Source organism: Streptococcus sp. 544 (genome assembly GCF_013277385.1).
Classification (GTDB): domain Bacteria; phylum Bacillota; class Bacilli; order Lactobacillales; family Streptococcaceae; genus Streptococcus; species Streptococcus mitis_BA.
Genome location: NZ_VMMU01000001.1, coordinates 1 through 57,671 on the forward strand (window position 1 = coordinate 1; position 57,671 = coordinate 57,671).

Below are 57,671 nucleotides of genomic sequence, written 5' to 3' on the forward strand. Positions count from 1 at the left end.
TTCAAACTGCGTCAACGTCGCCTTGCCGTACTCAAGTACAGCCTGCGGCTAGTTTCCTAGTTTGCTCTTTGATTTTCATTGAGTATTAGTTTTTCTAAAATAATTCTAATCTATTATTCTAGCACTAGTAGACTCTTTGGCTAAATCTCCTTTCTACATCTCGTTTCACCAAGAACTTTTTAAGAGAGAAATACTCTAAATTAGTTTTGTTACCGTTTTCAATTAGAGTATACTTTTTTTTTTTAGTATTTCAAGTCTTTTTCTAATTTGGAATTTAGTTTCAAATCTTTTTAAGTATATAAACTACATTAAAAGTACTTTCAAAAATAATCAAATTCTTACAACACTTGTTTCGAGTGGACAAGATAAAAAACAAGAAAGTCAATTTTAGGAGAAAACAAGGTTAATAGTCACATGATATAATGCAATGATGTAAAAATCGAATAAATTGATTGGAAAATTCAAACTAATTTCTAACAATGATTTAAGAATTGTAGTGTCCTAATATAGATTCACTGCACTATAAAACGCATAGTATCAAGGTTTCTTAATCCCCTGATACTATGCGTGTTTGTAATTTTAAGATTTTGTGCTTAGAGTTTTTTAATTCCAAGAATGCCATCTTAACCAGATGGTTTTCTTGTCTATTATTGCTGATCTTACAACAACGCCTCAAACTCAGATACTGACATACCCAACTGCTGACTGGCAACCTCGGAAGTCAGAAGTCCTTGGCGAACCATATCCAGAAATGCAAAAAGTTTTCCACGTTCAAGTCCTTCTGCCCGACCTCTCTCCAACCCTTTTTCTTCAGCTTGTTCCAAGGCATAGTCCTGTGCTAACAAGGCTTGTTCTTCTCGCATACGTAGTTGACTAAACATTTCCCTATCCTCCTCGGACCAGCTCTTGTAGTCCAGCAGTTGATCTGCTTGGCTGATGGCTCGCTCGGGGCGCTGGGTAAAGGGTTTGTTCCCAAAAAACTCCAACCACGGTTTGCGAATGCTATCTTTGCTGGTTTCTCTGTATTTTCTTAATTCCAAGAACGCCATCTTGACTAGATGGTTTGCTTGACCGTTATTTGTGATGGTTAAGACCTCACCTGTCGTATCCTCGCGCATGCTAAAGCTATGAAAAGCTAAGTCATCTTGAAAATAATTACTGTCCACGATAGCGATAGCGTATACTGGTGCGATATGCTTATAACTCTGGTGGGTATCACCTTCTCGTTGACGAATTTTTTCGAGATTTTGATTGACCTGACTACACAAGTAAGCCCACAGGCGATTGATGAAAAAATTCTGATGATGTACCTGAATCTCAATAATAACTTGTGTCCCATTGTCTAACTCTGCCAAGACGTCTATACTGGTATAGAAATCCTGTGCCGAGTAGGGTAGGGAAGGCAAAACGTGAATATTGCTTCCCTCTAAAATGGTTACATTTTTGGCTGGCAAGTCCAGCATATCGCGAATAAATTGACAAGTGATTTCTGGGTTGCTGAAAATTTTCTTAGCAACCAAGTCATTGGTCGGGCTAATGCCCGGATGTCTTAGAATCATCCTTTTCCTCCTTCTATTATACCATAGTTTTAAATCTAATTTTGCTAGATTCTATGGTTCTATCTATTTATTCGGAAAAGAAGTGAGAAAGTTAAAAACTATTGACCCTAATCACTTGCAAAGAGATATATCTTGCTCATATTATTTATTAAAGACTCTATTTTACAAAAAAGATTACAAAATCAACCGTTTTAGAGAACTCTTACCACTTCCTAGACTATGAATTCTAGTGTTTTTATACTCCTAGCTTTCTCGTCAATATGCCATAAAGCAAGTTCAGTTGATCCATTCCCCGTACTCGTTCACTCTATAGCCGTCTGGTGTTAGCGATACGAAATTTTCCTAAACCTTTTAAATATAAAAACATCTTTTTCCTCACTTTAGTTTCTAATACTTATTTATCCAGATATAATAGCTTACAATCTTTTAAAATCTTCAAATAAGTTATGATTGATCCATACTCTTCAAACTAGGTCAGCCTTGCCGTGTATATGTTACTGACTTCGTCAGTTTCATCTACAACCTCAAAACAGTGTCTTGAGCTGACTTCGTCAGTTTCATCTACAACCTCAAAACAGTGTCTTGAGCTGACTTCGTCAGTTATATCTGCAACCTCAAAACGGTGTTTTGAGCAGGCTACGGCTAACTTCCTAATTTGCTCTTTGATTTTTTGAGTATAAGGACATATTGGATTCTATGTGCTGTATTGTCAACAATACACTCTTCTTGTATATCTACCAATATGATTTACAGAATTTTATTTTACTATAACTTTACCTATATTCCAAGACAAGAAATAAAATAATTAAAAACAAAAACGCATATAACCAATAGCTAGCTATATGCATTTTAACACTTAAAGTGAACTGTTAAGTTGCGACTATTAGTATCCAGTCAGAAATATACAGTTTATTTACGACTAGCAAGTCATTTACCCGGCAATAGGAGCTCATCTAAATTGATTTTTTCTTAGAGTAGAAATTTCTACTAAAACTATCTAAATAAACTTTTAATCTCTATGACGGACAAAACGTGTCTCAGTTATTCATCAACATCCAAGGTTCTAGTAGTTGACCCACTCCCCATTGGAGTTAACTTGATAACCATCTACTATAGTATTAACCGCTAATCTTCCGCTTTCATTAACATAGTACCATTTGTCTCCAACTTGGAACCATTGATTTACCTTCATTGCACCAGATGATTCCTGATAGTACCAATGGTCTCCATCTTTTATCCAACCAGTTGCCATTGAACCATTAGCATTGAGATAGTACCACACACCACTGGATTCAACCCAGCCAGTAGACATTGCTCCACTCTCACTCAAATAATACCATTGGTTACCATCTTTCACCCAACCAGTTGCCATCGCACCAGTAGAACTCAAGTAGTACCATTTACCCGCTTCCTGATGCCAGCCTTTCACCACTTCACCAGCAGATGTATAAAAATACCACGCACCATTTTCTTGCTTCCAACCAGTCGTTATTGGAACTTTAGTCTCAGTTTTAATAACATCTCCTACATAAGATTGGAGGTAACGAGGAGCAAAAGAAGTAAGATGAGAGTTTGCTACCATTCTATCTGAAGACTCCAAAGATAATTTATCCTTCTCTGACTTCCTTTCTGTCATCTCCTCAGATACATTTTCTCTTACTGTATTCATGGTCTCGACAGGATTTTCTTTCGCATCTTCAGGAATTCTACTACCAGCTAGTGTAACTGGTAAATCATGCATACTGTCAATTCTACCGGCCATTAGACCTGTAATTTCTTGACCTGCATCTTCTTTATTAAAGGTGAAAAGTAGAGTTTTTTGATCTGCTTGGGTCAAGAAGGTAGCTTTGTGTCCATTCGCTAAAGTCAAAGTCGGAATAGCATTCACTAGTACCTCAGAATCAAATTGCATAGCTAAGATGCCTTGTTCTGCATCCTCTTCTTCTGTTTCCAATTTACGAACTTCCCTGATAGTTACACTTGTTGGATATACCGGATCTTTTGTTAAAAATTCCCAGTTAAATTTTCTAAATGATAGGGTATAGGCATTTTGTCCTTTTTCAGTATGTTCATACAAGATACCATACTCACCGTTTCCTAATTCTTGAAGCGAATTATAGGCAAACTCTCCTTTTTGAATTGGTCTATGATGTAACCAAGTCAAGTCTCCGTTGTCCTCTACACGAGCCAAATGAGCCATTCCATTCGTCCGTTTAGGTCCTCCTGAATTGGTTAAAATGATGTATTCTTTTCCTTCGTGCATGGTGTGAATAGCAGCCATTTGGACATAAACATCTTTAACCTGATTGTATCTCTTGATTTCCTTGTCCCAAGTTTGCCCACCATCTTTACTTGTGGAAACCTGTAAATCACCCGTTAATCCTCTCATAAAGAGTTTCACATCACCATTATTTAACTGTACAGCAACTGACTCTGTATTTTGGGCAGGACTATTATTCATAGTTGAGGAATGAATTTTCCTTCTGCCTACTGTCCTATCATCATTAACAGCAGCTCCAGCCTGCCATGTTTCTCCATGGTCATCTGAATAAATCAAACGAGAAGACTGAGATCCGCTTAGATGGGAGATAGCGTTGGTGGTATAAGTAGGAACTAGGATACGACCCTTGTGCTCTCCTGTTCTAAGCACAATTCCTGTACCTGGACCTGTTCCTAAAAATTTCATCCAATCTTGGCGAATTGATGGTGTAATATCTCTTGGTTTCGACCAAGTTTTCCCATCATCATCACTATAGGAAAGCCACAAATAGCTCGTATAGGCTACACGAAATGGATTTTTAGCAGATGGAGCAAAGTAGATATTCCCAAGAAGCTCTTCTCCTTTATAGAGGTCACCCTTATCTCTGTAGGCTTCTTCTTTTGGATCCACTACAACGCGATAATCTGTTTTTTGATTATTTGCATCATATACTTCTCCGTTTTCTCGAACAGTATATGCTTGATTTTCCCCTTGTTTATATAGTAATTGATAGTGCTTGTCTCCAACTTGTTGATAAGCTTTTTGAGGTTTGTTTGGCATTCCAAAGACAGCTCGACCCTCTGGAAACATATCGTAGATTGAAAAAATTCTCTTTGTGGTATGATCTTGAACCAAGACCATATCGATATTAAGTGGAGATGGTGCCTGCGGATCTTTTGCTTCTGGATTGTCTCGCAGGTTGGTCAAGGTTAAGGTTGGCTGCCAAGTAGTTCCCCCATCCTCACTTCTCCTAACGACCATAGCAATATCTCCCCAATCAGAATGGTGGAGACGACGCTGATCTGCTCCTGCTAGTAATGTTCCTTTATCCGTACGTAGCAAAGCTGGAATCCGATAACTCTTAATTCCTTCACTATTTGGCTTATCATTGACACCACTCATAAACAACTCTTGCTTTTCTGTCAAGACAGCTCCTTCAGGAAGTGATGGTTCAATATCTGTTACATCAAATAACTGGCTACGTTTTTTGACTTCCTCTGGAGTTAGAGCACGATTGTATACAGTCAGATTACGAATAGAAAGATCTGAGCCCCACTTCAGTTCTCCTGCTCTATTAGTTGCACCTAACTGGAGTTTATCCACATCTGGCATGTCTGCCAGGAATTTTCCTGACTTTTTATTCGTACGAGATAATACACCATTCACATAAAGACGAACCTGACCATTTGGACTATCCTTTCTTGGTCTTTCAACAGTAAAAGTAACCGAATTATACTTGCCTGGTCTAATCTTCAAAGGCGCATCTGTATAACTTCCATAAAATTGACTACCATCAGCTCCACGTCCCTCTATCAAAGCTGTCCCATTATTGATTGCCATTGTAAAGTACTCATTTACTTTAGTTGTACTAGAAGCAGAAAAGAGATTGTAAAAACTAGGACCATCAGCAGCCGGTTTGAACTCCACATGAACAGTTGCATTTTGGAGTCCCTTTACTTTCTCCAACTCATCAGACAAGTCTACTCTTTTTTCGTTTGAATCATTCGTCTCTAAGTCATCTTTTTCTATCACTGTTTCGACATTTTCTAAATCTCGTGCATAGTAATCTCTTGGAATTTTTTCTTCTTGCTTGTCTTCATGTTCTTGCTCATTGCCAGAAAGTTCAGTCTCTGAAACAGACTCTACATGCTCTGCAGGAAGAGTTATATTTTCTCCTTCCTCAGAAGGCTGGCTCTTTTCTGTATCAGTTAGGGTTGAGCTCCCCCCCCCCCCCCGAAAGTTGAGTTTCATTTGCCAGAGGTTGCTCACTTGCCCCTTCTTGAGCTAAAACAGGAGACGTTCCAAATACCACTGCTCCTACAATCATAGAAACCGCTCCTACCGATAGTTTCCTAATGCTATAACGACACTTACGTTCTTGAACACTCCGATTCATACTGATCCTCTCTATATCTATATCCCGATTTCTGAAATAAGACATTTACTCCAGAAAATACACTTAGTTTGTCTTTTCTTAACTTTCTTTTACTACAGTTCATTTAAATGACAAAAATGAACTAAACAAACTATCTCAAATCGGTGTCAATTTTCCCCTCTCCTTTCTCCAATCAGACTCCTGCCAATCTAGTTTATCTACCAGGACACCGCTGCAATTAAACTAAAATATCTCTTTATAAGCAAATTATTGGACATCAGCTTATGCTATTTACACCATACTTCCTGCTCAATCCTTATCGAACACTTTTTCAAATAGCTTTTCGTAGGCATAAATACTTATAGAAATAATGGGAAATATAATCAAGCTTACAATCAGAATCTTATCCAACTTAAAGGGGACAATCCCAAATAAGTGAAGAAATAAATCAATCAGAAAACTGTCGAAAAAAACTGTCAAAAGTAGTTCAACTTGTCTTTTTCTCTGCTTTTTTGTCTTGAATGCCTTAAATATCATATTATTCCCCTTTTCTAAGCTTCAATCCCTTCTCTCTATCTGTCATTTCGCATAGCTACTACTATTTTTACAGCAATCTATCTTTAAATATACATAAAGATAAGATTCTATCACTTTTTATAAGTGTTAGCAAATTTATTATACCTCATTTTTAAAACGCTTTCAATGCAGTGTGGTATAATAGATTTTAGTTTCAAGAAACTCTTTTATATAATAATCTCCTTGAAAGTAGTTTCAGCTGAACATTTATAGTTCATAAAAAGAAAACAGAGACTCATCTGTTTTTTATACTCAATGAAGATCAAAGACCAAGCTAGCCGCAGGCCGCTCAAAACACTGTTTTGAGGTTGTAGATAAGACTGACAAAGTCAGCCCAAAACACCGTTTTGAGGTGGCAGATAGAACTGACGAAGTCAGTAACATATATATACGACAAGGCGAAGCTGACGTGGTTTGAAGAGATTTTCTAAGAGTATGAATTTCAAAGTATATATGAACTAGAATATTTGCTGACTAGACTCTATACAAAAAGAGAGCTACTAGGCTCTCTCATTCATCACTTCACATACTTAAAAGGAATTTCACTACCACAAAGCCAGTTGTAGACTTGGTCATTGACAAATACATTCATGGCTTCGTGGGCATACTCAGGCATGATGCGATAGGCTTTATCGCAGGTCAGACGGTTGTAAATCGCAAACTGGGTAATAGGATAGCAAACATCATCGTCCAAGCCCGTAATCATCTTAACCTCACCCTTGATACGATGGGCAAGATTTTTCACATCGATATAGGCCAGGGTCGCCATGATTTCCTCCTCTGTTTCATGGAAGGGGTCGTGAAACTTGAAATAACGGAAAAGTTCGTCGTAAGCTTCGCTAGTATTACCAATCTCAAGCACTCGTCTGAAGTCTGACAAGAAGGGATAGATGGCAACTGTTTTCTGAATTCGAGGATTGAGCGCTGCTGCAACCAAGGCCAAAGCCCCTCCTTGCGAGGCACCATAGCTGGAAAGTCGCTTCTCATCTACCTGAGGCAGACTAGCAATAATTTCAACCAACTGGTAAATATCCAGATAAACATCCTTATAAAAGAGGTGATCCCGACTCTCCACAGCACCACGGATGATATGCCCCTTAACCGTATTTCCTAGAGGAGAACACAAGCCGTCTTGCGAGTAACCTGACTGGCCCCGCACATCCATGGAGACAACACCGTAACCAGCCACGGTGAAGGCTAGCATGTCGGCCCAGTCCCAGCCACGTCCCATATAACCATGGAAATGGAAGATTAGCGGAACCTTCTCCTCACTCTTTGGAAGAACGACGCGTGCATAGACCTTGCCTCCATTGGTTCCTTCAAAGGTTAATTCATAGCACTTGACTTGAGGAATGTGGAAATCTCTTTCCTCCAACTGATAGGTTGGAAGCGTGGAAACTTTTTTCACTTCCTCATCCCAGAAAGCATCAAAGTCTTCTGGAACCTCGTCCCTTCCTAAATAGGTCTTGATTTCTTCTAATAAAGCTGGATTTTTCATAGCATACTCCTTTTGTTTTGTAATCGTTACCACAACTGTAGCATATCTAGGGAAGCAATGCAAGAAAGAAGGGTAAATAGAAAGTGAATTTAGCTTCTTTACTTTTAGGATGATGGGTTGAAAGTAGTTTTAGAAACGAAAAAAGAGCATTTCCGCCCTTTTTCTCCTGTTCAATCTTATTTTGTTGCTTCTTTCTTTTGGAAAGTGGTTTGGTAATTTACTTTAATCGTTACTGTCATATGAGAGTCCTCGTTTCTTTTTGATGACTCTAGTATAAGGGCCAAACCTGAAAGCTAGCTTAAGTTTTCCTTAGAGAAAGCTTAATCCAGATGTTCTTTCTTTTCCAGATGAAGGGCAATCATGCGCCACTCTGGATCTTCTTTCCAAGCTTCTGTGTAGCGAAAAAAGAGCATTTCGCTCTTTCTTCCTTCTATTTATATTAGTTTTTTGCTTCTTTCTTTTGGAAAGTGGTTTGGTAATTTACTTTAATAGTTACTGTCATGTGAGAGTCCTCGTTTCTTTTTGATGACTCTAGTATAAGGGTCAAACCTGAAAGCTAGCTTAAGTTTTCCTTAGAGAAAGCTTAATCCAGATGTTCTTTCTTCTCCAGATGAAGGGCAATCATGCGCCACTCTGGATCCTCTTGCCAGTCTTCAATAGAACTAATGTAGCTAGCAACCTTTCTGGCTTCTTCTAAAATCGGAAAATCTTCGATAATATCAGCCACTTGAAATTCTGGGAGACCTGATTGTCTGGTTCCAAAAATCTCACCTGAACCACGCATTTTCAAATCTTCCTCCGCAAGAACAAAACCATTGGTAGTTTCTGTCATGATGCGCATGCGGTCTTTCCCAGAATCCGTCTTAGGATTGGCAACGAGAACAGCGTAGGACTGCTTGTCTCCCCGACCGACACGACCTCTAAGCTGGTGAAGCTGGCTGAGCCCGAACCGATCGGCATCCATGATAATCATAACGGTCGCATTGGGAACATTAACCCCAACCTCGATAACCGTTGTCGAAACTAGAATATCCGTTTTTCGCTCTTTGAACTCCTGCATAATCTGGTCTTTTTCATCACTCTTCATCTTACCATGTAGAAGAGCCACCTCTGCCTTGCCTGCAAAATGAGCTGTCAACTCCTCTGATAAGGCAATGGCATTTTTCAAATCCAGAGCTTCTGATTCTTCAATCAAGGGAGAGATGACATAGGCTTGTGAACCTTTTTGGATTTCTCCCTCTAACCAAGTCAAGACCTGAGGTAGTTGCTCATGCTTAATCCAGCGAGTCACAATAGGCTTCCGTCCTGCTGGCATCTTGTCGATAATGGAAACATCCATATCTCCAAAGGCTGTGATAGCCAAGGTCCGTGGAATCGGAGTCGCCGTCATCATGAGAACATCTGGATTGTCGCCTTTTTCCCGTAAAATCCGCCTTTGCCCCACACCAAAACGGTGCTGCTCATCGATGATAATCAAGCCAAGGCGAGCATAATCCACCCCATCCTGAATCAGAGCGTGAGTTCCGATAATCAAATCAGCCTCACCCTTGGCAATAGTCTCCAAGACTTCTCTCTTTTCTGCAGCTTTCAAGGAACCTGTCAAGAGAGCCAGTTTCAAGTCAGGAAAAAGCCCCTTCAAACTCTCAAAGTGTTGCTCTGCAAGGATTTCTGTTGGTACCATGAGGGCAGCCTGATAACCAGCTGTCACTGCTGCAAACATAGCCAAGCCAGCAACTACTGTTTTCCCGCTCCCCACATCCCCTTGCAGGAGACGATTCATGTGATGGTCGGACTTCATGTCAGCCAAAATTTCCAGCAAACTTTTTTCTTGAGCTTGAGTCAAGGCAAAAGGCAAGCTTTCTTTGACTGCTGTCACTTTTTTCTGAGACCAATTCAAAACCAGACCACTTCCCTGAACTCTATTTTCAGACTTGAGCGTCTGCAATTGCATTTGGAAATAAAAGAGTTCCTCAAATTTGATACGGCGAAGAGCCTGCTTGTATTCTGCCAAATCCTTGGGGAAATGCATGGCACGAACAGCCTGACAACGGGACATGAGTTTGTATTTGTCCAGCAAAGACTGGGGAAGATTTTCCTCAATCAAGAGGTCCAGTCCCTGATCAAAGGCTGTCTTGATGACCTTGACCAAACTGGCCTGACTGATTCCCTGAGCCAAGCGATAGACAGGTTGGAGGTCATCTTCCACCTGAGCCAGGACCTTCATCCCAGTCAAACTAGCCTTGGCACGGTCCCATTTTCCAAAGACAGCAAGAGTTGCTCCCAACTCTATCTTATCTGCTAGATAGGGCTGGTTAAAGAAATTCACCGCAAAAACAACTTCTCCCTGCTTGAGACTAAAGCGTAGACGATTGCGTTTGAAACCATAATACTGGACACTGGCAGGAGTCACGACTTGACCAGACAGAACTGCCTTTTCCCCGTCTTCCAGTTCCAGCACCTGCTTGGTCTTAAAATCTTCGTAACGGAAAGGAAAGTAGAGCAAGAGATCTTGCAAATTTTCAATTCCTAGTTTGGCGTATTTTTCTGCTGACTTTGGTCCCACACCAGGTAAGACATGCAAGGGTTGATGTAGATTCATGCTCCACTCCTTTCTTTTCTAATAATATTCTCTCGGAATGCGGTCGCTGAGGAGACAAACCACCTCATAGTTAATAGTCCCACGGTAGGCAGCTACCTGAGTTGCAGTGATTTCCTTGTCACCGTTGGAGCCAATCAAGGTTACCTTGGTTCCTAGCGGATAAAGCTTAGGCAGACGAATGGTAATCTGGTCCATCGAAACCCGACCGACGATTGGGCAAGCTTGGCCATCTACCAAGACAGAGAAATTCTGCATGTCTCGTGTCCATCCATCCGCATAGCCGATTGGCACGGTCGCGATAACCTGCTCGCTATCCGCCTGATAGGTAGCTCCGTAGCCCATACAAGCTCCAGCTGGAACTGTCTTGACATGAACCAGAGCAGATTCCAAGATCAAGGCTGGTTTCAAGTCATAAGGCAAGTCCAAAACCTCTCCACTTGGATTGAGACCATACATAGCATCTCCCATACGGACCGCATTGAAAATAGTCTCTGCATGCCAAAGAGTCGTTGCTGAGTTGCTAGCATGAACTAAGTCTGGAAGACCTTTCATACTAGCTAAAATAGTTTTAAACCGTTCTAACTGGACATTAAAGTAGTCATCTGATTCCTCGTCTGCAGTAGCAAAGTGGGTAAAAATCCCTTCAACACGAGCACCATGTTGTCTGAGCAAGTCTTGAGCCTGATTAGTTTCACTGGCCTCTCTAAAACCAATCCGTCCCATGCCTGAGTCAATCTTGAGGTGGACTGTCAATCCAGCTAGGTCTTCTTCTCTAGTTAAGAGCGCTTGAAGCCACTCCAGTCCAGCAACCGTCAAGGTGATGTCGTATTCTTTAGCTAGAGCAACAGCTTCGATGTCAGAAACTCCTAAAATAAGGATTTTCTTGCTAAGCCCAGCCTGTCTGAGTTCAATGGCTTCATCGATATTCGAAACGCAAAAACCATCAACATCATCTTGAATCGCCTTGGCAACGGCAACAGCTCCATGACCATAGGCATTGGCCTTGACCACAGCCCACTTAAGCGTTCCTTGAGGGATATGAGCTCCCATTTGCTGAATATTTTGTCGAATAGCTCCCAGATGAATCAGAGCCTTGGTTGGTCTATGCGGACTAGCTTTCATGATTTTCCTCCAAAATGACACTGGCTGTCACAAACTGATCGGTGTGGCTGATAGACAGCCAAATCTTTCCTAAAAATGGTGACTGACTAAAATAAGGCGCCCCGCGTTCATTATTCAAGACTTCCAAATCCTGAAAACTGAGTTTTCCAATACCCGTTCCCATGGCCTTGGAAAAGGCCTCCTTAGCCGACCAGCGACCAGCTAAATATTCGATTTGCCTGCGCCCTTTGAGACTGGTGAAGCGCTCCATTTCCTTAGCGGTCAGCACGCGCTTAGCAAAACCTTCATGTCGTGTAACTGCGCTTTCTATCGAAGCTAATTCTTCGATGTCAATTCCGTGTCCAACTATCATTCTCATCAAAAGGAGTTGAGATTCCCCAACTCCATCCTTTTCACTTATTTTGTTAAGGTAGCATAAATCTCTTCTACCAAGGCCTCTGTATTTTCCCAACCTAGGCAAGGGTCGGTAATAGAGCAACCAAAGACCTCTGGTTGGTTTTGACGACCATCTGCTAGGTAAGATTCAATCATAAATCCTCGAACTGTCTTTTTGATTTTCTCATTCCAATCACGATTTTGCAAGGTCTGGCGAACAATTCGAATCTGCTCCATATACTGCTTGCCTGAGTTATCATGGTTGGTATCAATGAGGATAAAGGGATTTTCAAGTCCCATTGTTTCATAGCGTTCAATGGCTTGGAGTAGGTTTTCATAGTAGTAATTCGGCATATAATTGCCATACTCGTTAACTGCTCCACGGAGGATGACATGGGACAAAGGATTACCTGAAGTCTCAACTTCCTGCCCATGATAAAGGAAGGTTTGCTTGTTTTGAGCAGCATAGATGGCGTTAAACATAACACCCAAATTTCCTGAGGTTGGATTTTTCATCCCTACTGGTGCATCAATCCCTGAGGCCACAAAGCGGTGCTCTTGGTCTTCCACAGAACGAGCGCCAACGGCATGGTAGCTGACCAAGTCATCCACCAAGATTAGATTTGACGGATAAAGCATCTCATCTGCCGTCGTCAAACCAGTCTCTGTAATCACGCGGTAGTGCAATTGACGCACAGCCTGCAAACCGTTAATCAGGCTTGGAGCCTTAGAAGTATCTGGCTGGTGAACCAAACCTTTATAGCCGTCTCCGTTAGTACGAGGCTTAGCAGTATACACGCGCATGACCATGAAAATCTTGTCCGCTACCCTCTTTTGCAAGGCGGATAAACGGCGAGCATATTCCAAGACAGCCTCTTCATTATCAGAAGAGCAAGGACCAATCACCAAGAGGATACGGTCATCTTCCCCTGAAATAATGTCTGCCAATTCCCTGTCACGGTTTTCCTTGAGTCTCAAGGCTTCCGCAGACAATTGGGTTTCAGCCTTGATGACTTCCATATCGATTTCTTGACCTTTTTCAATAAATGCCATCTTATTCTCCTAACGTTTTGTAAATTTCTCTGACAAGGGCTTCCGTATTTTCCCAACCCAGGCAAGGGTCTGTGATAGACTTGCCAAATACTTCTGGCTCATTTTGTCGACCATCTTCCAGATAAGACTCAATCATAAAACCACGAACGAACTGCTTGATTTTTTCATTCCAAGCACGGTTAATCAAGGTCTGGCGGACAATTCGGATCTGTTCCATATACTGCTTACCAGAATTGTCATGATTGGTATCAATGATGATAAAAGGATTTTCCAAGCCCATTTTCTCATACTGGGCAATGGTGTCAATTAAATTGTCATAATAGTAGTTGGGAATATTTTTTCCATACTCATTAAGAGCACCACGAAGAATGGCGTGCGAAAGCGGGTTCCCAGTTGTTTCCACTTCTTTTCCTAGGAAAAGGAAACTTTGTTTGTTTTGAGCAGCATAAATCCCATTAAACATAACATTGAGATTTCCAGAGGTTGGATTTTTAAACCCAGTCGAAAATCCTGCCCCACTTGCTACAAAGCGGTGTTGCTGGTCTTCAACTGAACGGGCACCAACCGCCATGTAAGAAATCAAATCATCTACAAGCGGAAGGTTTTCAGGATAAAGCATTTCATCAGCAGTTGTCATCCCTGTTTCCGTGATGACACGATAGTGAAGATGGCGAACGGCTTTGATTCCGTTGATGAGGCTTGGCGCTTCTGTCGCGTTAGGCTGGTGAATCAAACCCTTATAGCCATCTCCGTTGGTACGAGGTTTGGCAGTGTAAACACGCATAACCATAAAGATACGGTCTGCCACTTCTTCTTGTAAGACTGCCAAACGCTTAGCGTACTCAAGAACAGCTTCTTCATTGTCAGATGAGCATGGCCCGATTACCAAGAGAATTCGCTGGTCTTCTCCACGTATAATGGCTTCTAGCTCTTGATCACGCTGAGATTTTCTCCCCAAAGCTTGGCCTTCTAATTTTGATAAGGCACGAACTTCTTCAATATTGATTTTAGGACTTTTTGCTGTAAATACCATAACTCATCTCCTTATAAAGCAAACGGATACCAAGTAAAAATTTACTTTTCACAAGGTATCCGCCTCTAAACTATCTCATTTTATTGTCTTTTACCGTGACAGTTTTTAAACTTCTTACCAGAACCACATGGGCAAAGTTCATTGCGTCCAATCTGGCTCAAATCCAAATCTTCTGGCATACTTGCTTGGTGGGCAGCGATATTGCGAGTCGCTGTTGTACTGATATGGCGTTCTGCCTGTGGTCTTTCTTGCTCATGAATTTGTGCTTTCATCATCAAGCGTGTCACATCAAACTCAATCGAACCAATCATGTCATTAAACATACGGAAACCTTCTGCCTGATACTCAACAACAGGGTTGTTCTGAGCATAGCCACGAAGTCCAACCGCATTACGCAATTGATCAAGGGCATCGATATGATCTGTCCACTTGTTATCTACCACTCGTAGAATCAAGACTTTTTGGAATTCTTTAACTGCTTCTTCATCACGTAGTTTTGAAACCTGACTATCGTAAACTTGCAAGGCACGTTGGAAGAGTTCTTCCTTAATCGCCTTATCAGACAAGCCTGACAAGTCTTCTATCGTAATAGAATCTTCAGGAAGCAAGTTGTACTTAGCAAAGTTCAAAATCGCTTCTAGTTTTTCATCTTGTTTGGCACGCGCATGACCATCAACGACACGTTCAATCGTGCGTTTGATCATAGCCTGAATTTCAGGTGCCAAGTCACGGTCTGCAGTGATGACATCGTAACGTTGAGCATAGATAATCTCACGTTGTTCACGCATGACATCATCGTATTGAAGGACTTGTTTACGGGTATCGTAGTTATTTCCTTCGACACGTTTCTGAGCCGCTTCAACCTGACGCGTCAACATACGAGACTCAATGGCCTCTTCAGACATGTTGAGACGTTCAAAGATTCCTTTCAAGCGTTCAGAACCAAAACGTTTCATCAAGTCATCTTCAAGGGATAGATAAAATTGTGACTCACCTGGGTCTCCTTGACGACCTGAACGTCCACGAAGCTGGTTATCGATACGACGGCTTTCATGGCGTTCTGTACCAATCACACAAAGTCCACCCAATTCACGAACCCCTTCACCAAGCTTGATGTCGGTACCACGACCGGCCATGTTGGTTGCGATGGTAACGGCACCACGTTGGCCAGCATTCATGATGATTTGGGCTTCTCTATAGTGGTTTTTGGCATTCAAAACTTCGTGAGGAACGCCAGCTGCAACCAATTTCTTAGAAATATAGTCACTGGTTTCAACTGCTACTGTACCAACCAAGACAGGCTGACCTTTTTGGTAACGAGCCTTAACGTCTTCGACAACCGCTTTAAACTTAGCTTCGATACTTGAATAAAGAAGGTCTGAGTGGTCAATCCGTTGAACAGGACGGTTTGTTGGGATTGGAATCACACGAATGTTGTAGATTTCACGGAATTCTTCTTCCTCGGTCTTACCTGTACCTGTCATACCAGACAATTTCTTGTACATACGGAAAAGGTTTTGGTAAGTGATTGAGGCAGATGTCTTGGTTTCATCCTGAATTGGCACACCTTCTTTGGCTTCAATGGCTTGGTGCAATCCATCAGAATAACGACGACCTTCCATGGTACGACCTGTAAATTGGTCGACAATCAAGATTTCTTGCTCTTCGCTGACCACATAGTCAATATCGAGAAGCATGATGTAGTTGGCACGAAGGGCATTATCGATAAAGTGAGTCAGAGCTACGTTTTCGATGTCATAGAGATTTTCAAGTTTGAAGTAGCTTTCCGCCTTGTCAATCCCTGAATCAGACAAACCAATAGTCTTAGACTGCACATCGATGATGTAGTCGTCTTTGTCCAAAGATTTTACATAGTGGTCTGCCATGTGATAGAGTTGACTGGTTTCAACTGCGTTAGCACCTGATACGATCAAAGGTGTACGCGCCTCATCAATCAAGATTGAGTCAACCTCATCGACCAAGGCATAGTTAAGCGGACGTTGTACCATGTTTTCAGCGCGAACGACCATGTTATCACGAAGGTAGTCAAATCCGATTTCTGAGTTGGTTGAGTAGGTAATATCACACTCATAGGCTTCTTTTTTCTCCATTGGAGATTTGGCAGCCAAGTTAATCCCTACTGACAAGCCAAGCCATGAGTACAATTCACCCATTTCAGTCGCGTCACGTTCTGACAGGTATTCATTGACCGTAACTACGTGAACCCCTTTACCTGAAAGGGCATTGAGGTATACCGGCATAGTCGCAGTCAAGGTTTTCCCTTCCCCTGTACGCATTTCTGGCACGTCACCATGGTGAAGAACGATTCCCCCCATGACCTGAACCTTATATGGGAAGAGGCCTAGGACACGTTTGGCACCCTCACGGACAACCGCAAATGCTTCATAAAGCAATGAATCCAGTGATTCTCCATTTTGATAACGTTCTTTAAATTCAACTGTTTTTGCTTTTAGTTGGTCATCAGTCAAAGCAGCCATTTGGTCTTCGTATTTGAAAACCTTGTCAGCCATCTTTTCCAGACGACGGATTTCTCCTTTATCATTTTCGATAATTGTTTTTAAAATATTAGCCATGTTTTTCCTTACTTTAAATTCCGAATATTTTAGAATGTTCTTTTAATTTTAGCACAATTACTGATTATTTTCAAGGAAGAATCCCCATTTTGAAAAGGAAAAAGAGGCTAGTTTCCAAGCTAACCTCTCTGACTTTTATGATGCTTTAATTGCCAACAAAAATCGGCAAAATCGCAAATAGGATAAATAGATTTATCCAAAGAGAAAAACAGCAGATCAATCCAAAAACAAAGAGACCGACTTTCTTGGACAGCAAGGCCATCAAAATAGACAGAATACCAAAAACTAGCAAGACTTTCTGTATGCTGAAGAGGTCAATCTTCCCCCCCAGAATCGGACTGCCCCAAGGAAGAAAGAAGAAAGCCAGCCAGATCAACAGAACTAAACCAATATAGACCTTAGAATAGCGTGTAATAAATGATTTTAGATGTTCCATAAGCCACCTCCTAGGATTGTATATCCTTTAAATATTGTATATGTCCATTTTCGACAACTAATACATCTGTGCAAAGGTCTGAAATATCTTCCGATATGTGTGATGTCAGGATAACCAGACCATTTTCTTTTTTCAGGTAAGATAAAATGACCTGTTTGGTTAACCTCACACTCTTCTCATCCAAAGCATTCATGGGTTCATCGAGAAAGAGTATAGATGGTTCGGCAATAAAGGCTTGAATCAAAGCTATTTTTTGCTTTGTTCCTAAGGATAAATGACGGTATTCAACATCTTCAAATTCCTTTAAATCATAATATTGGATCCAATCGGCAATTCTTTTTTCCGTAACTTTAGATGAAAAATACCTTAACAGTTCCAAATTTTCTCTAAGGGATAAATGAGATAGAAACTCTACCTTTTCAATTAAAATCCCTGCATCCTGAATATAATGATTTTTTACCCCGTAAACTTTCCCATCTTGAAGAACTTTTCCTTTGTCAAGCTTAATATAACCAGCAAGTACCTTTAAAAGAACCGTTTTGCCAGATCCATTATCACCTTTAAGTCCATAAATTTTTCCTGATTGAAAGACCAGATTTAACTCATTTAAAATAGGTCTTTTCCCATAAATTTTCTGTCCATTTATAATTTCAAGTCTCATCGTTTATCCTTTCTTAAATTTCTCTTCCAAGCGACTAACAATCAACATAACTAATAAACTTAAGAGTACTAAATACACTGTTACAATATGATCCATCATCCATTCTTGTCCCACAAATGCTAAAAAATAGAGAAAAAAGGAAAAACCAGCGCCCGCACTAATCAGTGCTATCAGATAAGACAGTAGTAAGTACAAGATCATTAACTGAGCAAGTAAAAAGAAAAGTGCGACTGTTTTGAAATGAATTCCTAGAGGAAGTAAACCAAGGAACCAGACAAATAAATCTTGAATAAAAAATTTAGAGATGACAACCAATCGTTTCCTTGTATAATCGAAAAAGGAACTTGATTGATAGCGAATTAAGTGATGGTAATGGTCTGCCAAATCACTTTCAAGCAAAATGACAGAGAGCCATCCTACCATGAAAATCGAAAGGTTTAACAAGAGTTTGGGGATTTCTAAATTCGCTTCAGAATAGTCATTATAGGAAAAGATTGAAATCAATTCCCTCTTGAAAAAGAGAAAAACATCCTGCTTTTGAACCACTGTTGACAATAGATAGTTTATCAAAATCATCATCAAAACTATACGAAGTAGTAAAACGATCTTTCTCTTTAGCCAAGTATTGTTAAAGTTCTTAAACATTATCTTCATATTTTTCAAGCACCATATAAGGGACAATATAAAGGATATAAGGAGTAAAGAGTTTCATCAAACTGACATCCCCATAGCTAGCTTGCATCAAACTCGTCATAGGAACCATATAGTATGGCAAGATACTATAGAGCATCATAGAACCAAGCCAAAGAAACATCAAATAGGCAATTGCCGAACGAGTCACATTCCCTAAATAATCAACTATTTTAAAAAAATAGACTGCATTGATGAAAATACCGATTAGTAGGACACAAGTAAAGAACAAATAGCTTGTTATCTCTCCATCTAGGAGCCTTTGTAAACTACTCCCATCAGAAAATAGAGAATTCCATTCAAGAGGAGAAAAAGTCCCAAAGAAATAAGTTAAAATTGCAATTATCAGCACAGTCACTAAATATATCACACAAGGGATACTTGCAAGTATCCCTTGATAACTCACTTCTCTTCCAATACTCAATCGTAAAACTTTATTTTTCAGCTCAATATATTGAAAACCTAGCAAAACAATGATGATTGGAATAATAAATGATTGATAAAAACCTAGATTGAACTGGAGAATACGAAAATCTAATGCTGATTTTAATAAGTCATTTTTAATTGCTTGTCCATCGAATTTAGCTAGATCGGGCGCATGAATATCAAAAAAGAAATAAGTCATCAAAACATCACGATAAACCAAAGCAAGAAAAAGCAAAGTAAGCAAGACATAAACAAATTTATGCCTTGCCAAAGTTAAGAGAGGAATCTTCATAAGCCACCTCCTAAAAATAAAAACCATATAAATCAATGCCTTCCACCTTTAGATTTCCCTAACTCCTTTCTTAGTCTAAGCATTTTTTTGAAACAGGAATAAGTTAACCAATTCAGACCAATAGCTAGCAGAATAAAAAGAAACCAAATGCCCCATAACTTGATATCTGTCAAATTTCTCAAGACGATATTGAAAAACAGAACTGAAACAACTGTCCAAGCAAGGCTAAAAAGAGCATAGAGGGGGATGTAAAACCAGTAAAAATAGTAAAAAATTGGGAAAAATTTACTTTCTCTATTATCCTTTTCAATCCAGTTGAAAAAGTAAAACCAGGGAAATAAGATTATAAATTTAAACAAATGTTTCATCGACACCTCCTTTTTGATAGCGTTTTCTATTATTTTATTATATCAAAAAAATCTGGAAATGTCATTCCAGATTCTGCTTTTTTATTTACGTTTTCTTGCGATGAGATGAATCGGTGTTCCTTCAAAGACAAAGGCCTTGCGGATTTGATTTTCCAAGAAACGCAGGTAAGAAAAGTGCATGAGTTCTTCTTCGTTGACAAAGATAACAAAGGTCGGTGGTTTGGTTGCCACTTGAGTCGCATAGAAAATCTTAAGTCGTTTTCCTTTGTCTGTCGGTGTTGGGTTGATGGCAATAGCATCCATAATGACATCGTTCAAGACAGCTGATGGAATACGTGTATTTTGACTTTCACTGATTTGCTTGATCATCTCAGGAAGTTTGTGAAGACGTTGCTTAGTCAAGGCTGATACAAAGATAATCGGTGCGTAAGGTAGATATTGGAACTGCTCACGAATATCTTCTTCCCAGTTTTTCATAGTGTGGTTGTCTTTTTCAAGCGTATCCCACTTGTTGACCACGATAATCATCCCTTTACCAGCTTCATGGGCAAATCCTGCGATACGTTTATCGTATTCACGAATGCCTTCTTCCGCATTGATGACCATCAAGACCACATCCGAGCGGTCAATAGCACGCATGGCACGCATGACAGAGTATTTCTCAGTATTTTCATAAACCTTACCAGACTTACGCATACCAGCCGTATCAATCATGGTAAACTCTTGACCATCTGTATCTGTAAAGTGGGTATCAATAGCGTCACGCGTTGTTCCAGCAACAGGACTAGCAATGACACGGTCTTCTCCCAAGATAGCATTGATCAAGCTTGATTTTCCAACGTTTGGACGACCAATCAGGCTAAACTTAATGACATCTGGATTTTCTTCTTCATATTCATTTGGAAGGTTTTCCACAATCGCATCTAGTACATCCCCTGTACCGATACCATGGACAGATGAGATAGGCAGTGGTTCACCCAAACCGAGAGCATAGAAATCATAGATATCATTTCTCATCTCAGGGTTGTCCACCTTGTTGACTGCGAGGATAACTGGTTTGTGGGTCTTATAAAGCTTGCGGGCTACGTATTCGTCTGCATCGGTAATTCCTTCCTTACCGGACACGACAAAGACGATAACATCTGCTTCTTCCATGGCAATTTCTGCCTGGTGCTTGATTTGTTCCATGAAAGGAGCATCGACATCATCAATTCCTCCTGTATCAATCATGCTAAAAGAACGATTGAGCCACTCACCCGTTGCATAAATACGGTCACGTGTCACTCCTTCGACATCTTCTACAATGGAGATTCGCTCACCAGCGATCCGATTAAATAGGGTTGATTTCCCAACATTGGGACGTCCTACAATGGCAATAGTTGGTAGGGCCATAATTTCTCACTTTCTACAATAACTTCTTCTGTTCAAGATTTTTTCTAGTTGAGCTTGGTTCAGCTTGACCAAACTGTTCTGCTAGGCGCTGACTCCAGCTTGTGGTCGCACGCGCCCCAGCATAGTCAGCCTGTACACGGTCATAAGCCTCAATCACATCAACTGTTTGTTCCTGATATTCTTCCTCAAAGACAACATTCTCCAGTGGTAGTCTTGGCTTCACATCATGATGTTGATTTGGCACACCTAGTGCCATCCCAAAGACAGGATAGGTGTAGTCAGGCAGGTTAAAAAGTTCTGCAACTTCTTCTGACTTGTAACGCACCAAGCCAATAATGACACCACCATAGCCCAAGCTTTCAGCTGCCAGCAGGGCATTTTGACCAGCAAGAGCCGCATCGACTGAACTAATCAAGAGACCTTCTACACCTTGGGGTTGGAATGAATTGGCATGAAGTCGGGCTCCCTTTTCTGCTCGGTTCAAGTCTCCGACAAAGAGAAGGAAAACAGCTGACTGGCGAATGGCTTCTTGAGGTACCAATTCATACAGAGCATCTTTCTTCTCTTGACTTCGTACCACAATCACAGAGTAGGATTGGAAATTCTTCCAAGACGAGGCCATTTGGGCTGCTGTCAGGATTTCAGTCAAGTCTTCCTGAGGAAGGGATTGCTCCTTAAATCTGCGCACTGAAGTGTGAGCCTTCATTAATTTGATTGTTTCTGTCATCGACGGTTCACTCCTTCTAAACGAGTCTCCTCAGCCAAATAACGGATGCGTTCCATGACTCGTCTGGCTTCCCAGGTTTCGTCATTTCCATGTTTCCCTTTAGCAAAATGCTGCTCCAATTCTTCAAAGTTGAAGTTGGAGGTGAAAAAGGTCGGTAAATTTTCCTGCATCCGATATTGAAGAATGACTTGCAGGATTTCATCACGCACCCAAGCTGTTGATTGCTCGGCACCAATGTCATCTAAAATCAGGACTTCAGAAAGCTTAAGCTCATCCACCAAGGTCTTCACATTGCCATCACTGATAGCATTTTTAGCATCAATGACAAAGCTAGGATAATGGAGAAGAGTTGATGAAACACCTCGTTTTTCTGACAAATCATGGGCTAAGGCAGCCACCATGAAACTTTTACCCACACCAAAGTCTCCATATAGGTAAAGACCTTTTCGAATAGCTGGATATTGCTCCACGAAGGCTAATAACTTTTCAAAAACTGGCAAGCGACCCAAATCATCCAAGTCTACTTGAGCCAAACTAGCTTGCTTGAGACTGGCTGGCAGATTGATTAACTTGAGACGGTTCTTAATAGCCGCTTCTTTTTCCGCCGCAATTAGTTCAGGAGTTTCTTCGTAAGAAACATCCGCATAACCATGATTCATAACCAAAATCGGCTTGTAGCCTTTAGCAATATAATCCGTATCACCACGGAGAAATTTGTCACGCTCGGTGATATATTGATTAAACTTGGAGATACTGCGATTTAATTCCTCTGGAGTCAAGGATTCTTGCTGGATAAAGGCCGCAACATCAGGGTCCTTCATAATTTTCTGGACCAAATCTTGATAATGAAAACGGCTAGGTTGACGTTTGAGTACGTCTCCGACACTTTCCATCTAATCTCCTCCTTTTTCTAATCGAGCTAATAGTTCTTGTTTCTTACGTTCTAGTTCCAGACGAGTTTCCTCGCTGGTTTCATTCTTATAATCTGGATTACTCCACTTGGGTACATTGGACTTGGCAGGACTGGGGTTACTGCTTTTTTGAGCCTGATTCTTCTGCCCTCTCTCACGAATTCGTAAGACTGCCTCTTCTGCCGAATGTATCTTTTGATAGGCGTAGTCATTGGCTACCTTCATGGCATATTTCTCATTGATATTTGCTGAATCCACCTTATTAAAAGTCAACAAGAGAATGATATTGATGACTTCGTCCAGCAAGCCCAAGCCAGCCATCTGTTGCAAGAGTTCTCTTTCTGTTTGAGTAATAGTTCCCTTGCGTGTTTGCTTGATTTCTGCCAAGAACTGCAAGGCCGTTTTACTTTTGGCTTCCTTGATAATGGTCGCTTCCTTAGGACTAAAGTCAGAGGAAATCGGTTTTTGAGCGATTTTTTCCCGCATGCGTTTGGTTGAAATAACCCGGGAAACAGCTGTTGACTTAGCCAATTGATAGGTTTCAAACCAAGTCCATTTCTTCTCCTCGGCAATGGCAAAGAGGTTTAAGACGTCGGACTGCTCATCCGCAAAGCGAAGTCCATCTCGAGCCATAAGCTGACGAAAATGGTCCAAGTCAAAATCGTTGGCCACTTTCTTCTTGAGACCAAGGTCTTCTTGACTTCCCAGCTCTGCCAAATCTGGAAAGACTTGATTGAGTGAGACAGGTATTTCTTCTCCCTCAGTGCTCTCAACTTTCAAATCCTCCACAGCTGCATCACCAATCTTCTTCTCCAAAAGTCTGCGATAAACAGGATGTTCCAAGAAATCCTGACTTGAAAGAGGAGCATGGAGGGCTAGCTGATAAACATCCCCCTTTTGATAGAGGGTCAAGAGATTAAAAGCAGATAGGATTTTCAGGGATTTTATCAGTCTATCCATCCCAAAGTTGAGATGGTTAAGAATGCTTGAAAAAAGATATTCCTTTCTGCCATTATCCCAAAAACTAATCGTATAAAGATAAAGGCTCAGTGCCTCCTGACCGATAATCGGGAGGTAGCACTGTACCAGAGATGAGGTATCTTGCGACACCCGATTATTCTTTAGATAAGAAAAACGGTCAATTGGCTTCATTTATCTTTCCTTTTTCTTTTTAGAGGACTGGGTGATTTGTTGGAGCAAGCTCTCTAACTCACTAACATCCTTAAAACTACGATAGACACTGGCAAAACGTACATAGGTAATCTCATCTAACTCAGCCAACTCCTCCATGACGAGTGAACCAATGTCCTCACTTTGAATTTCATTTTCATTTCGACCACGGAGTTTCTGTTCGATACGATTGACTACCATGTTGATTTCATCACTTGACACAGGACGTTTCTGGGCTGAGCGGATAATCCCATTAAAGATTTTATCTCTGGAGAATTGTTCCCGTGTGCCATCTTTTTTAACAACCACTAAGGTTCTTTCTTCTACCCGTTCGTAGGTTGTAAAACGGTGTTGGCATTCGTCGCACTCACGTCTTCTACGAATGGTGTTCCCTTCTTCTGCTTGGCGACTATCGATAACACTTGACTTGGTAGCCCCACATTTTGGACAACGCATCCTTTCCCTCCTTATCGTTTTCTTTTCATTATACCATTTTTTAAACGATTCCCAAAACAATTCTTCTTTTTGCTTGACAAGTTTTTTGTTTTGTTGTATTATTTAATTAAGACAAAAAGATAAAAGAAAGGAGACCAAGATGTCCTGGACATTTGACAACAAAAAACCCATCTATTTACAGATTATGGAGAAAATCAAGCTTCAGATTGTTTCCCATACACTGGAAGCCAATCAACAACTTCCAACCGTGAGAGAGCTAGCAAGCGAGGCCGGTGTCAATCCAAACACCATCCAAAGAGCCTTGTCAGACCTTGAACGAGAAGGATTTGTCTACAGCAAGCGCACAACTGGACGATTTGTGACTGAAGATAAAGAGCTGATCGCCCAATCGCGCAAACAATTATCAGAAGAAGAATTGGAACACTTCGTTTCCTCCATGACCCATTTTGGCTATGAAAAAGAAGAACTACCAAGCGTAGTCGGCGATTATATTAAAGGAGTTTAAGCCTATGTCATTACTAGCATTTGAAAATGTATCCAAATCATATGGAGCAACACCAGCCCTTGAAAATGTTTCTCTTGACATTCCAGCTGGAAAAATTGTTGGTCTCCTTGGCCCAAACGGCTCAGGAAAAACAACCCTGATTAAACTAATCAATGGCCTCTTACAACCAGATCAAGGACGTGTCCTTATCAACGACATGGACCCAAGCCCAGCAACCAAGGCCATCGTAGCTTATTTACCTGATACCACCTATCTTAATGAACAAATGAAGGTCAAAGAAGCCCTAACCTACTTCAAGACCTTCTATAAAGATTTCAATCTTGAACGTGCCCATCATCTACTTGCAGACCTTGGTATTGATGAAAATAGTCGTCTCAAGAAACTATCAAAAGGAAACAAGGAAAAAGTCCAATTGATTTTGGTTATGAGCCGTGATGCCCGTCTCTACGTTTTAGACGAACCCATTGGTGGGGTGGATCCAGCAGCCCGTGAGTATATCCTCAATACCATTATCAACAACTACTCACCAACTTCTACCGTTTTGATTTCTACCCACTTGATTTCAGATATCGAGCCAATCTTGGATGAAATTGTCTTCCTCAAAGACGGAAAAGTCGTTCGTCAAGGCAATGTAGACGATATTCGCTATGAGTCTGGTGAATCCATTGACCAGCTCTTCCGTCAGGAATTTAAGGCCTAAGCAAAGGAGATTATTATGTTTTGGAATTTAGTTCGCTACGAATTTAAAAATGTTAACAAGTGGTATTTAGCCCTCTACGCAGCCGTGCTAGTCCTTTCTGCCCTTATCGGGATACAAGCACAGACCTATAACAATCTGCCTGTCAAAGAAAGCCAACCTGTTTTACTTACTTTTCTAGCCCTCGTCTTTGGTGGCTTGATGATTACACTTGGAATTTCAACTCTTTTCTTAATCATTAAACGCTTTAAAGGCAGTGTCTATGACCGACAAGGCTATCTGACTTTGACCCTTCCAGTATCTGAACACCATATCATCACAGCCAAACTAGTCGGTGCCTTCATCTGGTCGATGATTAGCACTGCTATCCTAGTTCTAAGTGCTGTTATTATTGTGACCATAACGGTTCCAGAATGGATCCCTCTTTCTTATGTGATTACATTTGTAGAAACACATCTCCCTCAGATCTTTCTTACAGGTATATCCTTCCTACTAAATACCATTTCCAGCATCCTCTGCATCTACTTGGCTATTTCCATTGGACAGCTTTTCAATGAATACCGTACAGCACTCGCTGTTGCAGCCTACATTGGTATCCAAATCGTCATTGGATTTATTGAACTTTTCTTCAATCTTAGTTCTAATTTCTATGTCAATTCACTTGTAGGGCTTAATGACCATTTCTATATGGGAGCAGGTATAGCCATTGTTGAAGAACTCATTTTCATAGCTATCTTTTACCTCGGAACCTACTATATTTTGAGAAACAAGGTTAATTTGCAATAATTTTAAAATCAAATAAGAAAAACACAGAAAGTCAAATTAATAAAAAATTGATTTTCTGTGTTTTTTAGATTATTGCTAACTAATTTTGGTTTTAGCCAACACCAATAACAATTATTGACTCTAGAATACATAGAATCATGGTTATAATCATCTTTTTATTCATATAAACAACCTCACTTTCTTTTTTATATATGATATAATATTTTGAAAACATACTAAAAAATTCCCATATAAGCAATTGAGGTGACAGAAATGAAAAATTACGGAAAAATTTTTAAACAATTTAGAGAATCACGTGGATTAACATTAAAAGATGTTGCAAAACATGGTCTATCTACATCACATATTTCTAGATTTGAAAGAGAAAATTCTGATCTGACGATTGGTAAATTTATGCAAGCATTAGATGCTATTAATATTCCTGTTGAAGAATTTATGTATGCTGCAAATGACTTTCATCGGGATGAAATAAATGAATTATTAGAGCAAATTCGACTTCTAAGCTCTAAAAGAGATATTTCAGGAATGGAAAAACTACTTATTTCTCAACTTGAAAAGACTACAAAAAGAGAGAAATTCTATACTCTGAATACCATTCTAGTAAAAATTCGCTTACAAGATTTGTCAGAAAAAATCTATTACCATGAATCTGATATTAAATATCTATCTGACTATCTTTTTTCTGTGGAATACTGGGGATGCTATGAATTACTTTTGTTTATGAATACTATAGATGTATTATCTCACCCTACTATGATGTGCTTATCAAGAGAAATGTGTCAACGTTCCGAATTCTACAGAGATTTACCACATTATCGTAGATTGCTTGCCACCATGTTACTAAATGGATATATCACGTGTATAGAAAGAGAGGAATTTTTAGATTCTTTATATTTTAAAAAGCAACTAAAACATTGTTATTTTACAGAAACTGAGATATATGAAAAATTAGTTTTTCACTATGCCGAAAACTTATATACTTTAAAAAAAGACAAAAATAAACGTTCTGTTTTAGAAATGAGAAAGTGCATAGCAACGATGAAGTTAGTCCACAGCGATAGCTTAGCAAAAAAATTTGAAAAACATTTAGCAAAGGTAATAGAAGAACTGAAATAATTTTCTTATATGGGAAAATTTTTAATTATTATTTCAAAAAGAGTATCATTAAATCATCAAATTAAGGAGGTGAAAATATGAGAACAGTGCAAATTATTGACCTTGAAGATCTATTAGATACAGATCAAACTTACTCCGTACCAGGTCATTGTGGTCCAAGCCATTCTTGTGGTGGCGGACGATAGTTTTCTATGAGACGAGTTCTCACTCGTCTCCTTTATTTTATAATGGTGATATTATGCTAAAAAAAATATATACTAATATTGGAGATTATTATTTCGATAGTGAGAAATTCACATTATCTACTTCTTCAGTAGAGGGAACTACCTCCTATAAGCCCCCCTACATCCCCAAAAATGTTTTACAAAAAATTGTTATTAACATATCTAACAGTTGCAATTTATCCTGTTCTTACTGTTATGCGGATGGTGGAAATTACGGCATGGATAATAAAATCATGACTCTAGATACTGCTGATAATATTATTAACGAAGTCAAATTTAGAGGTATAACACAAATTAATAGACTTATCCTATTTGGTGGAGAACCTTTTCTTAATACTCAATTATTCGAATACATTATTAAAGAATTTTCCAAATTTACAACTATACTTAAAATAGAAACCGTGACTAACGGAACAATACTAAATAATAATGTTAAAAAAATAATAGATAATTTCCAACCATATCTAACTATTAGTTTAGATGGTCCAGAATTTATACATGATAAATTAAGAGGTAAAGGTAGTCATCGTAAAACTACTAAATTTATCCACTATTTAAAAACTATAAACTACACTAATTTTGAAATTGCTTCAACATACACTAGACTACATCAATTACATTCTCTAAGTAGAGATGATATTTTCCAATATTTTACAAATATGGATGTACACTTTAACATCAATGACGTATTTAGTAAAAATAAGGTGCTTGTGGTTAAAGAAATGGAAAAAAGCTTAGTAGATAGGAAAAAATTCATTACTGATTCTATAAATAATATTGTTGAAAATAATGAAAAAGCTTTTATAAGTCCCATCCTATATGATGTTTTAATTTCTATGATTTATAAGAGTACTAATCATACATTCTGCGACGATATAGATCCTTCAAATACCATAACTTTTGATGTTGATGGTAGCAAAAAATTGTGTTTTAGATTTTGGGGAACTCATAATAGCTCTAAAGCAGAGCTATTTAATAATAAAGAATACTTCCAACAATGTAAAGATTGTTGGTGTAAAGGTATGTGTCTTGAATGCGTTGCTAATATCATTGATGGTTATTCTTCAGTAATTAACGAAGATGGACAATTTATAGAATGTCATAAGCCTGAATTAATGGAATATTGTATTAAAGAAATCATTTATCTTTCACAAGATCAATCCAAAATATCTAAACTCGTTAATAATTTCAAAAGGTTTATCCGCTATGCTTAAAAATTTCTTTTCCAAGAAACACCTCATACTTTACTTCTTTTCTATTGCGATTACTTGGCTGGAAGCAATTATCACACCAGCCCTTGTTCAGAATATTGTTACCAGTTTTACCAATCAAGAGCTAGGCCTTCTTTGGAAAGTTTTGATTTTGGGAATCCTTGGAAACCTCATCCTCTTACTAGGCTTAGCTGGGAAACGCTATTACTACGCTCGTTTGATTACTGACTTCAAATATGGAATCAAGAGTGCTATTTTCAAGCGATTTTTAAACAGTTATGAGATTGATGAAAAGGATATTTTGTCCGACCTAGAAAATGACGTCAAGCAACTAGAAGAAAGCTATATTGAGCCAACGGTCATCATCATTTCTTCTCTTGGCTTCACAACTGTGTCCATTCTCTATGCCCTATGGACTAATTTTTACCTAGGCTTGATTTTCATCCTCTTCTACTCCTTTCCTGTACTCTGCAGTGCTATCGGATCAAAGCGTTTGGACTCACTTTCTGAAAAGCGGTCCACTGTTAACCAGAGCTACTTAGCAAGCTTGACAAATTTTATTGGTGGTAGCCAACAAATTCGCCATTATCAGGGACAAGACTACTTTTTTACTCGCTACCAAAAACAATTACAAACCAGTCTAGATGCCGAAATCAACTATGAAAAACAACGCACTTTAAACAGTCTCTTGATCAATAGCATCGATGCCTTTTGTTCTGTCACACCAATCGTCATCGGTGGCTTTATGACCTACTATAATTATTTAGATGCGGCGAGTTTTGTGGCTATCTATCTAGTTTCCCATAATATCGGCTATCAATTCCAAGAGTTGGCTTACTTTACCAACACCCGAAAAGCGACTCGAACTCTTCTCAACAAATACCAAAAACTTTTGAACCAGTCTGATCCCATCTCGCCTAGAAGCATAGAAAATATTTTCCCTATCCAACTTGACACCATCTCCCTTGAAAAAGAGGGGAATAGCCTCTTGTCTCCGATTTCCATACACATCAAGCAAGGAGAAAAAATTGCCATTATCGGGGAAAGCGGCTCTGGTAAAACAACCCTGCTCAATATCATTCATGGAGAAGAGACACCAACAAGTGGTCAGATTAGCTTTGCTGGTCAGAACCTGTCACGTCAAGAAATCACAAGTATTAGTTCCTATATTCTCCAAGATAGCCATTGCTTTGACACGCTATCTCTGGAAGACAATATCCTTCTAGGACTGGATAAAAATCCAGAGACTTTAAATCATATCCTCAAAAAAACAGGATTAGAACATTTGAAAAATCGACCCCTCAGCAATGATAGTCTGTCTGGTGGCGAAAAACAACGCCTAGAAATCGCTCGCGCCCTCTACCACGATAGACAACTCATTTTAGCAGATGAGATTAAGGCCAATCTTGACTCGGAAAATAGCAAAAAAATTAGCGACTTGCTCTTCTCCCTACCTCAAACAGTCATTGAAGTCATTCACCACTACACAGAAGAGGACTTAAAGCACTATGACCAAGTCATTCACTTAAGCAAAGAAAAGTAGTATTCTTCGAAAATCGCTTCAAACTATGTCAGTTTGACCTACAAACCCAACACTTTGCTTTGAGCAACATGCAGCTGACTTTCTAGTTTGTTCTTTAATTTTCATTATCCCTTGTGCATTTCCTTGAAATTTTCTGAAAAAAGAGTAAACTGGTATGCAAGAAGTCTATTTCGTGGAGTTTAGGATGAAATTATATGTTCAATTAATGATTCTCTTTGTGATTTCTCTAATCGGAGAGGGGATTTCCAGTTTCTTTCATTTGCCCATACCCGGCAGTATTATAGGTTTGATTATTCTTTTTCTAGCCCTACAATTCAAGTGGCTGAGAACTAGGCATGTCAACATGGTGGGGAATTTCTTGCTGACCAATATGACCATTCTCTTTTTGCCGCCAGCAGTGGGAATCATGGAGAAGTTTGATGTGATTGCTCCCTATCTTTTGCCCATTGTTTTGATTGTCTTTTTTGCAGCAGTCATCAATATTATCCTTATTGCCTTGGTGGTTCAGTTTATCAAGAGACGATTTGAGGGAGATTATGAGAAAGGAGATGCCAAATGAGTGAATTTGTTTCCAATCCCCTGTTTGGGCTTGCCTTATCTATCCTAGCTTATCTAGTGGGGATGTTGATTTACAGACGTTTTCCTCATCCATTGACAACGCCCTTGCTTTTGTCAGCTGTTTTCATTATTATCATTCTAAAGGTGACGGGTATTTCTTATCAAGATTACTACCAAGGTGGGGTTTATTTGAACAACTTGATTGTCCCATCGACCGTGGCTCTAGGGATTCCGCTTTATAAGAGTTTTCATCTGATGAAGCACCATGCTCGGAGTATTCTCTTTGGTAGTTTGCTAGCAGTAGTTGTCAATACCTCTTTCACAGCCCTTGTGGCGAAAATATTTGGCATGGACTTTTTCCTAGCTATTTCTCTCTTTCCCAAGTCAGTGACAACCGCCATGGCAGTAGGAATTACAGAAAAATTGCAAGGTCTGACTACTGTGACCTTAGTGGTTGTAGTGGCGACTGGGATTTTAACTAGTGTCATCGGACCAACCCTTTTGAAGTGGTTGAAAATTGACGATCCAGTAGCTGTTGGTCTTTCTCTTGGAGGAACAGGCCACGCAGTCGGAACAGGTACAGCCTTCCGATACGGCTCTGTAGCAGGAGCCATGGGTGGTTTGGCTATCGGTGTCACCGGTATTCTCTATGTCTTTGTCAGCCCCATCGTAGCTAGTTTGATATTGAGTTAATACTCTTCGAAAATCTCTTCAAACCGCGTCAACGTCGCCTTGCCGTAGGTATGGTTACTGACTTCGTCAGTTTCATCTACAACCTCAAAACACTGTTTTGAGCAACCTGCGGCTAGTTTCCTAGTTTGCTCTTTGATTTTCATTGAGTATAAAAAGCAAGGAATTCGAGCAATCTCATTATGGTAGTGACATGGGGGGCTAACTTCTCATATTTATACATTTCTCCAATCAGTTAGTTGATTACAATCGAGATTTTCTATACTCTCCTTATAAGATTTTCGCATAAGATGAGACAGCACACGCTGAAGACGTCTATGTTATTTAGATTTAATGCAATCTTTTAAAAGAGTTTTGATAATCTATATTTCTTATTTAGTTTAGTTGATTTCATATCACTATACTATAATGCTTATCCAAATGATTACACTATCAAAACATCTTATTATTGGATGCTTACGAAACAGATTTTTATACTCTTCAAACCACGTCAACTTGTCCTTAGTGTGTATATGTTACTGACTTGGTCAGTTCCTCAACCTCAAAACTATGTTTCGAGGAGCCTTCCGCTAACTTCCCAGTCTGATTTTCATTGACTATTAACGATACTTTATCACATAAAGAGGCTGGATGAAAAGTCTTCACAATCAAAAAATGCATACTATCAGGTCTTAAAAAATCCTGGTAGTATGCGTTTTTTATGAGCTGACTTATTTCCTTTCACTATATCGCAAAATGAAATAAGAACGGAACGATGAGATTTTGGAATTCAAATCAATTTATAAGAATGTTTTAGAAGCAATATTATCCTATTTCAGATTCAGTTCACTATACAATTGAGTTTTCAAGCAACCTATTTACATAATGTGTAAGTAATTAGGTTCGTGATTTCACTCTTTTCATTTCTAAAAAACCTCGCTTTCGCGAGGCTCTTCTATCTATAAGATAAGGCACGTCTAAAGGTTTTCCAAATCCCTAAATCATCCGTTTGAAGGACTAGGCTGGCATACATGCGTCCGATAAATCCTGTTGCTAGCACCGCAAAAATCACTGTAATAGCAAGCGAAATCCATGCTTCTACTCCCCCTGCATAGCCATTAATAGCTCTAAATGGCATGAAGAAAGTCGAAATAAAGGGAATATATGAACCAATCTTCAAGATAAGATTGTCACCAGCTGCACCCAGAGCTGTCACTCCAAAAAAACCACCCATAATCAAAATCATCAAAGGAGACAAGGCTTTTCCTGCGTCCTCAGGACGAGAAACCATAGAACCTAGAAAGGCCGCCAAGACGACGTACATAAAGAGACTAACCAAAATAAAGAGCAAGGTATTCAGTGAGAAAGCATCTCCCAAGTGATCTAAAACACCAGACTGAGCCAAGAATGGCAAATCTTTAAAGAACAGAATGGCAGCCAGACCACCTACAACATAAATCCCGATATGCGTTAAAATCACCAGAAATAGAGCCATCATCCGCGCATAGAAATAGTGACTTGCCCTTATGCTAGAAAAGACAACTTCCATAATTTTGGTGCCTTTTTCACTGGCAACTTCCTGAGCCGTCACACCCGCATAGGTAATCAGAATCATATAAAGAAAGAATCCTAAGGCGCCTGCTGCAATTGTTTGAATAAACTTTTTATTTTCCTTGGCTTCATCAATCTTTTCTGTGAATTGAACTGTCTGCGCTAGGCGTTTTTCCTGCTCTTGAGACAAGGAGGCCGTTGAACGATTAAGCTGATTTTGCAGTTCATTGAGTGTACCTGTAACCTCAAATTTAATTCCATTTTCAAGCGATGTTTCGCCATGATAAACTGCCTTTAGAACACTATCTTCTTGATCAATGGTCAGATAGCCTTTTAATTTTTCATCTTTAATCGCTTCTTTTGCACTTGCTTCGTCTTTATAGTCAAAGTTAATACCATTTACATTCTTCAGTCCTTCTGCTACAGATGGCACTGTTGTCACCACTGCCACTTTATCATTTTTAGCCATTGAAGAACCTTGGAGATAGCCAATTCCTCCAGAGATTCCTAAAAAGAGGAACGGCGAAATCACCATAAAGAAGAAACTCCACGATTTGACATGTCGAAGATAGGTTTCCTTGATTACAACCCACATATTTCTCATACTTCCACCCCTGATTCTAGTTTAAAGATTTCATCGATTGTTGGCGCTTGCTGGTCAAAGGTTGCGATATATTGCCCCTGAGTCAAGATTGGGAAGAGTTCCCTTCCAGCGCTCTCATCCTCCAAGATCAATTTCCAACTGCCTTGTTTAGTCAAGCTCACCTGTTTGACATGAGGAAGGTTTTCCAATTCTTCCTTACTTCGTTCACTTGAAACAAAGAGACGCGTTTTCCCATATTGATTTCGGACATCCTGGACCGGTCCATGCAAGACCACACGACCATCTCGAATCATCAGAATATCGTCACAAAGTTCCTCAACGTTGGTCATGACATGGTCAGAAAAGATAATGGTTGCTCCGCGCTCTTTTTCCTGAAAAATGACTTGCTTGAGCAATTCTGTATTGACTGGGTCCAATCCACTGAAAGGCTCATCCAAGATAATCAAGTCTGGTTCATGAATCAGAGTAATAATGAGCTGAATCTTCTGCTGATTTCCTTTTGACAGGCTCTTGATTTTATCTGTCAGCTTTCCTTTCACTTCCAACCTCTTCATCCATTGAGGGAGTTTTTCCTTAACTTCCTTGGCATCCATACCTTTTAGAGTCGCCAAGTAGCGAACTTGTTCAAGGACTGTCAATTTAGGCATGAGACTGCGTTCTTCAGGCAGATAACCAATCCGAGCGTAGGTTTCCTGACGAATATCCTGACCATCCAGACTGATTTCTCCTTGGTATTCTAAAAATTTCAAAATACTGTGGAAAATTGTTGTCTTCCCAGCACCGTTTTTCCCAACTAGTCCCAAAATACGACCTGGTCGCGCTTGAAAGTCAATACCAAACAAAACTTGCTTGGATCCAAAACTTTTCTCTAGACTTCTTACTTCTAGCATCTTTAACCTCCGAAATTTTTTTCACTCATTATACTCCTTTTTGATAGCCTTTACAATGATTTCTGTCCATTTTTAGAAGACTAATGCTATGTAAAATAGGGCATGGAGCGATTTTAGTGATAAATCCATTATACAGTAGCAAACTTAATTTATCCACTCTGCTCCTCAACTGTCTATTTTTGATCCTGAATTGTTATTTGAGTAACTCCTTTTTCCCCATAAAGTTCTCTTCCTCTAAAACTTCTGGAAAAAGGCGAATAATTTCAGACAACATTTTTTATAAGAAACAAGTTCATCTGTCATTTCAAGAAGGAGTAATCCTTTATCTACTAATGGACGGAACGGAATTCAACCGCCTGTCCGATATGTTTTCTAAGGAACATATCTACTATGCACATCCCTATACCTCTTGGGAAAGGGGAACTAATGAGAATCACAACAGGCTTATTCGTAGATGGTTACCTAAGCCTAAGGGAACTAAGAAAACGACTCCCAAAGAAATCGCATTCATCGAAAAATGGATTAACAACTATCCTAAAAAATGCTTGAACTACAAGTCGCCTAGAGAAGACTTCTGGATGGCTAACTTGAACTCGAAATTTAGCAATAATTCATTCACCATCTAACTATATTTAGTAATTATTTCAGAACTGATTCATATTAAAATTAACTAACGATTCAAAGGATTCATACTAGACATAAATTACATCCATCAGATAGAGACCCTTATTATTTTTAGATTTTAGCTTTTCTAGCTTCAGAATACATCTAAACTTTAGGGAATATGACTATTCGAAAGCTCGAATGCATCAAAATTATCTCAGATAAGCTATTCGAAACTTAGAATGCTTTTAAATTTATGTAATTGCGATTATTCTAAACCTAGAATACATGTAAACTTTAGGGAACGGACCTATTCTAAGTCTCGAAGGACTATTCACTATCCATTCCTCATCAAAAACACTCATTCCCCCTTTCTCCTCCAAAATATGGTATAGTAGAAATATACTATCTATGAGGAGTTTACATGTCACAGGATAAACAAATGAAAGCTGTTTCTCCCCTTCTGCAGCAAGTTATCAATATCTCATCGATTGTCGGTGGGGTTGGGAGTTTGATTTTCTGTATTTGGGCTTATCAGGCTGGGATTTTACAGTCTAAGGAAACCCTCTCTGCCTTTATCCAGCAGGCAGGCATCTGGGGGCCACCCCTCTTTATCTTTTTACAGATTTTACAAACGGTCGTCCCTATCATTCCTGGGGCCTTGACCTCGGTAGCTGGGGTCTTTATCTACGGTCACATCATCGGGACAATCTACAACTATATCGGTATCGTGATTGGCTGTGCCATTATCTTTTATCTGGTGCGCCTCTATGGGGCTGCCTTTGTCCAGTCTGTCGTCAGCAAGCGCACCTATGACAAGTACATCGGCTGGTTGGACAAGGGCAATCGTTTTGACCGTTTCTTTATCTTTATGATGATTTGGCCCATTAGTCCAGCTGACTTTCTCTGTATGCTGGCTGCCCTGACCAAGATGAGTTTCAAGCGCTATATGACCATCATCATTCTGACCAAACCCTTTACTCTCGTGGTTTATACCTACGGTCTGACCTATATTATTGACTTTTTCTGGCAAATGCTTTGACACGTAAAAAATCCGTTTGGTTTCCCAAGTGGATTTTTAAAGCGTAGATTAACTATAGCTTAATACTAAATATACTTTGGTATGGAAATCATGCATATTTTTCGATAGTAAGGCGAGGACTTACCTAGCCTTTCCGCCGTGATAGAAACACCTGAAATCTAATGGTTTCAGGTATTCGGAAACTTTGAGACATTAGGCTCAAAGTTTAGGTATGGAATTTCGAAGAAAGTCGCTACCGTCCGTAATCACTTAAGGAAAGGCTCAAAAATATTATTTGCAACCACAAAATCCGTTTGGTTTCCCAAGCGGATTTTGTGCTTTATTTTGAAACTTCTTTTGCAAGGACAAAGTTTCCAAGAGTAGCAGAACCATTTCCTGCGACTGCTGGCGTCACGATGTAATCACGCACATCAGGTACTGGTAGGTAGCCATTGAGAAGAGATGTAAATTTCTCACGGACACGGTCCAGCATGTGTTGTTGAGCCATGACCCCTCCACCAAAGACAATCACGTCTGGGCGGAAAGTCACTGTCGCATTAACCGCAGCTTGAGCGATATAGTAGGCTTGAACATCCCAAACAGGGTTGTTGAGTTCAATGTTTTCCCCACGAACACCTGTACGAGCTTCCAAACTTGGACCAGCTGCATAGCCTTCCAGACATCCCTTATGGAAAGGACAAACACCCTTAAACTCTTTTTCAATATCCATTGGGTGTCTAGCAACATAATAATGACCCATTTCAGGGTGACCCACACCACCGATAAACTCACCACGTTGGATAACACCTGCACCGATACCTGTACCGATTGTGTAGTAAACCAAGTTTTCGATACGACCACCCGCATTGTTACGGGCAACCACTTCACCATAGGCAGAGCTGTTTACGTCGGTTGTGAAGTACATTGGCACGTTGAGGGCGCGACGAAGGGCACCAAGCAAGTCCACATTTGCCCAGTTTGGTTTTGGAGTCGTCGTGATAAAGCCATAAGTTTTTGAGTTTTTATCAATATCAATCGGACCAAATGAACCAACTGCAAGACCAGCAAGGTTGTCGAATTTTGAGAAGAACTCAATGGTTTTATCGATTGTTTCGATTGGAGTTGTTGTTGGAAATTGTGTTTTTTCTACAACGTTAAAGTTTTCATCACCGACAGCACAGACAAACTTTGTACCGCCCGCTTCCAAGCTTCCATATAATTTTGTCATGATAAACCTCTTGTTTTTATTTTCTTTATTATAGCATATTTCGAAAGTCTAAATTTCTCTATTTTTTAGATTTTCCTCTGTAAATCTTACCATTCAAGCAAAAACGAACAAACATGTCATTTGTTCGTTTTCACATTAGAGAGGATTGATTAGATTTTCACTTCGATCACAGCATCCCCCTTCGCAACTGAACCTGTTGCGACTGGAGCTACTGAAGCGTAGTCAGCTGTGTTTGTAACGATAACCATTGTTGTATCATCAAGACCAACTGCAGCGATTTTGTTTAAGTCAAATGTTCCAAGAACATCGCCAGCTTTCACCTTGTCACCTTGAGCAACTTTTGCTTCAAAACCTTCACCGTTCATTGTTACAGTGTCGATACCAACGTGGATCAAGACTTCAGCACCATCAGTTGTTTTCAAACCAAAAGCGTGTCCTGTTGGAAAGGCGATTGAAACTTCAGCATCAGCTGGTGCATATACCACACCTTGACTTGGCTTCACAGCGATACCTTGTCCCATAGCTCCACTTGAGAAGACTGGGTCATTAACATCAGCAAGAGCTACAACATCACCGACGATAGGAGTTACAAGTGTTTCATTTTGAAGAGCTGCTGGAATATTACCAGTTGTTTCTTCTTGGACCAAACGTTCTGTCGTCGCTTCAGTAGTAACTTCTTCTTCGTCCTCGTAACCAAACATGTAAGTAAGAGCAAAACCAAGGGCAAATGATACAGCTACCATGAGAAGGTATTGGGCAAGTTGTCCGTTACCAACATAAAGCATTGTACCAGGGATGATGGTGATACCATTACCAGTACCAGCAAGTCCAAGGATAGAAGCCAATCCACCACCGATTGCACCAGCAATCAATGAAAGGAAGAATGGTTTACGGAAGCGCAAGTTAACCCCGAAGATAGCAGGCTCTGTAATACCTAGGAAGGCAGAAAGAGCAGCTGGGAAAGCAAGTGTTTTTAGTTTTGGATTTTTAGTTTTAACACCAACCGCAACAGTCGCAGCACCTTGAGCTGTCATAGCAGCTGTGATGATAGCGTTGAATGGGTTAGCATGGTCAGCAGCAAGCAATTGAACTTCAAGCAAGTTGAAGATGTGGTGCACACCTGACACGACGATCAATTGGTGAACCCCACCAATCAAGAAACCACCAAGACCAAATGGCATGCTGAGGATCGCTTTTGTAGCGATAAGGATGTAGTTTTCAACTACGTGGAAGACTGGTCCGATGACAAAGAGTCCAAGGATAGACATGACCAAAAGTGTCACGAATGGCGTTACCAAGAGGTCAATCACATCTGGAACAACCTTGCGGACCGCTTTTTCAAATTTAGCTCCGACAACCCCGATGATGAAGGCTGGAAGAACAGAACCTTGCAAACCAACAACAGGGATGAAACCAAAGAAGTTCATAGCTGTTACTTCACCACCTGAAGCGACTGCCCAAGCGTTTGGAAGTGAGCCAGAAACAAGCATCATACCAAGAACGATACCAACGGCAGGATTTCCACCAAATACACGGAAGGTTGACCACACAACCAAACCTGGCAAGATGATGAAGGCCGTATCTGTCAAGATTTGTGTGTAAGTTGCAAAGTCACCTGGAAGTGGCATTTCAAGAGCGTTGAAAAGACCACGCACACCCATGAAGAGACCTGTCGCTACAATAACTGGGATGATTGGAACGAAAACGTCACCGAAAGTACGGATAGCACGTTGGAACCAGTTCCCTTGTTTAGCAGCTTCTGCTTTCATGTCAGCTTTAGATGATGTTGGCAAGCCAAGCGCAACAACTTCATCGTACATTTTGTTAACTGTACCTGTACCAAAGATGATTTGGTATTGACCTGAGTTAAAGAAAGCACCTTGAACTTTTTCCAAGTTCTCAATCACTTCTTTATTGATTTTTCCTTCATCTTTGACCATGACACGAAGACGAGTCGCACAGTGAGCTACACTGTTGACATTTTCACGTCCGCCCAAGGCATCGATGACTTTTTTTGCAATTTCCTGATTGTTCATTTGCAAAAATCTCCTTATATAAAATTTTGTTATTGTTTGAAAGCGATTTTATTCGCCCTACGACTATTATTTTATCATGTTTTAGAAATATGTCAAGCGTTTTGCAGAAAAAATATTCTATCCACTTAGTGGGCACGCCATAGATTGATTGTTTTTGACTGTTTTAGCAGGCATTTCTTAAAAAAATAAGTTTGGAATCTTGTTTAAAAGGATTTTGCTTCACTTTCTTTCATTTTTTTGTAGATAGATGATTGATTTTCTGGTTTTAATTTGTGATAAACGCTTGACAGCTTTTCCTCTTTTTTAACATAAAAGGCTTGCATTTTTTATCGAAAACGGTTACTATTAAAAGTGATAAGATTTTTGGAGGAATGAATGAATGGAATGGACAACTGAGCGTCGTTACAGACTTTATCAAGATTGGACGCAAGAAGAAATTCAACATATAAAAGAAAATATAGCACAATCTCCATGGCATACTCATTACCATGTTGAGCCAAAAACAGGACTTCTCAACGATCCAAATGGCTTTTCCTACTTTGATGGCAAGTGGATTGTTTTTTATCAGAACTTTCCATTTGGTGCAGCCCATGGTTTAAAATCTTGGGTGCAATTGGAAAGTGAGGACTTGGTTCACTTCACAGAAACTGGTGTCAAAGTTTTACCTGATACTCCATTAGATAGCCACGGTGCCTACTCTGGTTCTGCCATGCAATTTGGTGATCAGTTATTCCTATTTTATACAGGAAATGTCCGCGATGAAAACTGGATCCGTCACCCTTACCAGATTGGAGCTTTGATGGATAAGGATGGTAAGATTACCAAGATTGACAAGACCTTGATCGACCAGCCAGCAGACTCAACTGACCACTTCCGTGATCCGCAAATTTTTAACTTTAAGGGGCAATATTATGCTATCGTTGGTGGACAGGACTTGGAGAAAAAAGGTTTCGTCCGTCTCTACAAGGCTGTCGATAATGACTATACAAACTGGCAAGCCGTTGGCAACCTTGACTTTGCTAACGACCGTACTGCCTACATGATGGAATGTCCAAATCTGGTCTTTGTAGGGGAACAACCTGTCCTTCTCTACTGCCCACAAGGATTGGATAAGAACGTTCTAGACTACGATAATATCTTTCCAAATATGTATAAGATTGGGGCTTCCTTTGACCCTGAAAATGCCAAAATGGTAGATGTGTCTCAACTTCAAAACATGGACTATGGTTTCGAAGCCTATGCAACTCAAGCCTTCAACGCTCCTGATGGACGTGCTCTAGCTGTTAGCTGGCTTGGCTTGCCTGATGTTTCATATCCATCTGACCGTTTTGACCACCAAGGAACCTTCTCTTTGGTCAAGGAACTCACTATCAAAGACGGCAAACTCTACCAATACCCAGTCGCAGCTATCAAGGACCTTTGTGCTTCTGAAGAACCTTTCTCAAACCGTGCCCAAACCAAGAACACTTACGAACTTGAACTCAACTTGGAAGCCAATAGCCAGAGCGAGATTGTCTTACTTGCTGATAAAGAAGGCAAGGGACTTTCAATCAACTTTGACCTTGTAAATGGTCAAGTGACAGTGGATCGTAGCCATGCTGGAGAACAGTATGCCCAAGAATTTGGAACTACACGTTCTTGCCCAATCGAGAATCAGGCTACTACTGCTACGATTTTCATCGATAACTCTGTCTTTGAAATTTTCATCAATAAAGGAGAAAAAGTATTTTCTGGTCGTGTCTTCCCACATGAGGACCAAAATGGTATCCTGATTAAATCTGGAAACCCAACTGGAACTTACTATGAATTAGATTATGGTCGCAAAACTAACTGATGTCGCCAAACTTGCAGGCGTCAGTCCTACTACCGTTTCTCGGGTTATCAATAAAAAAGGGTATCTATCTGAAAAAACCATTCAAAAGGTTAATGAAGCCATGCGAGAATTGGGCTATAAACCCAACAACCTAGCTCGTAGTCTGCAAGGAAAATCAGCTAAATTAATCGGCTTGATTTTCCCCAATATTTCTAACGTTTTCTATGCAGAATTGATTGATAAGCTGGAACACCAACTCTTCAAAAATGGATATAAGACCATCATCTGCAACAGTGAGCACGATTCTGAAAAGGAACGCGAATATATCGAAATGTTGGAAGCCAATCAGGTAGACGGCATCATTTCTGGTAGTCACAACTTGGGAATCAAAGACTACAATCGTGTGACAGCACCGATTATTTCCTTTGACCGCAACCTGTCGCCAGACATTCCTGTCGTTTCCTCTGACAACTATGCTGGTGGGGTTCTTGCTGCCCAGACCTTGGTTAAGACAGGCGCCCAATCTATCATCATGATTACAGGGAATGACAATTCTAACTCGCCAACTGGACTGCGCCACGCTGGTTTTGCATCTGTACTCCCAAAAGCACCTATTATCAATGTTTCCAGTGACTTTTCTCCCGTCAGAAAAGAAATGGAAATCAAGAATATCTTGACTCGACAAAAGCCAGATGCCATCTTTGCTTCAGATGACTTGACTGCTATTCTGGTCATTAAAATTGCTCAAGAACTGGGCATTTCTGTCCCTGAAGAACTCAAGGTCATCGGATATGATGGGACCTACTTTATCGAGAATTACTACCCCCAACTGGCTACTATCAAGCAACCTTTGGAAGAGATTGCCTGCCTCACTGTTGATCTACTCTTGCAAAAGATTGAAGGCAAGGAAGTCGCAACAACTGGTTACTTTTTACCAGTTACATTATTACCAGGAAAAAGTATTTAATACTCAATGAAAATCAAAGAGCAAACTAGGAAGCTAGCCACAGGCTGTACTTGAGTACGGCAAGGCGAAGCTGACGTGGTTTGAAGAGATTTTCGAAGAGTATAAGCACAAGAAAACTCAGACCGATCTGTCTGAGTTTTTTATGATCTTAAATTTTCTAAATAACGCTGGGCTGTCTCTAAGTTAAAGGTTTTCTCTGCTATAAGGCGCTCGACTAGGGGAGCTACCTCAGATTCACTAGCACCTGCGAGAAGTGCCAAGGATTTAGCCTGCAATTTCATGTGGCCTTGCTGAATCCCTGTACTCACCAAGGCTTTCAGGGCCGCAAAATTTTGGGCAAGCCCAATAGACACGATAAGCTGGGCTAATTCTTTGGCAGAAGAATTTCCCAGTAGTTCATGACTGAGGGCTACACGAGGGTTGAGACCGATAGAGCCACCCTTGGTCGCCACAGGCATGGGCAGGGTCATCTCACCGACCAATTCTTCTCTTTCAAGGTCCAGCGTCCATTGACTAAGACCTTGGTAATGTCCATCTCGACTGGCAAAGGCATGAGCCCCGGCTTCGATGGCACGCCAGTCATTACCAGTAGCAATTAAAATGGCATCAATACCGTTAAAAATTCCTTTATTGTGGGTAGCAGCTCGGTAAGGATCAGCTTGCGCAAACTGACTAGCCAAAGCAATTTTCTCCGCGATTTCTCGTCCTTGATCCTTTTGGCGGCTCAAGTAGCGAAAGGCGATGCGACAGGTTGCAGTCACTAGAGAATTGGTCGCGTAATTAGACAGGATTCCCATAAGACTCTGTCCCTGGCTGAGTTCTTCTAAGACTGGTTTCAAGGCTTCCAGCATGGTGTTGAGCATATTGGCTCCCATGGCTTCTTGGGTATCAACATGGAGATAAACAACAAGGAAGTCTGTTTCGCCTTTTATCTGTTCTACATGTAAATCACGCGCCCCACCCCCACGTTTGACGATAGAAGGATAGGCTTGATTGGCAAGCTCCAAGAGTTCAGCCTTCTTTCTGGCAATTTTCTCTTGGGCTTGTTCAGGATCAGCAACTTGATAAAGGGCTACCTGCCCAATCATCTGGCGCTGATGGACTTGTGCAGTAAAACCACCTGCTCGCTTGATGATTTTACTGGCATAGCTGGCCGCAGCAACCACGGACGGTTCTTCTGTCACATAGGGAACTGTGTATTCCTGACCATTGACGAGGATCTCTGGAACCATCGAATAAGGTAAAGAAAAAGTTCCCACCACATTCTCACTCAGCTGGTCTGCCACAGTCACACTCATCTGTTCATCCTGCTCCAAACTCGCTTGTCTCTCAGGACTAAGGAGCGCCTGAGCTTTTAACAGCTCGAGGCGCTCTTGGTATGATTTTTTAGAAAATCCATTCCAACTTATCTTCATTATTTTTCAACCTTGCTATAACGGCGTTGGTGGTCAACAATTTCAATCAAGGCAAAATCTTGATTTTCATAGCCAGCAAACTGGGCAGAATTTGTCTCATCTAAGTCTACTTCCTCAAAGAAGACTTTTTCATAGTCAACAACAGACAGGGCAGTTCGTTGGTTGAGCTTATTCAAACGGTCTTTATCCAGATAAGCTTCGTATCCTTCAACCAATTCACCACTAAAGAACTCAGCTACAGCCCCGCTTCCATAACTATAAAGGGCGATTTTATCCCCAGCCTTCAAGCTATCTGTATTTTCCAAGAGAGACAAAAGTCCAAGGAAAAGTGAACCTGTGTAGATATTCCCCACTTTTTGACTGTAGAGAATAGACTGGTCAAAGTGCTTTTGCAAGAGGTCCTTTTTCTCTTGAGGCAGGCTCTTATCCATGATTTTTTTTAAGCCTTTGAGTGCTAATTTAGGGTAAGGCAAGTGGAAGCAAACAGCTGCAAAATCATCCAAAGTAAGCTGGTAGCGTTTTTGGTATTCAAGCCAAGTCGTTTTCAAACTATCCAAATATTGTTGGGTAGAATAAACACCATTTACATAAGGAGTTGTCGAGTAATTTGGACGCCAGAAATCCATGATGTCACGAGTCTGAGCCACATTGTCATTATTAAAAGCCATCATGCGTGGATTTTGTGTAATCAACATGGCCACACTGCCAGCACCCTGAGTGGGTTCTCCTGGAGTTTCAATACCATACTTGGCAATATCACTGGCAATGACCAAGACCTTGGACTGTGGAGAATTTTCCACATGCAATTTGGCATAATGAAGGGCAGCTGTCGCTCCATAGCAGGCTTCTTTAATCTCGAAACTACGAGCAAAGGGCTGAATGCCCAGCAAGCCATGTACAAAGACGGCCGCAGCCTTACTCTGGTCAATTCCTGACTCGGTAGCCACAATGACCATATCAATTTCTTGTCTTTCTTGCTCAGTTAAAATAGAGTCACTTGCACTGGCCGCCAAGGTCACGATATCCTCAGTTAAGGGCGCAATACTCAATTCCTCGAGTAAGAGTCCTTTACTTAATTTTTCAGGGTCAATGCCCCTCGCTTCTGCTAAGTCTTGTAATTTCAAGACATATTGACTGGTCGCAAAACCAATCTTATCAATACCGATTGTCATATTTACCTCTGTTTTATCATTCATGTAAAAAATCGTCCAGTACTATTTTATCACAAATGGCAATAAAAGAGAGAAAAAAGACTTGATTCACCAAATCAAGCCTCTTATTGGTCATAATTTTAAAGAATGATTAGTTGCTATAGAGTTCACCAACATAAGTAGCTTTATAAGCCCCATTCTCAGTTATCAGTTCCTGGAGGATTAAATTTCCTGAGTAAGTTCTTCCCATCTCATCTACAAATTCTTGATAAAACTGACTGGTCGGAATTTCTCTGACATCCTTATCAAATGCCTTATCAAGTGTTTTACTAACCTTCTCAGCAATCAACTGATTCTCTTGCCATCCACTTTGAAACTCTGAACCCGAACTAGAAGCCATGACTGGGATAACCAGCAAGGTCAGTAGACTTACAGATAATAAGGAAAATAGTGATTTTTTCATGATTTTTCCTCCTTTCTATATAGAGAATAGCACATATAGAAAGCCTTGTCACTATATTTATCTTATTTTTCAGAAAATTCTTTTATTTCTGTAAAATCTACGATACTCGATGTGTTTTTATATAATGATACAGTCTGAGAATCACTGTTCCGCTAGCCATTCCAATGGAAATGACCAGAGCCAGCATAACAACTAATGTTGCACTTGCCAGCGCTTTATTATAGTCCCCTGTCACAAAAAAGGCAGTTGTCCGATAGGAGAGATAACCCGGAACCAGAGGAGCCAAGATGGCCAAGATAAAGACCACAGCAGGTGTCTTATAAAGAATACTCAAAATCTGGCTGACACATGAACCGATAATGGCCGCAATGAAGGTAGCCACAATAACATTGGTCGGTTCCTTGAGCAAGAGATAGATTAGCCAGACAGCCATGCCCAAAATCCCTCCAGGTAAGAGCATAGAGCGTTGCACATTGAGTACGATTAAAAAAGTGATAATAGCAAGAAGACTTGCCACTGCTTGTAATAAAAAGGTTGTTAGTGTCATATTAGTTCATCAATACCAAGGCGACAGAAGTTCCCGCCCCTAAAGCAAGGGTAATGAGCAGGGATTCAAACATCTTGCTCATACCAGAGTTTATGTGGTTGGTCATAATATCACGGACCGCATTGGTCAAGGCAATTCCTGGAACAAACGGCATGACCGCACCAGCTATAATCAAGTCTGCCGTTGAAGGAAAGCCTGTGTAGCGAGCCCAAAACTGGGCAATCATTCCAAAGACGAAGGCCCCAGCAAAGGCTGTTACAAAAGGAATTCGGATAAACTTCTCCACATAGAGGGAAAAGGCAAAACCAAATAAGGTCGCCACTCCTGCCCCAAGTGCGTCGTAGATATTTCCACTAAACATAACCGAAAAGAAAGGAGCACTTAAGGTCGCAGCTAAAGTTACCTGCAACTTGGTATAGGGAAGGGGTTGGGCTTGCAAGGCCGTCAATTGCTTAAAGGCTGTTTCTAAATCAATCTGCCCCCCAACCAGCTGACGAGAAATCTGGTTGACATCGCAGACTTTTTCGATGTTATAAGAAGAGGAGGTCACGCGCTTCATGCGCGAAATATTGGTATTTTCAATGGAGAAAAAGATGGCAGCAGGCATGGCAAGGACATTGCAATCCACAATCCCCTGCGAATGCGCAATCCGAATCATGGTATCTTCTACACGATGAATTTCTGAGCCACTTTTAAGGAGAATAGTCCCCGCTAGCATAATCACATCAATAACTGCATTTAATTCTTTTGACTCTTCCATGCATTCCTCCTTTTATCAACTCCCTCTATTTTATCACAAATCTGGAGTCAAAAAAAATCTTTGCCATGAAATCATGACAAAGATTGATTACTCATTTTGATTATCCATCTGATTTTAAGGAGTAGCTGAACTTGTTTTAGGTTTGTAGATTGAAATCTTGACTCTAGTCTTATTGAGGTCTACCTTTTCACCTGCTCTAGGACTTTGTTCAACGACTGTACCTTCAGCAGTTCCAGCGGGAGCTGTCGACACTTCTACAACTTCTATATTGGCTTCCTTAATCCCAACAATTTGAATCAAATTATTCTTAGTAAACTCCAAGCTGGAACCAATGTAGCTCGGCATGGCAACACTTGTAACTTTTTTAGCTACTGTCAAGACGATTTGAGTAGGTTTACTCAAATCATAAGGGATACCTGCACCTGGACTTTGTTTCATAATCGTTCCTGGTTCGCTTTCGCTGGACTCTTCTTCCTCTATCTTAATCAAATTCTCAGGAACCTTCTTCTGCTTGAGTTCCGAGATGACTTCTGTAGAGTTCCGTCCAATATAGTTCCCTAATTGAATCGTCGTAGCTTTTTTAGCTACTGTCAAGACGATTTGAGTTGCCTTGCTCAAGTCATAGGTCGTACCTTCTGGTAAACTTTGCTTCATGACCGTTCCAGCCTCACTCTCATTCGACTCTTCTTCCTCAATTTTAATCAAATTATCTGGAACTTTTTTCTCTTTTAATTCCGCTATGACATCAGAGGATTTCCGGCCGACATAATTACTAATTTGGAAAGATTGCTTGCCTGATGAGACAACCAAATTGATTTTCGTTCCTTCTTTTCGACCAGTTCCAGCGCCAGGATCTGTACGGATAATCCGCCCCTCTTCCACCTTTTCACTGGCCTCTGACTTCTCCTCGCCAATCTCAAAATTGGCTTTCTTGAGGGTTTCCTTGGCTTCCGCAACTGTCTTACCTGCCACATCTGGAATGGCAATGGTTGCAGGAGTTCTGGATAGTATCCAAATAAGAGAAGCTGCCACCAACACAATGCTGGCCAAAAAAATCAGGTAACGCATCTTAAATCTACGTTTTTTCGGTGCTTGTGGTTGGTAAGTTTCCTCTGTCACAACCTGGCTTGTTTTTTTGATTGGTTTGTGTTCTGTCTGCGCTTGAACCTTAGGAATCGAAGTCAAGGTGCTCTGGGATACTTTTGGTAGAGTCTTGGTGTCCGCCTTAGTCGCATCGTCAAAGACCAGCTTTGGTTCATTACGACGATTATAAGACAAACTACTAGACAAATCCACATACATTTCAGCAACTGATTTATAGCGATCTGTCAATTTCTTAGCAGTTGCCTTGATAACAACATTTTCCAAAGCCTGGGGCACAGATGGATTTTCAGCTATAACCGATGGCAGTGGTTTCTGGAAATGCTGGAGGGCGATGGTCACCGCACTATCCCCGTCATAAGGAATATGACCTGTCAGCATCTCATAGAAAATAATCCCCATTGCATAGATATCACTTTGTACCGTCGCCTTCGAACCACGCGCCTGCTCTGGTGACAAGTAATGAACTGAACCCAGCATCGAGTTAGTCTGAGTCAGACTCGTCTCAGCAAAGGCTACTGCAATCCCAAAGTCTGTAACCTTGACAGTCCCATCTGGTGTCAAAAGAATGTTTTGAGGTTTCAAGTCCCGGTGAACAATTCCTCTGGTATGGGCCAAACGCATAGCTAGGAGGATTTGTCCCATGATACGGACGGCTTCTTCATTAGAAAGAGGATAGTGTTCCTTGATATAGCGTTTGAGGTCAAGTCCAGCCACATACTCCATAGCTAGGTACTGTTGACCGTCTTCCTCGCCAATATCTGTTATCCGAACGATATGAGGATGGTCTAAATCTGCCATAGCTCTCGCTTCACGCTGAAAACGAGCTACAGCTATGGGGTCTGTCTGGTAGTTGGTTCTCAGAACCTTCACTGCCACTTCTTCCCCATCTAAGATTAAGTCTTTGGCTAGGTAGACATCCGCCATGCCTCCTCGACCAATCTGTTTGACAATCCGATAGCGTCCGGCAAAAATCTTGCCGATTTGGATCATTCTGCATCCTCCTCGTTCATAATAGAAACAAGGGCAACCGTAATGTTGTCTAAACCTCCTGCATTGTTAGCAAAACGAACAAGTGTCTCCGTTTTATCTGCTAAAGGAATATCACTGGTTACAATATCACGAATCTCACTGCCTGAAATCATGTTGGTCAAGCCGTCACTATTGAGCAAGAGATAGTCACCTGACTCAAGGATAACTGTCCCAAAATCAGGCTGAATTTCATCTTTTTGCCCAATAGACTGGGTGATAATATTTTTTTGCGGATGAGCTTCTGCCTCTTCTGGTGTCAATTGACCAGCCTTGAGCAATTCATTGACCAAGGAATGATCGCTTGTTAACTGGTGGTATTCTTCTCCACGAATCAAGCCGATACGCGAATCACCAATATGAGCATAGATAGCCTGATTATCAATAATAGCAAGGACTTCCAAAGTAGTTCCCATGCCTCTGTAAACTTCATCCTGACCAAGCTGGTGAATCTTTTGATTTTCAATTTCTAGGTAATGGGCGAACCATTCACGCACTTCATTGACTGTATCGATCTGGGTATCAACCCAAGCTATACCTAGGTCTGTTACCGCCATTTCACTAGCGATATTCCCTGCGCGATGACCTCCCATCCCATCAGCTAAAATAATCATGGTACGCCCAGCTCTATTGACATAGTGGTTGACATAGTCTTGGTTATTTGTTCGTTTCTGACCAACATCTGTTAATAATGAAATTTCCATGTGTCAGTTCCTTCCTAATCCGATATCTTACGAAATTGACTGATGAAGAATCCATCACTTCCATACAATTCAGGTGTGATGAGGATACAGCCATCTTTCATGATATCCTTACATTCATGTTCTAGTGTTACCTGCTCAAATTCAGGATGACTTTCTAAAAATGCCTGTACGACTTGAAAGTTCTCCTCTGAGACAATAGTACAGGTACTATAAGTTATTATACCACCTTTGCCTAGTGTTTGACAAACACTACCTAATATTTCTAGCTGAATTTCCTGCAAGGACGCGAAATCTGCTGTTTCTTTATTGTATTTGATATCTGGTTTTCGGCGCAAAAGACCGATTCCTGAACAGGGAGCATCCACTAAAATCTTATCAAATGAATCCTGACCAAAAAACTCATGCACCTTTCTGGCATCTAATTTTTGCGTTTGAACCCGATCTGCAACTCCCAGACGTTGGGCATTTTCTTGAATTAAGTCCAACTTGTGGTCGTACAAGTCCAGAGCAGTAACCTGACCTGTCGTGAGATAAGAGGCTATATGGGCTGTTTTCCCACCTGGAGCCGCACAGGCATCAAGCACTCGTTCATCACCTTGTAAATCAAGCGTCGGAGCAACAAGCTGACTGGATTCGTCTTGGATGGTAATGGCTCCATCCGCAAACAAATCATGGCCTGCAAAATGCCCTTGCTCCTTAACCAGACCAGTGGTTGCTAAAAGGGAATTATTCGCCTCCAACAAGGCTTGGATTTCCTCTTTTCGACTTAGGTCTGTTACACGAATACTGGCCTTGTTTCGCACCAAGAGACTTTCAAAGATGGCGTTTGCTCGCTCTTCACCGTATTCTTCCTTGAGCTTGGCAACTAGCCAAACCGGGAGAGAATAGGCAATGGAATCACGCTTGTTTTTTCGTTTGATGCTGGCAATATCTGGCCAGCCTTCACGCAGAATACGACGAAGGAGGGCATTGACCAATTTTTCACTGCCTTTTTTACGGACTTTGGCCAATTCTACTGCTTCATTGACCACAGCATGGTCTGGAATCTTATCCAAATAGCGAAGCTGGTAGGCACTCATGAGAAGAAGGACATAAAGCCAACTGTCTAACTGGTCTCTGTCTTCGATAAAGTGGGATAGGTACCATTCTAAGGTAAGTTTACTGGCTACCGTTCCATAGACCAGCTCGGTCACCAAGCCCTTGTCTGCTGCCGAAAGTTGACTCCCCTTGAGATACTTATTTAAGGCGATATTTGAGTATGCTTGATTGATAAAGACATCTTCTAATACCGCTAGGGCTAAACTTCTAGCCGTTTCTACTTTAGTCACCAAATCGTTCTCCTACAGTCAATGTACGTCCAACTCCGTTGAGGAAGGAAGCAATGTCCATCTTAGGTTTACCAGCTGGCTGCACTTGTTTGAGAGACAAAGCTCCTTCTGCCGTTGCGACAATCAATTCTTTCTTGCCGATAGAGAGGATTTCTCCTGGATTTCCCTGACCTTCTACTGCTAGAGCTTCATAAATCTTAAAGCGGTCGCCCTTAAGGAAAGTATGGGCAACAGGCCAGGGGTTCATCCCACGGATCTGGTTAAAAAGTTGACGATTGCTTTTATTCCAGTCCAATTTTTCTTCCTCTGGCTTGATGTTTGGCGAGAAAGTAACCTGACTTGGATTCTGCGGTTCAGGTTGGATTTCCCCAGCAATATAGGCCGGCAAAGTATCCAAAAGCAAATCACGACCAACTAGCGCCAATTTCTCAAACAAGGTGCCGACATTGTCCTCATCCGTTATAGGAATACTCCGACGAGAAATCATATCTCCTGCATCCATTTCCTTAACCATTTCCATAATGGTCACACCAGCTTCCTCATCCCCTTGAATCAAGGCATAATGGATAGGCGCACCACCACGGTGTTTAGGAAGGAGGGAGGCGTGAACATTGACCGCAAAATCCATGCTATCAAGGAGTTTACTTGGAAGAAACTGCCCAAAAGCAGCGGTCACAATTCCATCTGCTCCTAGCTTCATAAGATCTGCCATCTCTGGACTTCCAGATAATTTTTCAGGTTGGTAGATTGGAAGTCCTGCCTCTTTGGCAGCTTGTTTAACTGGGGTTTCCTGAATCACTTTTTTACGACCAACAGCACGGTCTGGCTGGGTCACAACGGCTAGAATTTCGTAACGGTCATCTGTCAAAAGTCCTTTTAAGACTGTTGCTGAAAAGTCGGGTGTCCCCATAAAGATTAGTTTTGTCATATCTTCTCCTTCTTATAAAAATTGCTGTGGCTCATGGTCAATGCTGAGACGGAGCTCACTATTTTCCCGTTCTTGAGTCAAGGCCAAGACCTGGTTGAGGGTTGGTCCCAGCTCATCTTCTAAACGGTATTTAATTAAAATCTGGTAATGATAGAGGTTGTGAGTACGGGCGATGGGTTTGGGCGTCGGTCCAAGAATGTTACTGGTTTCAGACAAACCTGACCGCAAAATGTTCATCACTTCATAGGCACGTTTGACCACCTCTTCTTCTTTCTTATGAGAAAGGGTAATGCCAATGGTGAAATAGTAAGGCGGATAACCAAGTTGTCGTCTGATTCCCATTTCATAGGCATAAAAGCCTTCGTAGTCCTGATCCTTAGCAAATCGAATAGCGTAGTGCTGAGGATTGTAAGACTGAATCAATACCTGACCAGCTTTTTCAGCACGTCCTGCCCGACCTGCCACCTGAGTCAAAAGCTGGAAGGTTCTCTCAGAAGAACGGAAATCTGGTAGATTTAAGGCCGTATCCGCATTGAGCACTCCGACTAAGGTCACATTGGGAAAATCCAATCCCTTGGCAATCATCTGAGTACCCAGTAAAATATCTGCTTCCCCTCGCCCAAACTGGTCAAGTAGAGCTTGGTGACTACCTTTCTTACGAGTCGTATCCACATCCATGCGCAGAATGCGTGCCTGGGGAAAGAGTTCTGCCAGCTCGTCATAAGCCTTCTGTGTCCCTGTCCCATAGTAACGAATACTGCGACTCTTACAGTTAGGACAGACCTGAGGAATGTCCTTAGAAAAACCACAATAATGGCAGTTCATGGTCTTAGTATCCATGTGCAGAGTGAGAGAAATGTCACAGTTGGGACAAGTATCAACGGTTCCACACTCCCGACACATGACAAAGCTAGAATAGCCACGACGATTGAGCATAAGAACTACCTGCTCTTTTTTAGACAGACGGTCTTGAATGGCTTCTAGCAAAGGTGGCGTAAAGTTTGACGTCTCATTTTGTCCGATATAGTCCCGAAAATCAATCACTTGAACCTCAGGAATCCTAGCCAAAGGATTGGCCCGTTGGGTCAGACGTAAGTGTTGATAGACGCCTTTGCCAGCACGCGCCCGGCTTTCCAGACTAGGAGTTGCTGAACCAAGTACCAGAGCTGCTTGATTGTACTGGGCCCTCAAAATAGCTACATCCCGGGCGTGGTATCGGGGATTGCTGTCCTGCTTATAAGCCGCTTCATGCTCTTCATCAATAATCATGACACCCAGATTTTTCAGCGGAGCAAAGATGGCCGATCTGGCACCAACCACAACTTGGGCATCGCCGCGTTCCACCTTGCGCCATTCATCATACTTTTCACCATTGGACAAGCCTGAGTGAAGAATGGCCACCTTGTCCCCAAAACGAGCAATAAAACGCTCCGTCATCTGTGGAGTCAAGGAAATCTCAGGCACTAGCAAAATAGCTGTCTTACCCTTGTCCAAGGCTCCTTGGATTATTTGTAAGTAAACCTCGGTCTTCCCACTTCCTGTAATCCCTTGAAGGAGGAAGGGAGGCTGATGACTGCCAATCGCACCCACAACCGCATCACGCGCCTGTCTTTGCTCTGGATTCAACTCCAAAGGCTGACTTGCCTCAATGCCTTCAAAATAAGCAGCCGAGCGTTGAACTTCCTTTTGAACTATGGTCACAGCACCTTGTTCCACAAAGAAGTTAACTTGCTCCCGCGAGTAGGACTCTAACAAACTAGCCAAGGAAGCACTCTCAGGATAAGACAGCAAATAGTCTCTCAATTCCAACTTTTTCTTGGCACGTGCAGAAATCTCTACACCTTCTAATTGAGCAAGGTCTACCTCATACCAAGACTGGGTCTTGACCTTCTTTTGATCGACCGCCTGATATTCCAAACCAAGCAGGCCTTTTCTAGTCAAACGCATCATTTCAGCTTGCTTAGCTAAATCCAGAGAAGAAAAGGCTAGCGAATCTTCTGAACCAAACAAGCGCTCTCGGTCTTCCTGACTCAGACCTACCAGAGGATAGAGAATTTTGTCATAGCTAGAGTTCAGAAATCCCGGTAACATAGCCTTGAGAATAGAGATTTTGTAGGAGAAGACAGATTTACGTAGCTCTTCAGCTAACCAGAGTTGTTCTTGCGTGAGAACAGGAGAAAAATCCAGTACCTCGGCAATATCTTTTAAATCTTGCTCAATCTCTTCTTCATCTGATTGGGATTCCAAACCAAGCACAATCCCTTGAATCAGGCGATTGCCCTTACCAAAAGGCACATGAACCCGCATCCCAACTTCCAGCATTCCCTCAAATTCCTCAGGAATCCTGTAACTATAGGGCTGGTCCGTCTGCATCAAGGGCACATCTACGATAATCTTGGCTATAGCCATCTTCTCACCTCCTCCTTGTCAGTACATTCTTGCAATAGAAAAAATAAGATTGAGTCCCCCCAACCTTAAATTTTTTCACCATCTTCTTTTTCTTTAGCGATTTGCTCTTTGATTTTCTTTTCTTCTTCTTCTTTGCGGCGTTTTTCTTCTTCGATACGGCGACGCACAGCTTCACGTTTTCCTTCTGGATCTGGGTGAATTGTAACGTTTCCTGATTCGATTTCTTCTAAAGCGCGAAGAGTTGATTTTTCAGATTTGAAACCTTGAGTTGCTGGCGCACCTGCTTCCAATTCGTGGGCACGTTTTGCTTCCAAGATTACGAGTGAATATTTTGATGGAACCTTGTCAAGCAAGGTATCAATAGAGGGTTTTAACATCATTTGCTTGTACCTATTTTCTAAATTTTATCGGGTAGTTGGAGATTTTGGTAACATCTCCTGATAGTGACCAATAACACGATCCACACGGAAGTGCTCTGCTTCGATCACACGTTTGACACGCTCAGCAGCTAGGGGCACCTGATCGTTGACAATCGCATAATCATACTCACGCATAAGCGCAATTTCTTCCTTGGCTTTTTCGATTCGTTGGGCAATCACTTCTGCGCTGTCTGTTCCACGTCCTACCAAACGATCTTGCAATTCATCCAAATCTGGTGGTGTCAGGAAGATAAAGACAGCATCTGGAACCTTTTTCTTGACCTGAAGAGCACCCTGAACTTCAATTTCAAGGAAAACATCAATTCCCTTGTCCAAGGTTTCATTGACATAGGTCAGAGGAGTTCCATAGTAGTTGCCGACGTATTCTGCGTATTCCAACATCTGTCCTTGACGAATCAGCTCTTCAAACTCTTCACGAGTACGGAAGAAATAGTCAACACCGTCCACTTCTCCAGGACGTTGTGCACGTGTCGTCATCGATACAGAGTATTGAAATTGGTTTTCAGAACTCTCAAAAATCTCTCTTCTAACCGTTCCTTTTCCAACCCCTGAAGGACCAGAAAAAACGATTAGTAAGCCTCGGTCTGCCATTGTGTCTCCTTTTAGTCAGTCTGTGAAATAACATTTCTCTAGAATAATGGCAAAAGCCAGATTATCCTTTACAGTCTTTCTATCTAGTGTAACAAAAAAGCAGTAATTTTTCAACTGCTCTTTCTTATTTATTTAGCATAATCTATGATTTATACAAGGTAGCCCCCTTAAAAAAGACTTGCCTTTTTATTCCATTTAAGAGATAATGAAACTACTAATATAAAAGGAGAGATTTATGCCAATTTATAAAGGAAAAAATATCGATGAAGCTATTGAAAATGGCTTGTATGAACTCAATCTCAAAAAAAATGAGGTTAAAATCAATATTATTGAAGAAGGAAATGCTGGAGTATTTGGTTTTTTTGAAAAAGAAGCTGAGGTTGAAATTACACCATTAAGCCCACTGGAATTAAAGGTAAAAAAACTAATTCCATATTTAATTGGTGTTGCTGTAATATTTATTATTCTTCTGTTGGTTCTATTTGGAGGAAACTCAGATAAGTCAACTTCTGTTCCTACTTCTACATCTACAGAAACTAGTTCCATTGTGGAAAAATCCGTCGAAAAAACAAATGAGGCATCATCTACATCACAAAGTTCTACATCTATTTCCTCTAGTTCAACTAGTACCTCATCAAGTTCTACCGAATACTCATCAACAAGTCCAGCTCAATCAGCTGTAATCACGACTGAAAATAATGAGGAATTTAAAGCACTATTGCAGACTGAAGATTCAAACACAATAATAGATTTTGTTAAAAAACATAAAAATCAAACTATTGAATTCGATGGAAATATTGCCTATCTATCCAAATTAAAATCAAAGTATGATGTTCTCATACATTCTGGAGATTATCATCCTGATGAAGCTTCAGGTCCTAATTTCAAAATTCCTCAAATTACTATAATATCAAACCCTATATTTAATTCATTTAATGGTGACGATATTAAGATAGGGCAGAATATACATATAAAAGCAAAAATCGGAAATTATAACTCTACTCAAGATTTAATCTATATATCCCCAATTGAGATTTCACCTCGATAATATAACGAATTATTTTCAAATAATTTATTCAAAAAAACTGAAGTCAGATTGCACTGACCTCAGTTTTTTATTTATTTAGCATAATCTACTGCACGAAGCTCGCGAATCACGGTTACCTTGATATTTCCTGGGTAATCGAGATTGTTTTCAATTTTCTCACGAACTTTGTGAGCCAAGATTGTGACTTTGTCGTCCTTGATTTGTCCTGGATTGACCATGATGCGGATTTCACGTCCTGCTTGAAGGGCAAAGCTATTTTGTACCCCTTCAAAGCCGTTAGCAATTTCTTCCAAATCATGGAGACGCTTGATGTAGCTTTCAAGAGACTCACTACGAGCACCTGGACGAGCTGCGCTCAAGGCATCTGCTGCAGCGACAATCACTGCAATGACACTTTCGGCTTCGACATCGCCGTGGTGACTAGCAATCGTATTGACCACAACTGGATGTTCCTTGTACTTACGTGCCAATTCCATACCGATTTCAACGTGGCTTCCTTCAACCTCGCGGTCAATGGCTTTTCCGATGTCATGAAGGAATCCAGCACGACGGGCAAGAGCCGCATTTTCACCAAGTTCGCTCGCCATGATACCAGCCAACTTAGCAACCTCAATCGAATGACGTAAGACATTTTGTCCATATGAAGTACGGAACTGCAAGCGACCCATGATTTTCATCAAGTCAGGATGAAGGTTTGGCGCACCAATCTCATAGGCTGCTGCCTCACCGTATTCACGGATCTTATTGTCAATCTCTTGACGGTTTTTCTCAACCAACTCTTCGATACGAGCTGGGTGGATACGACCATCCTTGAGCAACATTTCCATAGTCATACGGGCAATCTCACGACGAATCGGGTCAAATCCTGACAAGGTCACCACTTCTGGTGTATCGTCGATAATGACATCGACCCCTGTCAAACTTTCAAAGGTACGAATGTTACGACCTTCACGACCAATAATGCGTCCCTTCATAGTATCATCTGGCAGATGAACCGTTGAGTTTGTTGACTCCGCTACATATTCACCAGCGATACGTTGCATAGCTTGAACCAGGATGTCCTTGGCCATTTTGTCAGAACGTTCTTTGACCTCTTGCTCAGCTTCACGAATGCGGCTGGCAATCTCCTTAGTCAAGTTTTCTTCTGTCTGTGCCAAGATAATATCTCGTGCTTCTGCCTGAGACAGAGCACCAATACGCTCTAGTTCTGCTTCTTTTTGTCTTTCGACTTCCTCTAATTGCTCTTCACGCGCATCAAGGTTTTTCGCTCTATCAGAAATACTTTGTTCTTTTTGTTCAAGTGTTTGTTCTTTACTCGTCAAATTGTCGTCTTTACGGTCAAGGCTAGTAGCTCTCTCGGTCAAACGACTTTCGATTTGTTTGAGTTCTTGACGTTCTGATTTAAATTCAGCGTCCACTTCTTCACGGTATTTTCTGGCTTC

General features: G+C 40.8%; 50 protein-coding genes and 2 pseudogenes (1 of these 52 running past the window's edge). 13 read left to right on the forward strand and 39 right to left on the reverse strand.

The window, feature by feature from the left end; translation table 11 throughout:
• Positions 1-659: 659 nt before the first annotated feature.
• The 21 genes from HT728_RS00005 to nrdR form a co-directional block, all read right to left on the reverse strand.
• On the reverse strand, positions 660-1,559 hold the full coding sequence (locus tag HT728_RS00005) for an Rpn family recombination-promoting nuclease/putative transposase (RefSeq protein WP_173233118.1): 900 nt from the start codon (positions 1,557-1,559) through the stop codon (positions 660-662).
• A 1,063-nt stretch (positions 1,560-2,622) separates the two neighbouring features.
• Positions 2,623-5,790 (reverse strand): sialidase domain-containing protein, encoded by a 3,168-nt coding sequence (locus tag HT728_RS00010; RefSeq protein ID WP_173233120.1) that lies wholly within the window; start codon positions 5,788-5,790, stop codon positions 2,623-2,625.
• Positions 5,744-5,980, reverse strand: a complete 237-nt coding sequence (locus tag HT728_RS00015; RefSeq protein ID WP_321207686.1) for a YSIRK-type signal peptide-containing protein — start codon at positions 5,978-5,980, stop codon at positions 5,744-5,746. Before HT728_RS00015 ends, HT728_RS00010 begins: the two co-directional genes overlap by 47 nt.
• Before the next feature lie 243 nt (positions 5,981-6,223).
• Positions 6,224-6,451 carry a hypothetical protein gene (locus HT728_RS00020; RefSeq protein WP_050234264.1) on the reverse strand — a complete coding sequence of 76 codons (228 nt, stop codon included), beginning with the start codon at positions 6,449-6,451 and terminating at the stop codon, positions 6,224-6,226.
• A 556-nt stretch (positions 6,452-7,007) separates the two neighbouring features.
• Positions 7,008-7,988 carry an acetylxylan esterase gene (locus HT728_RS00025; protein ID WP_173228811.1) on the reverse strand — a complete coding sequence of 327 codons (981 nt, stop codon included), beginning with the start codon at positions 7,986-7,988 and terminating at the stop codon, positions 7,008-7,010.
• A gap of 583 nt (positions 7,989-8,571) precedes the next feature.
• The gene (recG, locus tag HT728_RS00030; RefSeq protein ID WP_173233134.1) at positions 8,572-10,587 is read right to left on the reverse strand and encodes an ATP-dependent DNA helicase RecG; all 2,016 of its coding nucleotides are present in this window, start codon (positions 10,585-10,587) and stop codon (positions 8,572-8,574) included.
• 18 nt (positions 10,588-10,605) lie between these two features.
• A complete protein-coding gene (gene alr / locus HT728_RS00035) occupies positions 10,606-11,709 on the reverse strand; it encodes an alanine racemase (RefSeq protein ID WP_173233135.1) in 1,104 nt (367 codons plus the stop codon).
• Positions 11,699-12,061: a holo-ACP synthase gene (gene acpS / locus HT728_RS00040; protein ID WP_173233284.1), complete on the reverse strand. Its 363-nt coding sequence runs from the start codon at positions 12,059-12,061 to the stop codon at positions 11,699-11,701. The genes alr and acpS overlap by 11 nt, the downstream gene beginning before the upstream one ends.
• Before the next feature lie 44 nt (positions 12,062-12,105).
• Positions 12,106-13,137 carry a 3-deoxy-7-phosphoheptulonate synthase gene (locus tag HT728_RS00045; protein ID WP_173233137.1) on the reverse strand — a complete coding sequence of 344 codons (1,032 nt, stop codon included), beginning with the start codon at positions 13,135-13,137 and terminating at the stop codon, positions 12,106-12,108.
• Position 13,138: 1 nt separating this feature from the next.
• Positions 13,139-14,170, reverse strand: a complete 1,032-nt coding sequence (locus tag HT728_RS00050; protein ID WP_173233139.1) for a 3-deoxy-7-phosphoheptulonate synthase — start codon at positions 14,168-14,170, stop codon at positions 13,139-13,141.
• 80 nt (positions 14,171-14,250) lie between these two features.
• Complete coding sequence (gene secA, locus HT728_RS00055) at positions 14,251-16,764, reverse strand: preprotein translocase subunit SecA (protein WP_173233141.1); 2,514 nt, start codon at positions 16,762-16,764, stop codon at positions 14,251-14,253.
• A 145-nt stretch (positions 16,765-16,909) separates the two neighbouring features.
• Positions 16,910-17,200 (reverse strand): hypothetical protein, encoded by a 291-nt coding sequence (locus HT728_RS00060; protein WP_173233142.1) that lies wholly within the window; start codon positions 17,198-17,200, stop codon positions 16,910-16,912.
• 10 nt (positions 17,201-17,210) lie between these two features.
• Positions 17,211-17,861 (reverse strand): ABC transporter ATP-binding protein, encoded by a 651-nt coding sequence (locus HT728_RS00065; protein WP_173233144.1) that lies wholly within the window; start codon positions 17,859-17,861, stop codon positions 17,211-17,213.
• A gap of 3 nt (positions 17,862-17,864) precedes the next feature.
• Entirely contained in the window at positions 17,865-18,506 is a 642-nt protein-coding gene (locus tag HT728_RS00070; RefSeq protein ID WP_173233286.1) for a hypothetical protein, read from the reverse strand.
• Positions 18,499-19,269, reverse strand: a complete 771-nt coding sequence (locus HT728_RS00075; RefSeq protein ID WP_173233146.1) for a hypothetical protein — start codon at positions 19,267-19,269, stop codon at positions 18,499-18,501. The genes HT728_RS00070 and HT728_RS00075 overlap by 8 nt, the downstream gene beginning before the upstream one ends.
• Positions 19,270-19,301: 32 nt before the next feature.
• Positions 19,302-19,637 (reverse strand): hypothetical protein, encoded by a 336-nt coding sequence (locus HT728_RS00080; RefSeq protein ID WP_173233148.1) that lies wholly within the window; start codon positions 19,635-19,637, stop codon positions 19,302-19,304.
• A gap of 81 nt (positions 19,638-19,718) precedes the next feature.
• Complete coding sequence (gene der / locus HT728_RS00085; RefSeq protein ID WP_001207696.1) at positions 19,719-21,029, reverse strand: ribosome biogenesis GTPase Der; 1,311 nt, start codon at positions 21,027-21,029, stop codon at positions 19,719-19,721.
• 13 nt (positions 21,030-21,042) lie between these two features.
• Complete coding sequence (locus tag HT728_RS00090; RefSeq protein WP_173233151.1) at positions 21,043-21,756, reverse strand: NADPH-dependent oxidoreductase; 714 nt, start codon at positions 21,754-21,756, stop codon at positions 21,043-21,045.
• Positions 21,753-22,649, reverse strand: coding sequence for a primosomal protein DnaI (gene dnaI / locus HT728_RS00095; protein WP_173233153.1), 897 nt, complete (start codon positions 22,647-22,649; stop codon positions 21,753-21,755). The genes HT728_RS00090 and dnaI overlap by 4 nt, the downstream gene beginning before the upstream one ends.
• The gene (locus HT728_RS00100; RefSeq protein ID WP_173233155.1) at positions 22,650-23,819 is read right to left on the reverse strand and encodes a replication initiation and membrane attachment family protein; all 1,170 of its coding nucleotides are present in this window, start codon (positions 23,817-23,819) and stop codon (positions 22,650-22,652) included.
• Positions 23,820-24,293: a transcriptional regulator NrdR gene (nrdR, locus tag HT728_RS00105; RefSeq protein WP_001203672.1), complete on the reverse strand. Its 474-nt coding sequence runs from the start codon at positions 24,291-24,293 to the stop codon at positions 23,820-23,822.
• Between the two features lie 139 nt (positions 24,294-24,432).
• On the opposite strand from nrdR, the gene HT728_RS00110 reads away from it, so the two are divergent.
• The 8 genes from HT728_RS00110 to HT728_RS00145 all read left to right on the forward strand — a co-directional run bounded on the left by HT728_RS00110 (position 24,433) and on the right by HT728_RS00145 (position 31,626).
• Entirely contained in the window at positions 24,433-24,798 is a 366-nt protein-coding gene (locus HT728_RS00110) for a GntR family transcriptional regulator (RefSeq protein WP_000119148.1), read from the forward strand.
• Between the two features lie 4 nt (positions 24,799-24,802).
• Complete coding sequence (locus tag HT728_RS00115) at positions 24,803-25,498, forward strand: ABC transporter ATP-binding protein (RefSeq protein WP_000054197.1); 696 nt, start codon at positions 24,803-24,805, stop codon at positions 25,496-25,498.
• 15 nt (positions 25,499-25,513) lie between these two features.
• The gene (locus tag HT728_RS00120) at positions 25,514-26,281 is read left to right on the forward strand and encodes a hypothetical protein (protein ID WP_057517360.1); all 768 of its coding nucleotides are present in this window, start codon (positions 25,514-25,516) and stop codon (positions 26,279-26,281) included.
• Between the two features lie 252 nt (positions 26,282-26,533).
• The gene (locus HT728_RS00125) at positions 26,534-27,397 is read left to right on the forward strand and encodes an Rgg/GadR/MutR family transcriptional regulator (RefSeq protein ID WP_173233157.1); all 864 of its coding nucleotides are present in this window, start codon (positions 26,534-26,536) and stop codon (positions 27,395-27,397) included.
• A gap of 238 nt (positions 27,398-27,635) precedes the next feature.
• Positions 27,636-28,835, forward strand: coding sequence for a radical SAM protein (locus tag HT728_RS00130; RefSeq protein WP_173219717.1), 1,200 nt, complete (start codon positions 27,636-27,638; stop codon positions 28,833-28,835).
• Entirely contained in the window at positions 28,828-30,375 is a 1,548-nt protein-coding gene (locus HT728_RS00135) for an ABC transporter ATP-binding protein (protein WP_173233159.1), read from the forward strand. Before HT728_RS00130 ends, HT728_RS00135 begins: the two co-directional genes overlap by 8 nt.
• Positions 30,376-30,559: 184 nt before the next feature.
• The gene (locus HT728_RS00140) at positions 30,560-30,934 is read left to right on the forward strand and encodes a CidA/LrgA family protein (protein WP_173233161.1); all 375 of its coding nucleotides are present in this window, start codon (positions 30,560-30,562) and stop codon (positions 30,932-30,934) included.
• Positions 30,931-31,626 carry an LrgB family protein gene (locus tag HT728_RS00145; RefSeq protein WP_001288954.1) on the forward strand — a complete coding sequence of 232 codons (696 nt, stop codon included), beginning with the start codon at positions 30,931-30,933 and terminating at the stop codon, positions 31,624-31,626. Before HT728_RS00140 ends, HT728_RS00145 begins: the two co-directional genes overlap by 4 nt.
• 215 nt (positions 31,627-31,841) lie before the next feature.
• On the opposite strand, the pseudogene HT728_RS10540 reads toward HT728_RS00145, so the two are convergent.
• The 3 genes and pseudogenes from HT728_RS10540 to HT728_RS00155 all read right to left on the reverse strand — a co-directional run.
• A pseudogene (locus HT728_RS10540) lies at positions 31,842-31,991 on the reverse strand (IS630 family transposase); the annotation flags it as partial.
• Positions 31,992-32,557: 566 nt separating this feature from the next.
• Positions 32,558-33,757 (reverse strand): ABC transporter permease, encoded by a 1,200-nt coding sequence (locus tag HT728_RS00150; RefSeq protein WP_173233163.1) that lies wholly within the window; start codon positions 33,755-33,757, stop codon positions 32,558-32,560.
• Positions 33,754-34,647, reverse strand: coding sequence for an ABC transporter ATP-binding protein (locus HT728_RS00155; RefSeq protein ID WP_000895303.1), 894 nt, complete (start codon positions 34,645-34,647; stop codon positions 33,754-33,756). Before HT728_RS00155 ends, HT728_RS00150 begins: the two co-directional genes overlap by 4 nt.
• A 338-nt stretch (positions 34,648-34,985) precedes the next feature.
• Between HT728_RS00155 and HT728_RS00160 the strand changes: the two are divergent.
• A pseudogene (locus HT728_RS00160) lies at positions 34,986-35,273 on the forward strand (IS30 family transposase); the annotation flags it as partial.
• A gap of 401 nt (positions 35,274-35,674) precedes the next feature.
• Positions 35,675-36,292, forward strand: coding sequence for a TVP38/TMEM64 family protein (locus tag HT728_RS00165; RefSeq protein WP_000076168.1), 618 nt, complete (start codon positions 35,675-35,677; stop codon positions 36,290-36,292).
• A gap of 319 nt (positions 36,293-36,611) precedes the next feature.
• Here the strand turns inward: HT728_RS00165 and scrK are convergent, their stop codons facing one another.
• Entirely contained in the window at positions 36,612-37,499 is an 888-nt protein-coding gene (scrK, locus tag HT728_RS00170) for a fructokinase ScrK (RefSeq protein WP_000164310.1), read from the reverse strand.
• A gap of 149 nt (positions 37,500-37,648) precedes the next feature.
• On the reverse strand, positions 37,649-39,535 hold the full coding sequence (locus HT728_RS00175) for a sucrose-specific PTS transporter subunit IIBC (protein WP_188109845.1): 1,887 nt from the start codon (positions 39,533-39,535) through the stop codon (positions 37,649-37,651).
• Between the two features lie 379 nt (positions 39,536-39,914).
• On the opposite strand from HT728_RS00175, the gene HT728_RS00180 reads away from it, so the two are divergent.
• Together HT728_RS00180 and HT728_RS00185 are read left to right on the forward strand one after the other, a co-directional pair.
• Positions 39,915-41,369 carry a glycoside hydrolase family 32 protein gene (locus tag HT728_RS00180; protein ID WP_173219990.1) on the forward strand — a complete coding sequence of 485 codons (1,455 nt, stop codon included), beginning with the start codon at positions 39,915-39,917 and terminating at the stop codon, positions 41,367-41,369.
• Positions 41,350-42,315 carry a LacI family DNA-binding transcriptional regulator gene (locus HT728_RS00185; RefSeq protein ID WP_166732299.1) on the forward strand — a complete coding sequence of 322 codons (966 nt, stop codon included), beginning with the start codon at positions 41,350-41,352 and terminating at the stop codon, positions 42,313-42,315. The genes HT728_RS00180 and HT728_RS00185 overlap by 20 nt, the downstream gene beginning before the upstream one ends.
• 140 nt (positions 42,316-42,455) lie before the next feature.
• Here the strand turns inward: HT728_RS00185 and HT728_RS00190 are convergent, their stop codons facing one another.
• From HT728_RS00190 to gmk, 12 genes are all read right to left on the reverse strand, one after another.
• Positions 42,456-43,730, reverse strand: coding sequence for a hydroxymethylglutaryl-CoA reductase, degradative (locus tag HT728_RS00190; protein WP_166732300.1), 1,275 nt, complete (start codon positions 43,728-43,730; stop codon positions 42,456-42,458).
• Positions 43,730-44,902: a hydroxymethylglutaryl-CoA synthase gene (locus HT728_RS00195; protein ID WP_166732301.1), complete on the reverse strand. Its 1,173-nt coding sequence runs from the start codon at positions 44,900-44,902 to the stop codon at positions 43,730-43,732. Before HT728_RS00195 ends, HT728_RS00190 begins: the two co-directional genes overlap by 1 nt.
• A gap of 130 nt (positions 44,903-45,032) precedes the next feature.
• Positions 45,033-45,281, reverse strand: a complete 249-nt coding sequence (locus HT728_RS00200) for a hypothetical protein (RefSeq protein ID WP_166732304.1) — start codon at positions 45,279-45,281, stop codon at positions 45,033-45,035.
• A gap of 160 nt (positions 45,282-45,441) precedes the next feature.
• Positions 45,442-45,891 carry a threonine/serine exporter family protein gene (locus tag HT728_RS00205; protein WP_057487161.1) on the reverse strand — a complete coding sequence of 150 codons (450 nt, stop codon included), beginning with the start codon at positions 45,889-45,891 and terminating at the stop codon, positions 45,442-45,444.
• A gap of 1 nt (position 45,892) precedes the next feature.
• Positions 45,893-46,651: a threonine/serine exporter family protein gene (locus HT728_RS00210; protein ID WP_023943605.1), complete on the reverse strand. Its 759-nt coding sequence runs from the start codon at positions 46,649-46,651 to the stop codon at positions 45,893-45,895.
• A gap of 114 nt (positions 46,652-46,765) precedes the next feature.
• Entirely contained in the window at positions 46,766-48,745 is a 1,980-nt protein-coding gene (gene stkP / locus HT728_RS00215) for a serine/threonine-protein kinase StkP (RefSeq protein WP_173233165.1), read from the reverse strand.
• Complete coding sequence (locus HT728_RS00220) at positions 48,742-49,485, reverse strand: Stp1/IreP family PP2C-type Ser/Thr phosphatase (RefSeq protein ID WP_166732303.1); 744 nt, start codon at positions 49,483-49,485, stop codon at positions 48,742-48,744. The genes stkP and HT728_RS00220 overlap by 4 nt, the downstream gene beginning before the upstream one ends.
• Before the next feature lie 14 nt (positions 49,486-49,499).
• A complete protein-coding gene (gene rsmB / locus HT728_RS00225; RefSeq protein ID WP_166731952.1) occupies positions 49,500-50,813 on the reverse strand; it encodes a 16S rRNA (cytosine(967)-C(5))-methyltransferase RsmB in 1,314 nt (437 codons plus the stop codon).
• A complete protein-coding gene (gene fmt / locus HT728_RS00230) occupies positions 50,806-51,741 on the reverse strand; it encodes a methionyl-tRNA formyltransferase (protein ID WP_166731951.1) in 936 nt (311 codons plus the stop codon). The genes rsmB and fmt overlap by 8 nt, the downstream gene beginning before the upstream one ends.
• A gap of 12 nt (positions 51,742-51,753) precedes the next feature.
• Entirely contained in the window at positions 51,754-54,150 is a 2,397-nt protein-coding gene (locus HT728_RS00235; protein ID WP_166731950.1) for a primosomal protein N', read from the reverse strand.
• A 65-nt stretch (positions 54,151-54,215) separates the two neighbouring features.
• Positions 54,216-54,530, reverse strand: coding sequence for a DNA-directed RNA polymerase subunit omega (rpoZ, locus tag HT728_RS00240; protein WP_000979235.1), 315 nt, complete (start codon positions 54,528-54,530; stop codon positions 54,216-54,218).
• Between the two features lie 24 nt (positions 54,531-54,554).
• Entirely contained in the window at positions 54,555-55,181 is a 627-nt protein-coding gene (gmk, locus tag HT728_RS00245; RefSeq protein ID WP_000775041.1) for a guanylate kinase, read from the reverse strand.
• A gap of 235 nt (positions 55,182-55,416) precedes the next feature.
• Between gmk and HT728_RS00250 the strand changes: the two genes are divergently transcribed.
• Positions 55,417-56,229 (forward strand): DUF4839 domain-containing protein, encoded by an 813-nt coding sequence (locus tag HT728_RS00250; RefSeq protein ID WP_173233167.1) that lies wholly within the window; start codon positions 55,417-55,419, stop codon positions 56,227-56,229.
• A gap of 71 nt (positions 56,230-56,300) precedes the next feature.
• Here HT728_RS00250 and HT728_RS00255 read toward each other — a convergent pair whose 3' ends face one another.
• Positions 56,301-57,671 carry the 3' portion of a ribonuclease Y gene (locus HT728_RS00255; protein ID WP_000404934.1) on the reverse strand. It continues 243 nt past the right edge of the window, so the window shows 1,371 of its 1,614 coding nt (coding positions 244-1,614); its start codon lies off the right edge, out of view — the gene reads right to left on this strand; its stop codon occupies positions 56,301-56,303.

Bases quoted from the DNA above. Each gene is read 5' to 3' on its own strand.
- HT728_RS00130 (WP_173219717.1), top strand. From the start codon at position 27,636: ATGCTAAAAAAAATATATACTAATATTGGAGATTATTATTTCGATAGT.
- nrdR (WP_001203672.1), bottom strand. From the start codon at position 24,293: ATGCGTTGTCCAAAATGTGGGGCTACCAAGTCAAGTGTTATCGATAGT.
- HT728_RS00100 (WP_173233155.1), bottom strand. From the start codon at position 23,819: ATGAAGCCAATTGACCGTTTTTCTTATCTAAAGAATAATCGGGTGTCG.
- HT728_RS00015 (WP_321207686.1), bottom strand. From the start codon at position 5,980: ATGTCTTATTTCAGAAATCGGGATATAGATATAGAGAGGATCAGTATG.
- HT728_RS00165 (WP_000076168.1), top strand. From the start codon at position 35,675: ATGTCACAGGATAAACAAATGAAAGCTGTTTCTCCCCTTCTGCAGCAA.
- HT728_RS00125 (WP_173233157.1), top strand. From the start codon at position 26,534: ATGAAAAATTACGGAAAAATTTTTAAACAATTTAGAGAATCACGTGGA.
- HT728_RS00110 (WP_000119148.1), top strand. From the start codon at position 24,433: ATGTCCTGGACATTTGACAACAAAAAACCCATCTATTTACAGATTATG.
- HT728_RS00195 (WP_166732301.1), bottom strand. From the start codon at position 44,902: ATGACAATCGGTATTGATAAGATTGGTTTTGCGACCAGTCAATATGTC.
- HT728_RS00075 (WP_173233146.1), bottom strand. From the start codon at position 19,269: ATGAAGATTCCTCTCTTAACTTTGGCAAGGCATAAATTTGTTTATGTC.
- HT728_RS00235 (WP_166731950.1), bottom strand. From the start codon at position 54,150: ATGGCTATAGCCAAGATTATCGTAGATGTGCCCTTGATGCAGACGGAC.
- HT728_RS00120 (WP_057517360.1), top strand. From the start codon at position 25,514: ATGTTTTGGAATTTAGTTCGCTACGAATTTAAAAATGTTAACAAGTGG.
- HT728_RS00050 (WP_173233139.1), bottom strand. From the start codon at position 14,170: ATGGTATTTACAGCAAAAAGTCCTAAAATCAATATTGAAGAAGTTCGT.
- scrK (WP_000164310.1), bottom strand. From the start codon at position 37,499: ATGACAAAATTATATGGAAGCTTGGAAGCGGGCGGTACAAAGTTTGTC.
- alr (WP_173233135.1), bottom strand. From the start codon at position 11,709: ATGAAAGCTAGTCCGCATAGACCAACCAAGGCTCTGATTCATCTGGGA.
- HT728_RS00140 (WP_173233161.1), top strand. From the start codon at position 30,560: ATGAAATTATATGTTCAATTAATGATTCTCTTTGTGATTTCTCTAATC.
- HT728_RS00220 (WP_166732303.1), bottom strand. From the start codon at position 49,485: ATGGAAATTTCATTATTAACAGATGTTGGTCAGAAACGAACAAATAAC.
- fmt (WP_166731951.1), bottom strand. From the start codon at position 51,741: ATGACAAAACTAATCTTTATGGGGACACCCGACTTTTCAGCAACAGTC.
- recG (WP_173233134.1), bottom strand. From the start codon at position 10,587: ATGAATCTACATCAACCCTTGCATGTCTTACCTGGTGTGGGACCAAAG.
- secA (WP_173233141.1), bottom strand. From the start codon at position 16,764: ATGGCTAATATTTTAAAAACAATTATCGAAAATGATAAAGGAGAAATC.
- HT728_RS00090 (WP_173233151.1), bottom strand. From the start codon at position 21,756: ATGACAGAAACAATCAAATTAATGAAGGCTCACACTTCAGTGCGCAGA.
- HT728_RS00150 (WP_173233163.1), bottom strand. From the start codon at position 33,757: ATGAGAAATATGTGGGTTGTAATCAAGGAAACCTATCTTCGACATGTC.
- der (WP_001207696.1), bottom strand. From the start codon at position 21,029: ATGGCCCTACCAACTATTGCCATTGTAGGACGTCCCAATGTTGGGAAA.
- HT728_RS00080 (WP_173233148.1), bottom strand. From the start codon at position 19,637: ATGAAACATTTGTTTAAATTTATAATCTTATTTCCCTGGTTTTACTTT.
- dnaI (WP_173233153.1), bottom strand. From the start codon at position 22,649: ATGGAAAGTGTCGGAGACGTACTCAAACGTCAACCTAGCCGTTTTCAT.
- HT728_RS00115 (WP_000054197.1), top strand. From the start codon at position 24,803: ATGTCATTACTAGCATTTGAAAATGTATCCAAATCATATGGAGCAACA.
- HT728_RS00025 (WP_173228811.1), bottom strand. From the start codon at position 7,988: ATGAAAAATCCAGCTTTATTAGAAGAAATCAAGACCTATTTAGGAAGG.
- stkP (WP_173233165.1), bottom strand. From the start codon at position 48,745: ATGATCCAAATCGGCAAGATTTTTGCCGGACGCTATCGGATTGTCAAA.
- HT728_RS00060 (WP_173233142.1), bottom strand. From the start codon at position 17,200: ATGGAACATCTAAAATCATTTATTACACGCTATTCTAAGGTCTATATT.
- HT728_RS00065 (WP_173233144.1), bottom strand. From the start codon at position 17,861: ATGAGACTTGAAATTATAAATGGACAGAAAATTTATGGGAAAAGACCT.
- HT728_RS00135 (WP_173233159.1), top strand. From the start codon at position 28,828: ATGCTTAAAAATTTCTTTTCCAAGAAACACCTCATACTTTACTTCTTT.
- HT728_RS00070 (WP_173233286.1), bottom strand. From the start codon at position 18,506: ATGTTTAAGAACTTTAACAATACTTGGCTAAAGAGAAAGATCGTTTTA.
- HT728_RS00200 (WP_166732304.1), bottom strand. From the start codon at position 45,281: ATGGCTTCTAGTTCGGGTTCAGAGTTTCAAAGTGGATGGCAAGAGAAT.
- HT728_RS00190 (WP_166732300.1), bottom strand. From the start codon at position 43,730: ATGAAGATAAGTTGGAATGGATTTTCTAAAAAATCATACCAAGAGCGC.
- HT728_RS00045 (WP_173233137.1), bottom strand. From the start codon at position 13,137: ATGGCATTTATTGAAAAAGGTCAAGAAATCGATATGGAAGTCATCAAG.
- HT728_RS00145 (WP_001288954.1), top strand. From the start codon at position 30,931: ATGAGTGAATTTGTTTCCAATCCCCTGTTTGGGCTTGCCTTATCTATC.
- gmk (WP_000775041.1), bottom strand. From the start codon at position 55,181: ATGGCAGACCGAGGCTTACTAATCGTTTTTTCTGGTCCTTCAGGGGTT.
- HT728_RS00175 (WP_188109845.1), bottom strand. From the start codon at position 39,535: ATGAACAATCAGGAAATTGCAAAAAAAGTCATCGATGCCTTGGGCGGA.
- HT728_RS00210 (WP_023943605.1), bottom strand. From the start codon at position 46,651: ATGGAAGAGTCAAAAGAATTAAATGCAGTTATTGATGTGATTATGCTA.
- rpoZ (WP_000979235.1), bottom strand. From the start codon at position 54,530: ATGATGTTAAAACCCTCTATTGATACCTTGCTTGACAAGGTTCCATCA.
- HT728_RS00180 (WP_173219990.1), top strand. From the start codon at position 39,915: ATGGAATGGACAACTGAGCGTCGTTACAGACTTTATCAAGATTGGACG.
- HT728_RS00205 (WP_057487161.1), bottom strand. From the start codon at position 45,891: ATGACACTAACAACCTTTTTATTACAAGCAGTGGCAAGTCTTCTTGCT.
- HT728_RS00020 (WP_050234264.1), bottom strand. From the start codon at position 6,451: ATGATATTTAAGGCATTCAAGACAAAAAAGCAGAGAAAAAGACAAGTT.
- HT728_RS00155 (WP_000895303.1), bottom strand. From the start codon at position 34,647: ATGCTAGAAGTAAGAAGTCTAGAGAAAAGTTTTGGATCCAAGCAAGTT.
- HT728_RS00005 (WP_173233118.1), bottom strand. From the start codon at position 1,559: ATGATTCTAAGACATCCGGGCATTAGCCCGACCAATGACTTGGTTGCT.
- HT728_RS00185 (WP_166732299.1), top strand. From the start codon at position 41,350: ATGGTCGCAAAACTAACTGATGTCGCCAAACTTGCAGGCGTCAGTCCT.
- acpS (WP_173233284.1), bottom strand. From the start codon at position 12,061: ATGATAGTTGGACACGGAATTGACATCGAAGAATTAGCTTCGATAGAA.
- HT728_RS00250 (WP_173233167.1), top strand. From the start codon at position 55,417: ATGCCAATTTATAAAGGAAAAAATATCGATGAAGCTATTGAAAATGGC.
- HT728_RS00010 (WP_173233120.1), bottom strand. From the start codon at position 5,790: ATGAAACTCAACTTTCGGGGGGGGGGGGGGAGCTCAACCCTAACTGAT.